The sequence below is a fragment of the Variovorax sp. PCZ-1 genome, assembly GCF_018413605.1.
In the GTDB taxonomy this organism is placed as follows: Bacteria; Pseudomonadota; Gammaproteobacteria; order Burkholderiales; family Burkholderiaceae_C; genus JANMDU01.
In genome coordinates this window covers 168,711-224,905 of record NZ_JAHCDN010000001.1, presented here as the reverse complement: position 1 = coordinate 224,905, position 56,195 = coordinate 168,711, and the positions used below count along the sequence as shown (strand labels likewise).

General features: G+C 54.8%; 55 protein-coding genes and 2 pseudogenes (2 of these 57 cut by a window edge). 16 read left to right on the top strand and 41 right to left on the bottom strand.

What is annotated here, in order from left to right:
• On the top strand, window positions 1-113 hold the 3' end of the coding sequence (locus KIH26_RS01155; protein ID WP_213441632.1) for a hypothetical protein. It extends 334 nt beyond the left edge of the window; only the last 113 of its 447 coding nucleotides appear in the window; the start codon falls outside the window, past its left edge; the stop codon is at window positions 111-113.
• A 4-nt stretch (window positions 114-117) separates the two neighbouring features.
• Here KIH26_RS01155 and glmS read toward each other — a convergent pair whose 3' ends face one another.
• Window positions 118-1,989, bottom strand: coding sequence for a glutamine--fructose-6-phosphate transaminase (isomerizing) (glmS, locus tag KIH26_RS01150; protein WP_213441630.1), 1,872 nt, complete (start codon window positions 1,987-1,989; stop codon window positions 118-120).
• A gap of 131 nt (window positions 1,990-2,120) precedes the next feature.
• Between glmS and KIH26_RS01145 the strand changes: the two genes are divergently transcribed.
• Window positions 2,121-2,618, top strand: coding sequence for an Lrp/AsnC family transcriptional regulator (locus KIH26_RS01145; RefSeq protein WP_213441628.1), 498 nt, complete (start codon window positions 2,121-2,123; stop codon window positions 2,616-2,618).
• Window positions 2,619-2,818: 200 nt separating this feature from the next.
• Here KIH26_RS01145 and KIH26_RS01140 read toward each other — a convergent pair whose 3' ends face one another.
• The 20 genes from KIH26_RS01140 to gspG form a co-directional block, all read right to left on the bottom strand.
• Window positions 2,819-4,081: an acyl-CoA dehydrogenase family protein gene (locus KIH26_RS01140; RefSeq protein ID WP_213441626.1), complete on the bottom strand. Its 1,263-nt coding sequence runs from the start codon at window positions 4,079-4,081 to the stop codon at window positions 2,819-2,821.
• Between the two features lie 109 nt (window positions 4,082-4,190).
• Window positions 4,191-5,189, bottom strand: coding sequence for an ABC transporter ATP-binding protein (locus KIH26_RS01135; protein ID WP_213441624.1), 999 nt, complete (start codon window positions 5,187-5,189; stop codon window positions 4,191-4,193).
• 3 nt (window positions 5,190-5,192) lie between these two features.
• Window positions 5,193-6,155 carry an ABC transporter ATP-binding protein gene (locus tag KIH26_RS01130; RefSeq protein WP_213441622.1) on the bottom strand — a complete coding sequence of 321 codons (963 nt, stop codon included), beginning with the start codon at window positions 6,153-6,155 and terminating at the stop codon, window positions 5,193-5,195.
• Window positions 6,152-6,703 (bottom strand): DUF2059 domain-containing protein, encoded by a 552-nt coding sequence (locus KIH26_RS01125; protein WP_213441619.1) that lies wholly within the window; start codon window positions 6,701-6,703, stop codon window positions 6,152-6,154. Before KIH26_RS01125 ends, KIH26_RS01130 begins: the two co-directional genes overlap by 4 nt.
• 11 nt (window positions 6,704-6,714) lie before the next feature.
• Window positions 6,715-7,623 carry an ABC transporter permease gene (locus KIH26_RS01120; protein ID WP_213441617.1) on the bottom strand — a complete coding sequence of 303 codons (909 nt, stop codon included), beginning with the start codon at window positions 7,621-7,623 and terminating at the stop codon, window positions 6,715-6,717.
• Window positions 7,624-7,715: 92 nt separating this feature from the next.
• Window positions 7,716-9,287: an ABC transporter substrate-binding protein gene (locus tag KIH26_RS01115; protein WP_249661049.1), complete on the bottom strand. Its 1,572-nt coding sequence runs from the start codon at window positions 9,285-9,287 to the stop codon at window positions 7,716-7,718.
• A 34-nt stretch (window positions 9,288-9,321) separates the two neighbouring features.
• The gene (locus KIH26_RS01110; protein ID WP_213441613.1) at window positions 9,322-10,530 is read right to left on the bottom strand and encodes a M20 aminoacylase family protein; all 1,209 of its coding nucleotides are present in this window, start codon (window positions 10,528-10,530) and stop codon (window positions 9,322-9,324) included.
• 3 nt (window positions 10,531-10,533) lie between these two features.
• Window positions 10,534-11,511 (bottom strand): ABC transporter permease, encoded by a 978-nt coding sequence (locus tag KIH26_RS01105; protein ID WP_213441611.1) that lies wholly within the window; start codon window positions 11,509-11,511, stop codon window positions 10,534-10,536.
• 117 nt (window positions 11,512-11,628) lie between these two features.
• Window positions 11,629-12,525 carry a 5'-nucleotidase gene (locus KIH26_RS01100; RefSeq protein ID WP_213441609.1) on the bottom strand — a complete coding sequence of 299 codons (897 nt, stop codon included), beginning with the start codon at window positions 12,523-12,525 and terminating at the stop codon, window positions 11,629-11,631.
• Window positions 12,526-13,755, bottom strand: coding sequence for a type II secretion system inner membrane protein GspF (gene gspF, locus KIH26_RS01095; protein ID WP_213441607.1), 1,230 nt, complete (start codon window positions 13,753-13,755; stop codon window positions 12,526-12,528).
• Between the two features lie 2 nt (window positions 13,756-13,757).
• Window positions 13,758-15,170 carry a GspE/PulE family protein gene (locus KIH26_RS01090; RefSeq protein ID WP_213441605.1) on the bottom strand — a complete coding sequence of 471 codons (1,413 nt, stop codon included), beginning with the start codon at window positions 15,168-15,170 and terminating at the stop codon, window positions 13,758-13,760.
• Between the two features lie 6 nt (window positions 15,171-15,176).
• On the bottom strand, window positions 15,177-17,345 hold the full coding sequence (gspD, locus tag KIH26_RS01085) for a type II secretion system secretin GspD (protein ID WP_249660902.1): 2,169 nt from the start codon (window positions 17,343-17,345) through the stop codon (window positions 15,177-15,179).
• 3 nt (window positions 17,346-17,348) lie between these two features.
• Window positions 17,349-18,155, bottom strand: a complete 807-nt coding sequence (gspN, locus tag KIH26_RS01080) for a type II secretion system protein N (RefSeq protein WP_213441603.1) — start codon at window positions 18,153-18,155, stop codon at window positions 17,349-17,351.
• 15 nt (window positions 18,156-18,170) lie between these two features.
• A complete protein-coding gene (locus tag KIH26_RS01075) occupies window positions 18,171-18,701 on the bottom strand; it encodes a type II secretion system protein M (RefSeq protein ID WP_249660900.1) in 531 nt (176 codons plus the stop codon).
• Window positions 18,698-19,939, bottom strand: a complete 1,242-nt coding sequence (gene gspL, locus KIH26_RS01070) for a type II secretion system protein GspL (protein ID WP_213441601.1) — start codon at window positions 19,937-19,939, stop codon at window positions 18,698-18,700. The genes KIH26_RS01075 and gspL overlap by 4 nt, the downstream gene beginning before the upstream one ends.
• A 22-nt stretch (window positions 19,940-19,961) precedes the next feature.
• Window positions 19,962-20,987: a type II secretion system minor pseudopilin GspK gene (gspK, locus tag KIH26_RS01065; RefSeq protein WP_349627832.1), complete on the bottom strand. Its 1,026-nt coding sequence runs from the start codon at window positions 20,985-20,987 to the stop codon at window positions 19,962-19,964.
• A complete protein-coding gene (locus KIH26_RS01060; protein WP_249660898.1) occupies window positions 20,984-21,673 on the bottom strand; it encodes a prepilin-type N-terminal cleavage/methylation domain-containing protein in 690 nt (229 codons plus the stop codon). Before KIH26_RS01060 ends, gspK begins: the two co-directional genes overlap by 4 nt.
• Window position 21,674: 1 nt before the next feature.
• Entirely contained in the window at window positions 21,675-22,043 is a 369-nt protein-coding gene (gene gspI, locus KIH26_RS01055; RefSeq protein ID WP_213441599.1) for a type II secretion system minor pseudopilin GspI, read from the bottom strand.
• Complete coding sequence (locus KIH26_RS01050) at window positions 22,040-22,543, bottom strand: prepilin-type N-terminal cleavage/methylation domain-containing protein (RefSeq protein WP_213441597.1); 504 nt, start codon at window positions 22,541-22,543, stop codon at window positions 22,040-22,042. Before KIH26_RS01050 ends, gspI begins: the two co-directional genes overlap by 4 nt.
• On the bottom strand, window positions 22,524-22,985 hold the full coding sequence (gene gspG / locus KIH26_RS01045; protein WP_283770131.1) for a type II secretion system major pseudopilin GspG: 462 nt from the start codon (window positions 22,983-22,985) through the stop codon (window positions 22,524-22,526). The genes KIH26_RS01050 and gspG overlap by 20 nt, the downstream gene beginning before the upstream one ends.
• Before the next feature lie 20 nt (window positions 22,986-23,005).
• Between gspG and KIH26_RS16955 the strand changes: the two are divergent.
• Window positions 23,006-23,407: pseudogene (locus KIH26_RS16955) on the top strand (type II secretion system protein N); the annotation flags it as partial.
• 118 nt (window positions 23,408-23,525) lie between these two features.
• Here the strand turns inward: KIH26_RS16955 and KIH26_RS16950 are convergent.
• The 4 genes from KIH26_RS16950 to ilvA all read right to left on the bottom strand — a co-directional run bounded on the left by KIH26_RS16950 (window position 23,526) and on the right by ilvA (window position 27,812).
• Window positions 23,526-24,161: a histidine phosphatase family protein gene (locus KIH26_RS16950; protein WP_249660897.1), complete on the bottom strand. Its 636-nt coding sequence runs from the start codon at window positions 24,159-24,161 to the stop codon at window positions 23,526-23,528.
• Window positions 24,161-24,964: an adenosylcobinamide-GDP ribazoletransferase gene (locus KIH26_RS01035; protein ID WP_213441593.1), complete on the bottom strand. Its 804-nt coding sequence runs from the start codon at window positions 24,962-24,964 to the stop codon at window positions 24,161-24,163. Before KIH26_RS01035 ends, KIH26_RS16950 begins: the two co-directional genes overlap by 1 nt.
• A gap of 192 nt (window positions 24,965-25,156) precedes the next feature.
• Window positions 25,157-26,242 (bottom strand): nicotinate-nucleotide--dimethylbenzimidazole phosphoribosyltransferase, encoded by a 1,086-nt coding sequence (cobT, locus tag KIH26_RS01030; RefSeq protein WP_213441591.1) that lies wholly within the window; start codon window positions 26,240-26,242, stop codon window positions 25,157-25,159.
• Window positions 26,243-26,255: 13 nt separating this feature from the next.
• A complete protein-coding gene (gene ilvA / locus KIH26_RS01025; RefSeq protein WP_213441589.1) occupies window positions 26,256-27,812 on the bottom strand; it encodes a threonine ammonia-lyase, biosynthetic in 1,557 nt (518 codons plus the stop codon).
• Between the two features lie 196 nt (window positions 27,813-28,008).
• On the opposite strand from ilvA, the gene KIH26_RS01020 reads away from it, so the two are divergent.
• Complete coding sequence (locus tag KIH26_RS01020) at window positions 28,009-28,458, top strand: OsmC family protein (RefSeq protein WP_213441587.1); 450 nt, start codon at window positions 28,009-28,011, stop codon at window positions 28,456-28,458.
• Between the two features lie 141 nt (window positions 28,459-28,599).
• Here the strand turns inward: KIH26_RS01020 and KIH26_RS01015 are convergent, their stop codons facing one another.
• The gene (locus tag KIH26_RS01015; RefSeq protein WP_213441585.1) at window positions 28,600-29,472 is read right to left on the bottom strand and encodes a DUF6279 family lipoprotein; all 873 of its coding nucleotides are present in this window, start codon (window positions 29,470-29,472) and stop codon (window positions 28,600-28,602) included.
• On the opposite strand from KIH26_RS01015, the gene glmU reads away from it, so the two are divergent.
• On the top strand, window positions 29,459-30,853 hold the full coding sequence (gene glmU, locus KIH26_RS01010; protein ID WP_249660895.1) for a bifunctional UDP-N-acetylglucosamine diphosphorylase/glucosamine-1-phosphate N-acetyltransferase GlmU: 1,395 nt from the start codon (window positions 29,459-29,461) through the stop codon (window positions 30,851-30,853). The genes KIH26_RS01015 and glmU overlap by 14 nt on opposite strands.
• Window positions 30,854-31,018: 165 nt before the next feature.
• Here the strand turns inward: glmU and KIH26_RS01005 are convergent, their stop codons facing one another.
• The 5 genes from KIH26_RS01005 to KIH26_RS00985 all read right to left on the bottom strand — a co-directional run bounded on the left by KIH26_RS01005 (window position 31,019) and on the right by KIH26_RS00985 (window position 35,178).
• Entirely contained in the window at window positions 31,019-31,411 is a 393-nt protein-coding gene (locus tag KIH26_RS01005; RefSeq protein ID WP_249660894.1) for a cupin domain-containing protein, read from the bottom strand.
• 87 nt (window positions 31,412-31,498) lie between these two features.
• Window positions 31,499-32,515, bottom strand: a complete 1,017-nt coding sequence (locus tag KIH26_RS01000) for a TRAP transporter substrate-binding protein (protein ID WP_213441583.1) — start codon at window positions 32,513-32,515, stop codon at window positions 31,499-31,501.
• Between the two features lie 46 nt (window positions 32,516-32,561).
• On the bottom strand, window positions 32,562-33,860 hold the full coding sequence (locus KIH26_RS00995; protein WP_213441581.1) for a TRAP transporter large permease subunit: 1,299 nt from the start codon (window positions 33,858-33,860) through the stop codon (window positions 32,562-32,564).
• Between the two features lie 9 nt (window positions 33,861-33,869).
• Window positions 33,870-34,418, bottom strand: a complete 549-nt coding sequence (locus KIH26_RS00990; protein WP_213441579.1) for a TRAP transporter small permease — start codon at window positions 34,416-34,418, stop codon at window positions 33,870-33,872.
• Between the two features lie 16 nt (window positions 34,419-34,434).
• Window positions 34,435-35,178, bottom strand: a complete 744-nt coding sequence (locus KIH26_RS00985; protein ID WP_213441577.1) for a FadR/GntR family transcriptional regulator — start codon at window positions 35,176-35,178, stop codon at window positions 34,435-34,437.
• Between the two features lie 100 nt (window positions 35,179-35,278).
• Between KIH26_RS00985 and KIH26_RS00980 the strand changes: the two genes are divergently transcribed.
• The 4 genes from KIH26_RS00980 (at window position 35,279) to KIH26_RS00965 (ending at window position 40,026) form a co-directional block, all read left to right on the top strand.
• Window positions 35,279-37,018: an IlvD/Edd family dehydratase gene (locus KIH26_RS00980; RefSeq protein WP_213441575.1), complete on the top strand. Its 1,740-nt coding sequence runs from the start codon at window positions 35,279-35,281 to the stop codon at window positions 37,016-37,018.
• An 8-nt stretch (window positions 37,019-37,026) separates the two neighbouring features.
• Window positions 37,027-37,950: a sugar kinase gene (locus KIH26_RS00975; RefSeq protein ID WP_213441573.1), complete on the top strand. Its 924-nt coding sequence runs from the start codon at window positions 37,027-37,029 to the stop codon at window positions 37,948-37,950.
• Between the two features lie 24 nt (window positions 37,951-37,974).
• Window positions 37,975-39,042 (top strand): TRAP transporter substrate-binding protein, encoded by a 1,068-nt coding sequence (locus KIH26_RS00970; RefSeq protein WP_213441571.1) that lies wholly within the window; start codon window positions 37,975-37,977, stop codon window positions 39,040-39,042.
• A gap of 84 nt (window positions 39,043-39,126) precedes the next feature.
• A complete protein-coding gene (locus KIH26_RS00965) occupies window positions 39,127-40,026 on the top strand; it encodes a 2-dehydro-3-deoxygalactonokinase (RefSeq protein ID WP_213441569.1) in 900 nt (299 codons plus the stop codon).
• On the opposite strand, the gene KIH26_RS00960 is transcribed toward KIH26_RS00965, so the two are convergent.
• The 5 genes from KIH26_RS00960 to KIH26_RS00940 all read right to left on the bottom strand — a co-directional run bounded on the left by KIH26_RS00960 (window position 40,027) and on the right by KIH26_RS00940 (window position 44,585).
• The gene (locus KIH26_RS00960) at window positions 40,027-40,311 is read right to left on the bottom strand and encodes a hypothetical protein (protein ID WP_213441567.1); all 285 of its coding nucleotides are present in this window, start codon (window positions 40,309-40,311) and stop codon (window positions 40,027-40,029) included.
• 9 nt (window positions 40,312-40,320) lie between these two features.
• Entirely contained in the window at window positions 40,321-41,715 is a 1,395-nt protein-coding gene (gene mpl, locus KIH26_RS00955; RefSeq protein WP_213441565.1) for a UDP-N-acetylmuramate:L-alanyl-gamma-D-glutamyl-meso-diaminopimelate ligase, read from the bottom strand.
• A gap of 203 nt (window positions 41,716-41,918) precedes the next feature.
• Window positions 41,919-43,424 (bottom strand): ammonium transporter, encoded by a 1,506-nt coding sequence (locus tag KIH26_RS00950; RefSeq protein ID WP_213441563.1) that lies wholly within the window; start codon window positions 43,422-43,424, stop codon window positions 41,919-41,921.
• A 19-nt stretch (window positions 43,425-43,443) separates the two neighbouring features.
• On the bottom strand, window positions 43,444-43,782 hold the full coding sequence (glnK, locus tag KIH26_RS00945) for a P-II family nitrogen regulator (protein ID WP_193676267.1): 339 nt from the start codon (window positions 43,780-43,782) through the stop codon (window positions 43,444-43,446).
• A 29-nt stretch (window positions 43,783-43,811) separates the two neighbouring features.
• Window positions 43,812-44,585, bottom strand: coding sequence for a TorF family putative porin (locus KIH26_RS00940; RefSeq protein WP_213441561.1), 774 nt, complete (start codon window positions 44,583-44,585; stop codon window positions 43,812-43,814).
• Window positions 44,586-44,823: 238 nt separating this feature from the next.
• On the opposite strand from KIH26_RS00940, the pseudogene KIH26_RS00935 reads away from it, so the two are divergent.
• Together KIH26_RS00935 and KIH26_RS00930 are read left to right on the top strand one after the other, a co-directional pair.
• A pseudogene (locus KIH26_RS00935) lies at window positions 44,824-45,057 on the top strand (magnesium chelatase domain-containing protein); the annotation flags it as partial.
• A gap of 89 nt (window positions 45,058-45,146) precedes the next feature.
• A complete protein-coding gene (locus tag KIH26_RS00930; RefSeq protein WP_213441559.1) occupies window positions 45,147-46,976 on the top strand; it encodes a hypothetical protein in 1,830 nt (609 codons plus the stop codon).
• 14 nt (window positions 46,977-46,990) lie between these two features.
• On the opposite strand, the gene KIH26_RS00925 is transcribed toward KIH26_RS00930, so the two are convergent.
• The 5 genes from KIH26_RS00925 to KIH26_RS00905 form a co-directional block, all read right to left on the bottom strand.
• Window positions 46,991-48,190 carry a TniQ family protein gene (locus KIH26_RS00925; protein ID WP_249661046.1) on the bottom strand — a complete coding sequence of 400 codons (1,200 nt, stop codon included), beginning with the start codon at window positions 48,188-48,190 and terminating at the stop codon, window positions 46,991-46,993.
• Window positions 48,191-48,325: 135 nt separating this feature from the next.
• Window positions 48,326-48,781 (bottom strand): toll/interleukin-1 receptor domain-containing protein, encoded by a 456-nt coding sequence (locus tag KIH26_RS00920; RefSeq protein WP_213441555.1) that lies wholly within the window; start codon window positions 48,779-48,781, stop codon window positions 48,326-48,328.
• A 35-nt stretch (window positions 48,782-48,816) separates the two neighbouring features.
• Window positions 48,817-49,797 (bottom strand): caspase family protein, encoded by a 981-nt coding sequence (locus KIH26_RS00915; RefSeq protein WP_213441553.1) that lies wholly within the window; start codon window positions 49,795-49,797, stop codon window positions 48,817-48,819.
• 9 nt (window positions 49,798-49,806) lie between these two features.
• Window positions 49,807-50,199, bottom strand: a complete 393-nt coding sequence (locus KIH26_RS00910) for a TIR domain-containing protein (RefSeq protein WP_213441551.1) — start codon at window positions 50,197-50,199, stop codon at window positions 49,807-49,809.
• 86 nt (window positions 50,200-50,285) lie between these two features.
• Entirely contained in the window at window positions 50,286-50,747 is a 462-nt protein-coding gene (locus KIH26_RS00905; protein WP_213441549.1) for a hypothetical protein, read from the bottom strand.
• Window positions 50,748-50,976: 229 nt separating this feature from the next.
• On the opposite strand from KIH26_RS00905, the gene KIH26_RS00900 reads away from it, so the two are divergent.
• The 5 genes from KIH26_RS00900 to KIH26_RS00880 form a co-directional block, all read left to right on the top strand.
• Entirely contained in the window at window positions 50,977-51,495 is a 519-nt protein-coding gene (locus KIH26_RS00900; RefSeq protein WP_213441547.1) for a thermonuclease family protein, read from the top strand.
• A gap of 50 nt (window positions 51,496-51,545) precedes the next feature.
• Complete coding sequence (locus KIH26_RS00895) at window positions 51,546-52,268, top strand: hypothetical protein (RefSeq protein ID WP_213441545.1); 723 nt, start codon at window positions 51,546-51,548, stop codon at window positions 52,266-52,268.
• Window positions 52,269-52,300: 32 nt separating this feature from the next.
• Window positions 52,301-53,533 (top strand): esterase/lipase family protein, encoded by a 1,233-nt coding sequence (locus tag KIH26_RS00890; protein WP_349627831.1) that lies wholly within the window; start codon window positions 52,301-52,303, stop codon window positions 53,531-53,533.
• 31 nt (window positions 53,534-53,564) lie between these two features.
• Entirely contained in the window at window positions 53,565-54,557 is a 993-nt protein-coding gene (gene imuA, locus KIH26_RS00885; RefSeq protein ID WP_213441541.1) for a translesion DNA synthesis-associated protein ImuA, read from the top strand.
• 1,329 nt (window positions 54,558-55,886) lie between these two features.
• Window positions 55,887-56,195: the 5' end (the start) of an error-prone DNA polymerase gene (locus KIH26_RS00880; RefSeq protein WP_213441539.1), read on the top strand. It continues 2,835 nt past the right edge of the window; the window shows 309 of its 3,144 coding nt (coding positions 1-309); its start codon is at window positions 55,887-55,889; its stop codon lies beyond the right edge, outside the window.

Genomic DNA, 56,195 nt, shown 5'->3' with positions numbered 1-56,195 from the left:
ATCTCAACAGCGTCATGGCTGGCGAGCTACCGGCCGTCTTTGTACTCGGCACTGGCAAAGCCAATCCGAGCGTTGAAGAAACATTGGCGCAATACAGTCGATTGGTCCGCTGAGGGTTCACTCCACCGTGACCGACTTAGCTAAATTGCGTGGCTTGTCCACATCCGTCCCCTTTGCCAAAGCGGTGTGATACGCCAGCAATTGCAAGGGTACAACATGAAGGATCGGGGACAACGCGCCGTAGTGCTCTGGCATACGGATCACATGCAAACCCTCACTGGATTCGATCTGCGTGTCGCCATCAGCGAGCACATAAAGCACACCACCTCTTGCACGCACTTCCTGCATATTGCTTTTGAGTTTCTCGAGCAAAGCATCATTGGGGGCGACGGTGACAACTGGCATCTCATCTGTCACAAGGGCGAGTGGCCCGTGTTTGAGCTCGCCAGCGGCATAGGCTTCGGCGTGGATGTAGCTGATTTCTTTGAGCTTCAAAGCACCCTCCATGGCAATCGGCCAATGCAGGCCGCGACCTAAAAAGAGTGCATTTTCTTTTTTACCGAAGTCTTCTGCCCAAGCGATGATTTGCGGCTCAAGCGCTAGCACGGCTTGCAGGGCGACGGGGAGGTGGCGCATTTCATTGAGGTATTGCGTCTCTTGTTCGTCTGAGAGCAGCCCTTTGGTTTGTGCGATGGCGAGCGTGAGCAGGAAGAGGCCGGCGAGTTGGGTGGTGAAGGCTTTGGTGGAAGCGACGCCGATTTCGACACCTGCGCGGGTGATGTAGGCGTGTTTGCATTCACGCACCATCGCAGACGTTGCCACGTTGCAGATGGTGAGCGTGTGCGCCATCCCTAAGCTTTGCGCATGTTTTAGCGCGGCGAGTGTGTCTGCTGTCTCGCCGGATTGGCTGATGGTGACGACGAGTGTGCGTGGATTGGGCACGGAATCGCGGTAGCGGTATTCACTGGCGATCTCCACATTGCAGGGGATTTTGGCAATGGATTCAAACCAATACTTGGCTGCTGAGCCGCTGATGTAGCTGGTGCCGCAGGCGAGGATGAGGATGTTGTCAATCGCTTTGAAGGTGGAATACGCACCATCGCCAAAGAGCTCGGGCGAGATGCCCACAACGCCTTCGAGCGTGTCGGCAATCGCGCGCGGTTGCTCGAAGATTTCTTTTTGCATGTAGTGGCGATAAGGCCCAAGCTCAGCAGCGCCGCTATGCGCTTGCACGGTTTTCACGGGGCGTTTGTCTGCGCCGAGCACTTTACCGTTTTTGTCTGCGATCCAGTATTTGCCGATTTGCAGATCGACCACATCGCCTTCTTCAAGGTAAACGATTTGATCCGTTACTCCCGCCAGCGCCATCGCATCAGAGGCTAGGAAATTCTCACCGCCCTCTTTGCCAACACCTAAGATCAAAGGAGACCCGGCGCGCGCACCCGCCACACGATGCGGTTCGTCTTTGTGAAACACGGCCAGAGCATACGCGCCATGAAGCTGCGCAATCGTGGCTTTGAGTGCTTCAAAAATATCACCGTCATACAAAGAATCTAGCAAATGCGCGATGACTTCGGTATCCGTTTGGCTCACGAACACATAGCCCTTGGCTTGGAGCTGTTTGCGCAATGCATCGTGGTTTTCAATGATGCCGTTATGTACAAGAGCCACGCGGCCTGCCGCACCCTCTTTCGCATTCGGACCAGCGCTGAAATGTGGATGTGCGTTGTGTACCACGGGCGCACCATGTGTGGCCCAGCGCGTGTGGGCGATGCCAGTGAAGCCAGTGAACGCGTTGCCACTTGCTGCATCTGCATCGATCTGCGCTTGCAGCTCGGCCACGCGAGAGGTGGTGCGCGCGCGCTTCAAGCCACCGCTGTGCACCGCGACCCCACAAGAGTCATACCCGCGATATTCCAGACGCTGCAGGCCTTGCACGAGGATGGGGACGATGTTGCGCTGAGAGACTGAACCGACGATGCCGCACATGGGATGCTCCTTGGGATGTGTCTATGGAGCGAATGGTAGGCGCAGTATTGAAAAATATCTGATTGATTTATTTATGAATTAGAAATAAAATTTCATAAATTTCTATATTAGAAATATTATTCTTTTAAATAATGAATTTAGAATTTAATTCCCCTCTTGAGTTAGATGAGATAGACATTCGCTTGCTCCAAAGCTTGCAAAACGACGCTTCCTTGAGCAACCAAGATTTGGCTGCCAAGGTACATGTCTCACCGCCCACATGCCTGCGAAGAGTCAAGCGTATGCATGATCTGGGTTTGATTGAGCGGCAAGTAGCCGTGCTCAATGCAGATCGCTTGAAGCCTCTCATCGGTGCTGGACTCACGGCGATTGTGGAGGTGACGCTGATAGAGCAAACGGAAGAAGTGCTCGCCGCGTTTGAATCGCGCATGCTGCCCGAACCAGAGGTGCAACAGTGCTATCGCGTGAGCCCGGGCCCTGATGTGGTGATCATCGTGCAGGTGAAGGACATGCCAGCCTATCTTGAGCTCGCGCAACGCCTGTTCACGCAAGATGCGAAGGTGCGGAATGTGAAAGCGTTTTTCAGTGTGAAGCGGGCGAAGTTTTCTACTGAGTTGGCTTGGATTTGAAGTCTTTCGGGTAGATCGCCGGCGTGTTTATTGCGCGAGCAGCTATTAATTTTGTAGTAATAAACAAACTGCCCAGCCGATTGTGATTGGGCTATCTCCCGCAACGAAATAAAGGGGGAGACGGCGCAGCCGGCGGAGGACATTCGTGGAGGGGGATAGCCCAAGCGCTATCGGCTCGTGAAGACGGTTAGAGCGCAACGTCAAGAATCATCCTTCTCCCCCGGCTCATACAAAGTCTCACGCCCCATTCGATCCATCACCAGCTCTGCCGTCCAAGGCAGCATAAGCGAACCACAACGACTATCGCGATACAGGCGTTCCAGTGGCAAGTGTTTCATCATGCTCTGGCCGCCGCAGGTGCGGATCGCAAGCCGAGCAATATCGTTCGCACCCTCCATCACGCTGTAATGCGCGGCATAGAGGCGCAGCTTTTCATCTTTGCTCGGGTTCGGCTTCGCTTCAGTGATCGCGCGCAGAAAAATGCTGCGCATGTTCTCCAGCTGAATGCGCATCTGCGCGACAGCGATTTGCTTCGTGGGATATTGGCGGCGCTTCACGGGTGGCTCGCCCTCCACCTCGCCGCGCAGATACTTCACCGTGAAATCGTAAGCTGCATTCGCAATGCCCAGATAAGTTGGCGCGAGAGTGAAAAACATCGCTGGCCAAGTTTGCGCCGCTTTGAAATACACACCGCGCGGCATCAGCTGCTCATCATCCGGCACGAACACATCTTTGAAAGTGAGATTGCGGCTCACCGTGCCGCGCATGCCCATCGGGTTCCAATCGCCGCTGATGGTGAGGCCTTCGCTTTCCGCAGGCACAGCGATGTAGAGCGTATCGCGCGGATCAGGGTTCTTGCCTTCAATATCTTCGGTGCACAAGATGCCGTAGTAATTGGCCGCGCCAGAGAGCGATGCCCAGATTTTTCGGCCATTGATCACCCAGCCGCTCACGCCGTTTTGCACGCTTTTGCGCGCTGCCGTGCCAAACGGCGCGCGGCCAGCGGCAGCGGCTGTGCCTTCGCTGAAAGGCTGAGCATACAAAGCGCCTTTTTCAACGATGCGCTTGAAATGCAAATGGCGACGCGCATGATGCTCAGCTTGCTGATCCGCTGTCATCGCGATACCGTCGGAGAGCACACCCGTCCACATCGTGGAGCAAATGTGCATGTTGAGTGTTAGCGCGGTTGCTCCGCAGTATCGGCCAATTTCTGCACCCGTCATCATATAGGTCGCGTAATCAGCGCCCAAGCCGCCATGCGCTGCAGGCACACACATGCGCAAGATGCCTGCTGCGCGCAGATCGTCGTAATTGGCCAGCGGGAAGGTAGCTGTGACGTCCCAGTGCGGCGCACGAGGCGCGAAGCAGTCCTTACCAAGCTGCTGCGCTTTGGACAACAGCTCTTGCTGCAACGATGTGAAGGCCGTATCACCAACGGCAGGGGTGAAATTCAAGATGCTCATACCGCCATGTTAGCGGGAAACTCTTGCCTTGTCACACTATTAATTTCATAGCACTTCGCGTAGATTCTATGCCGGCAATCGGCTTAAATCGCTTTAAAAAAGATGACGATCAAATACGATTCTCTTCTACCGCGTGGCATGCAATCCGAATGCCTTTGAGCTCGATGAGATTCGGGCGCTCAGTTTTGCAGCGGTCGTTCGCATGCGGGCAGCGCGGGTGGAAGGCGCAGCCGCTCGGTGGATTCAAAGGATTCGGCACCTCACCTTGCACAGGTGTGCGTGCCTTGCCAGTATCGTGCATCTTCGGAATCGCATCGAGCAGCATGCGGGTATATGGATGCTTAGGATTGCTGAATAGCTCAGCTTTATCTGCCAGCTCCACCAAACGCCCCAGATACATCACACCCACTTGATCGCTCACATGGCGTACCACGGCGAGGTTGTGACTGATGAAGAGATAGGTCAGGCCCTGCTTCTTTTGCAGGTCTTTCATGATGTTGAGCACCTGCGCTTGAACGCTCACATCCAGCGCGCTGGTGGGCTCATCGCAGACGAGGAATTCTGGCTGCGTAGCTAAGGCGCGCGCAATCGAGATGCGCTGGCGCTGACCGCCGGAGAATTGGTGCGGATACTTGACCATATCGAGCGGACTCAAGCCTACCGATTTGAGCAATTCGCCCACGCGCTCTTCCAATTGCTTCTCATCAGTGATCAAGCCATGCTCTTTCAACGGCTCGCCCACGATATCGCCCACCTTCCAGCGCGGATTCAGGCTGGCATACGGGTCTTGAAAGATCATCTGAATGCGCTCGCGCAACTTGCGGCTGCCTGCGCCTTTGTACGTCTCGTTGGCATCCATGCCATCGAACTGGAAATTGCCACGTGAAGGTGTGTACAGACCCACCATCAGGCGCGCAACCGTGCTCTTGCCGCAGCCTGATTCGCCCACAAGTGCGAGCGTTTTGCCCTTTTCTATCTCAAAGCTCACGCCATCGACGGCTTTGAGAAATACTTTGGATTTGCCTTCCACGATGCGATTGAGCAAAGGCGGCGAGACATCAAAGCTCATCGCCAGATCATCGACTTTGACCAAAGCTTGCTTACTCATTTTTTATTTTCCTTCAGCCAGCCAGCATGCTGCGCGCGTGGCTCCCGCATTCATCAGCTCCGGGCGATCCACTTTGCAGCGGTCAAACGTTTTTGTGCAGCGCGGATTAAAAGCACAGCCCTGCGGAATGGCATTGAGGCGCGGCATCGCGCCATCAATCTGCGCGAGATTTTCGCGGTCTTCGCTCATATCGGGAATCGAGGCCATCAAGCCAGCGGTGTAAGGATGCGCAGGATGGTTGATCACCTCATGCACCGGGCCAATCTCCGCCACGCGGCCTGCATAGAGCACAGCTACGCGATCACAAGTCTCCGCGATCACGCCCATATCGTGCGTGATCAGCATCACCGCCGCGCCGCGCTCTTTGCAAATCGTTTTCAGCAAGCTGATGATCTGCGCTTGGATCGATACATCCAATGCTGTCGTCGGCTCATCCGCAACGATCAGCTTGGGCTCAGCCGCAAGCGCGAGTGCAATCACCACACGCTGGCGCATACCACCTGAGAACTGATGCGGGTAATGCTCGATGCGCTCTTCAGCGGCGGGGATGCCCGTCGATTTCAGCAAATCAATCGCACGGCGGCGCGCTTCTGCCGCATCCACAGGCAAATGCGCCTGGATCGTTTCCATGAGCTGCCTGCCCACCGAATACAGCGGGTTCAGCGAAGTGAGTGGGTCTTGAAAAATCGCGCCGATCTTGCGGCCACGGATATGGCGCATCTCATCATGGCTCAGTTGATCAATGCGCTGCTCCTCGAGCAAAATCTGCCCGCTGGCTACGCGGCCTGGTGGCTCAAGCAGGCCAATGATGGAAGCGCCAGTGAGCGATTTGCCAGCACCAGATTCACCGACCACACCTAAGATTTCACCGGGCGCGATATCAAAAGAAATATCGTCGAGCGCACGCAGCGTGCCGCGGCGGGTGGGAAATTCAACCACTAAATTTTTAACTTGTAGAAGGCTCATTTCAGCGCTATTCCCTCTTGCGCCAATTTCTGCTTAACACGCATGATGCCCTCGCCAACTTCTTTACCCATCTTTTGTGAAGCGGCCATCACTGGCTTCATCACCTCAGGCATTTCGCTCATCGTGAACTGTTGCAATTTACGACCCACATCACTGCTTTGAAATTGATACATCGTATTGAGCTCGGTTAATGTGAATTTTTCAGCATAGGCTTTCACAAAATTACTCATCATCAAAGGCATCACTTCTGCAGCATAGCGATTGGTGCTTTGCATGATGACATCCATCTGCAGATCCATCGCGCGTTTGAGTTGTGCATCCGTCAACTGAGGGTTAGCTTGCCTGATTTGATTAGACAGGTTATCGCGCATGGTTGGCACCATACCCCCGACTAAGCGCGCCACATCGGCAGGCGAGCCGGCAAGCGCCATGAGTTGCTCTGCTACCTTGAGCTTTTCTTGGTATTCAGGGTTGCTCGTGTTGGATTGAGCAAAGCTGTTTGCACAGAAAGCAATATATGCAAAAACAATTAAAAAGATTTTTTTCATGATGTCATCCCTTAACGCAAACGTGGATTGAGTGCATCACGCAACCAATCGCCTAAAAGATTCACACTCAAAGCAATCAAAATCAACATCAAACCCGGCCAGACGGTGATCCACCATTCGCCGGAGAAGAGGTAATCGTTGCCAACGCGAATCAGCGTGCCTAGCGAGGGCGATGTGGGTGGCACACCGACCCCCAAGAAAGAGAGCGTGGCTTCGGTGATGATGGCAGTCGCCACATGAATTGTGGCGAGAACGAGCACGGGGCCAAGCACGTTGGGGAGCACATGTCGCAGCATGATGCGGCTGCTGGCCACGCCAGTAACTCGCGCAGCTTGCACATATTCTTTGTTTCGCTCCACAAGCGTCGAGCCGCGCACCGTGCGGGCGTATTGCACCCAGCCGGTGAGTGTGATGGAGATGATGAGCACACCGAATGCGACGCTGGTGTGTGCATTGGGAAACATCGCGCGGCCCACACCTGCAATCAGTAAGGCGACGAGAATCGGAGGAAAAGAGAGCATCACATCGCAGATGCGCATGAGCAAGGTATCGATCCAGCCGCCAAAAAAGCCAGCAAGTAGGCCGAGCGTGACGCCGATGATAACGGACAAGATCACCGAGACGATGCCCACGGCTAAGGAGACGCGTGCGCCATACATCAAGGCAGAGAGAATATCGCGGCCTTGATCGTCTGTGCCAAGGAAAAATTTGGCTTTGCCGCCTTCGATCCACGCAGGAGGGATGCGCGCATCGGAGAGCTCAAGCGTCGTCAGGTCAAATGGGTTATGCGGCGCAATCACGCCAGCAAACACAGCACAAAAAATGCATATGAAGGCCACCGCCGCAGCCGCAATGGCCACGGGAGAGGTTTTGAAGCTGTAGCCGACATCGCTGTCGAGCCACTTTGAAAGCACACCCATTGTTTAAACCTTTTATTCGATTCGAATCCGTTCGCACTGAGTTTGTCAAAGTGTCAATGCCAGCTTCGACATCAGAGCGAACGGTAGAGACCTTACTTCACGCTCATCCACTTGAAGAACATGAAGTTGTCGGCCAGTTGCGTCAGCTCAACTTTTTTGCTCACGCCCCAAGCCAAAGCTTGTTGATGCAAGGGCAAGTGGCCGATGTCGTCTGCGTGGATCTTGAAGGCTTCAGAGATCATGGCTTGGCGCTTGGCCTTGTCGGTCTCGGATTGAATCTTCAGGGTCAGCTCATCAACCTTCGGGTTGCAATACGCGCCGAGGTTGAACTGGCCTGAACCTTTGTCATCCACGCAACGTGTCAAAGCATTGAGCATATTGTGTGAGTCGTAGGTGCCAGGCGTCCAGCCGAGCAGATAGAAGCTGGTATCGCGGCGCAAGATTTTCGGGAAGTAAGTGCCCTTGGTCTCGGCTTGCAGATTGATCTTCACACCAATGCGCGAGAGATTGGCGGCAACTGCTTGGCAGATTTCACCATCGTTCACATAGCGATCATTCGGGCAATTCATCGTGACTTCAAAGCCAGATGGGTAGCCTGCATCAGCGAGCAATTTCTTTGCAGCCTCCGTGTCGTAAGGCAAACGCTTGTTGAGATTGGCATCAAAGCCGTTGATGCCTGGGCCTACCAAGATCGCGGTGGGGTTGGAGGCACCGCGCATCACTGTGCGCTTGATGCCTTCAATATCAATCGCTTGATAGAAAGCTTGGCGTACGCGCTTGTCTTTGAAGGGGTTTTTTCCCTTCACGCTGGAATACAGCAGCTCATCACGCTTTTGATCCATGCCGAGGAAGATGGTGCGCAGCTCGGGGCCTTGCATTGCACGCGCATTGGCGCTGGCATTCACGCGCGCCACATCTTGCACGGGCACGGGTTCCATCACATCAATCTCGCCAGAGACAAGTGCAGCCACGCGGGTCGCATCGTTGGTGATCGGGGTGTAGATCACTTCTGTCACGTTGCCGTCAATCTTGCCCCAGTAATTGGCGCTGCGTGCCAAGGTGGTTTTCACGCCGGGCTGGCGCTCGCGCACGCGGAAAGGACCAGTGCCATTGGCACGGAAAGAGGCGGCATTCTCAATACCTTTGCGGCGATCCACTGGCTTGGTCGCTTGGTTGTCTTCGCTCCATTTTTTGCTCATCACATACACCAGCGAGATCACTTCTGGCAGGATAGGAAACGGTGCTTTGGTAACGAATTCCACGGTGTGGCTATCGACCTTGCGAACTTCAGCCACGTCGTTGGTGTAGCTCTTCATGTCGGAGCCGTCACCAGCCGAACGCTGGAAAGAAAACACGACATCATCAGCGGTGAATGGTGTGCCATCATGGAACACGACGCCTTTGCGCAGATTGAAGCGCCAAACGGTTGGCGAAGTTTGAGTCCACGATGTAGCCAAAGCAGGTGCGAGGCTCAAGTCTTTGTTACGACCCGTCAGGCCCTCATACACGTTGCCCGTGACACTGAGTTGCAAGGATTCATTGAGCGAATGCGGATCCATCGAGAGCGCATCGCCTTGGTTACCAATACGAATTGTCTTCGCATGCGCTATGGAAACCATAGCTAGTGAGGCAATAAACATGCCGGCAATCATGGTTTTTTTCATTGAAAACATTTCACTTCTCCTAAAAAAACAAAAATCAAGCAGAGCAGGCAAGAGCCTGCTCCACCAAACTGGCATACAAAGCGCTGCCCAGCGGCAGCACATCGTCGTTAAAGTCATACTTGCTGTTGTGCAAGAAGCAGCTGCCCTCACCGCCTTGACCTAAGCGCAAGTAAGCTCCAGGCTTGGCCTGAAGCATGAATGAAAAATCTTCTGCGCCCATGCTGGGCTCCATGTTGCGTTTCACATGGCTTTCGCCCACCAAAGCCGCCGCCACATCAGCAGCAAACTTGGCTTCGGCAGCTGTATTGATCGTGGCGGGATAAATGCGTTCGTAATGCACCGAGGCCGTTGCGCCAAAGCTTTGCGCAATACCGCTGCACAGCTCGATAAGACGCTGCTCAATCATGTCTTGCACTGCAGAATTGAAAGTGCGCACCGTGCCTACTAGAGTGGCCTCGCCTGGGATCACGCTCATGGCGTGCACGTCCCCCGCCTGCAATGCACACAAACTGATCACTGCCGAATCCACAGGCTTCACATTGCGCGAGACGATGCTTTGCACCGCCGTGATGATGTGCCCCGCCACGAGTACAGGATCTACCGTGAGATAGGCGTGTGCGCCATGGCCGCCTTTGCCTGTGATGTTGATCGTGATGCGATCAGCAGCAGCCATCATCGGACCAGGGTTCACACCAATCTCACCGGGGCGCATGGCTGGCCAGTTGTGCATGGCGTAAGCGGCCTCTACAGGAAAACGCTCAAACAAACCGTCTTCAATCATCGCTTTCGCGCCAGCGTAGCCTTCTTCGCCGGGTTGAAAGATCAATACTGCAGTACCCGCAAAATTTCGCGTCTCCGCGAGGTAGCGCGCTGCGCCAGTCAGCATGGTGGTGTGGCCATCATGCCCGCAGCCATGCATGAGACCGGGCTTCACAGATTTCCAAGCGATATCGCCATGCTCAGTCATAGGCAGGGCATCCATATCGGCTCTCAAGCCAATCATGCGGGAAGACTTTTGTTTGCCGCGAATCAGACCCACCACGCCCGTCTTGCCAATACCCGTGTGAATTTCATCCACACCACAAATTTCTAAAGCTTGGCGCACGCGACCTGAGGTGTAGATCTCTTCAAAGCCCAACTCAGGATGCGCATGCAAATCGCGACGAAATGCCGTGAGCTCGGGGTGGAACTCACGGATTCGCGCGAAGGCGCTGCCGTTGGCTTTGAGCTGAGGCGCCAACACGGCTTAGTGACCTTTCCCACCAATGCGCAAGCGCGGATCGACCACGAAATACAGCAAATCCACCACCAAATTGATCACCACGAAAATCAGCGCGATCATGCACAGATAGGCGGCCATCACAGGAATATCCGCAAAGGTCACAGCTTGAATAAACAGCAAACCCATGCCCGGCCACTGAAACACAGTTTCAGTGATGATGGCAAAAGCAATCAGGCCACCCAGTTGCAAGCCAGTGATCGTCATCACGGGCACGAGCGTGTTTTTCAGTGCGTGACCAAAATGAATCGCGCGATTGGAGAGGCCGCGCGCGCGGGCAAACTTGATGTAATCCGTGCGCAGCACTTCCAGCATTTCTGCGCGCACCAAGCGCATGATCAAAGTGAGCTGGAAAATCGCCAAGGTGATGGCGGGAAGCACAATGTGATGCCAACCCTTGGCCGTCATCAACCCACTGCTCCACCAACCGATTTGCACCACATCGCCACGACCAAAGCTGGGGAACCAGCCTAGCCACACAGCAAATATCAAAATCAAGGCAATACCGATCAGGAAGGTGGGGAGCGACACGCCGAGCAGCGAAATCGTCATGAACACTTGGCTCAAAAAGGAGCCGCGCCGCAGCGCCGCATACACCCCCATCGGAATACCCACCAGCAAAGCAATGCTGGCAGCGACAAAGGCCAATTCAAACGTGGCGGGGAATCGCTCGGCAAGTAAGCGAGACACCTTCGCCCCTTGGCGCAAGCTCAGGCCAAATTCGCCCTGCACAGCATTGCCCAAAAAGCTGCCAAACTGCACAATAAAAGACTTATCCAGCCCCAAATCGGCGCGTAATTCACGGATTTGCTCCGGTGTGGCATCTTGCCCGAGCAAGAAAACCACTGGGTCACCAACATACTGAAACAGCATGAAGGCAATGAAGGCAACCGTGATCATCACAATCACGGCTTGAATGAGGCGTTGGAGGATAAATGCAAACATCGATGTTCTTTGAGCGAGGCAGTGATGCTAACAGAGCAAAAATCGCGCCGGGATGGGGTTTACAGCAGTTTGTCTTTTATACGACTTATGTGAATTCGCATATGAAAGCCTAACCAATCACACGTTTCTAACGCCCGATTCCACATGCCCGGCGGGTACATGATCGGCAGCGGATTGCACATGGCCGGTTTGGTCGTCAAAGAAGAAATCCGGTTCGAATTCACGCAGGAATTCGCCTTTTTCTAGGCCACCAAGAAACATGGCCTCATCCACTGTGATGTTCCAAGCCATGAGGGTGCGAATGGCGCGCTCATGGGCGGGGGCACTGCGGGCCGTCACCAAGGCAGTGCGGATACTCATATTAGCTGTGCCTTCGCTTTGTAAGCGGTGCAGAGCCTCGAGCAGGGGCTTGAAGGGTCCAGGCGGCAACGGTTGATCGGCCTTCTTCACTTCGTTTTTGATGAACTTGTCCAAACCGCCTTTGGCATAGACGCGCTCGGCTTCGTCAGAGAAAAGTACGGCATCGCCGTCAAACGCAATACGCACTTCGTGCGGATGAAGATCGCTGGCCTTCATCGAGCGCGTTGCAACCGTGGCAGCGGGAAAGCCGTTGCCTAGTGCGGAGCGCACATCTTCACTCTTTGCGGACAGAAACAAATTCGCGTTCAGTGGGCGAAGATAGCGCCAAGGCGGCTCACCGCGTGTGAAGGTGCAACGCACGATCGGCAGCCTGTAGTGCTCTGCGCTTTTCATCACACGCAAGCCGCTCACGGGATCGTTGCGCGAAAGGATCACAACCTCAACGCGCTGCGCACCTTCGCTGTTGAAAGCGAGTAATTTTTTCACCAAAGAGAACGCCACACCCGGCTTGGCAGGCTGATCAATGCGATCCATCTGCATCGCCATATAGGTTTTGTCGTTAGATTGCTCGAAGACGGAGTTTTCCTCTTCTAGATCAAAGAGGGCGCGCGATGAGATCGCCACCACGAGTTTGCCTTGAAGAGAAGCGCCCATTTATTTGACCAATTGATTCAATTGAATGATCGGCATCAGCACTGCCAATACGATGAGCAGCACGATCACACCCATGGCCACAATCAGCAGCGGTTCAAGGATCGTGGCCAATGCAATGGCGCGCCGCTGCACTTCGCCGGAGAGTTGCTTGGCAGCGCGTTGAAGCATCTCAGGCAGCTTGCCAGTTTGCTCACCAAGACGGGCAAACATCGCAATCAAACCAGGGAAGTTTTTCTTCTGCGCCATCGCGCTGGCCAGCGGCGCGCCTTCGCGCACGAGGGTGAGCGCATCCATGGCATCGGCGCGCATGGCGCGGTTGTGCAAGGTTTCTGCGGCAGCTTGAAGGGCTTTCAAAATCGGTACGCCCGCACCTGCCAGCATGCCCAGCGTGGAGGCAAAGCGCGCAGCATTGAAACCTTTGGCGAGCTTTCCCACCACCGGCATGCGTAGCCACGCCGCATCCATTCTTAAGCGAAATACTTCAATAGAGCGCATATAAACTGCGCTACCAGCTATCAAAATAAGAGCAGCCAGCATCCACAAGCCATAGGTACGTACAAAGCCAGAAATACCCAGCATGATCGTTGTGAGCAAAGGCAGCGCTCGCTTGCTACCTGCAAAAACGCCAGCTACTTGCGGCACGACATAGGTGACCAAAAACACCACGATGATGATGGCGACCAGCGTAACGATGGCGGGGTAGAGCGATGCACCGATCAACTTAGCTTTGAGCGCTTGGCTTTCTTCCAAATCATCGGCCAGCTTTTCCAGCACAGTATCCAGATGGCCGGATGCTTCACCTGCGCTCACCACAGCGCGATAAATCTCGTTGAATTCGCGCGGGTGCTGGCTAAGCGCTTTGGCAAAGCTTGAGCCAGCATTGACCTCAGCGCGCAAAGCCGCCACCACATTGCGCTGCTTGTCGTCTTCCGCTTCGTCGGCAAGTGCAGTGAGCGCACGCTCAAGCGGCAAACCTGCGGAGAGCAGACCAGAGAGTTGGCGCGTCCACACTGCCAGCAAAGTGCTGGAGAAGACGCGGCCGCCCCAGAGATTGATTTGCTTCCAATCTTTTTTATCATCTGCACCCTGCCCCATCACGGCGTCTACTGCCATGGGTACAAGTGCTTGCGCGCGAAGCATGGCTCGCGCGGATTTCGCGGTATCGGCTTCGATCACTCCTTTGCGTGATGTACCTTGCGCGTCTAATGCTTCAAACTGGTAAGCAGGCATCTCTAGTCTCGCGTGACGCGCACCACTTCTTCCATGCTGGTGATGCCTTCGCGCACAAGGCGTTCACCATCATCTCGCATGAGCTGCATGCCTCCTTGAAGTGCAGCGCTACGCACATCCGCTTCAGCCGCTTTGTTGTGAATCAAAGCGCGCATTTTGTCTTCGACTTGAAGCAACTCAAAGATACCCGTGCGACCTTGGTATCCAGTATGGCCGCAGGCATCGCAGCCTTTGCCGTGACAGACTGAACAATAGCGGCGCACGAGGCGTTGCGCGAGCACACCTAGGAGTGACGATGAAAGCAAGAAGGGTTCAACACCCATATCCGTCAAGCGCGTCACAGCGCTGCTGGCATCGTTGGTGTGCAGTGTGGCGAGCACCAAGTGGCCAGTGAGCGAGGCTTGAATCGCGATTTGCGCGGTTTCAAAATCTCGGATCTCGCCGATCATGATCACATCGGGGTCTTGCCGAAGAATTGCGCGCAGAGCTTTGGCGAAGGTGAGATCAATCTTTGCGTTCACCTGCGTTTGGCCTACACCCGATAGCTCGTATTCAATCGGGTCTTCTACCGTCATGATATTAGTGCTGCCTGCGTCGAGTTTGCTTAAGGCCGCGTACAGCGTCGTCGTCTTACCTGAGCCTGTGGGGCCAGTGACGAGAATGATGCCGTGCGGCTGCGTGATCAGATTTTCAAACTGCGAGAGCACACCGCCTTGCATGCCAACAGCTTCTAGCGTGAGCTTGCCCGCCGATTTATCCAGCAAACGCAACACAGCGCGCTCACCATGCGCAGAAGGAAGCGTGCTCACACGCACATCCATCGCACGCGTGCCGATCCGCAAGCTGATGCGGCCGTCTTGGGGCAAGCGTTTCTCCGCAATATCCAGCTCCGCCATGATCTTCAAGCGAGAGATCAATGCAGCATGCAAGGCGCGGTTGGGTTGCACGACTTCGCGCAGCGTGCCATCCACCCGGAAGCGCACGCTCGATGTGCGCTCATAAGGCTCGATGTGGATATCACTCGCACCATCTCGCGCCGCTTGTGTGAGCAAGGCATTGAGCATGCGTATGATGGGCGCATCGTCTTGGTTTTCCAGCAAATCCTCAATGGCGGGCAGCTCTTGCATGATGCGCGACAAGTCAGCATCACCCTGCACCTCGCTCACCACGGCAGCGGCATTCGATTCACCTTGCGCATAGGCAGCACTGATGCGTTGCACGAGCGCATCTGACGCTATCTTTTGTATAGCATTTTGCGCAGTATCCACGCTGGCGAAAGCATGTTTTCGCATGATTTCTGCAATGGCGGAGCGCGGTGTGGCATCACTGAGCCAAAGCGTGAGGCCATTGCCATCGTCTTCCAGCAAGGCTTGGTTGCTGCGGGCAAAGGTGTAGGGCAGAGGGTAGCGCGCCATTTGGATTTAAGGCTTGGATTTGATAGCAGGAGCAACCAATGGAGCCGGTGATTTACTCGGTGCATCAGCAGGTTTTTGAGGTGGCAGCACTGGCGCTTCATTCACACCACCTAGCACACTGCTGGGCGCAGGTTGCACATCCTTTTGCCCCGAGCGCATCAGCTCGTAGCGATCCAAAGAGAGCGAGTTGGTTGCTGCAGCGTCACGCACGATCACTGGGCGCATGAAGAGCATGAGTTGACGCTTATCGCGGTTGCGGCTCTCGCTCTTGAAGAGATTTCCAAACAGAGGGATATCGCCCAGGCCAGGCACTTTTTGTGCGCCATTGGTGAAGCTGTCTTCTGCCAAACCACCGAGCACCAAGATACCACCATCTTCCACCATCACATTGGTCTCAATCGATTGCTTGGTGGTGGTTGGGCCGTTGGCATTGCTGGTGGTGTTGCCCTCAATGCCAGAATTTTCTTGGAAGACTTGTAAGCGCACTTGCCCGTCTTCACTGATTTGCGGTTTAACGCGCAGCGTCAAGCCCACATCTTTGCGCTCAATCGTTTGGAAAGGATTGGTCGCGCCACCGCCGCTGGCTCCCGTGTTGGTGAATTGCCCCGTGACGAAAGGCACATTGCGACCCACCACTATTTTTGCCTCTTCATTGTCGAGTGTCAGCAGATTCGGAGCAGACAAAATATTGCCTTCGTTGCTGTCTTCCAAGAATTTGGCCAATGCGCCCAACACATACACACCGTTGATTTGCCTAGCGATACCCAGATTAAGTCCCGGGCCGATGCCTACAGAAGCCAAGCCGGCAGCATCTTTGGCGGATGAGAGACCGATGATGTTGCCAGTTGATCCGAAATTGGTGCCGAGGCCTCCCACCACAGAATTGCCAGCCTTACCCAGCCCGGTTTGCCATTGAATGCCAAACTCCGCAGCGCGTGTGCTGCTCACTTGCGCAATCAACACCTCCACCAGAACTTGCGCCCTGCGCTGATCGAGCTTATCGATCACTGCGCGCATCTGGCGGTATTGCGGCTCGGGGGCGGTGATGATAAGCGCGTTCGTTGCAGGATCGGCTTGGATTTGGCCGCCTGTGCTCGGTTGTGCTGAAGCAGTTACAGGCGCTGCAGCTGCGCCGCCGGGTGCTGCGGCAGCACGCGCGACGGGAGCTGCGCCTCCACCCCCGCCTTCTGCACTGATGGCAGCGCGCAGCGTGGTGGCCAGCTTCACGGCATCGGCATTTTTCAGATACACCACATAGATATTCCCCGCATCGCCATTGGCTGTGCGCACGCTGGGTTGATCTAGTCTGTCGATCAGCGATTTGATCAGGTTCACGCGAGCTGGATTGGCGGCACGCACGATCACGGCATTGCTGCGAGGCTCGGCCAAGATGCTGGTTTTGAACGAGGTATCAGCTTGGCCACCGGCAGCTGGCGCTGCACCGCTGCCACCGGATTCACTCAAGCGAATCAGCAAGGGCACAAGATCAGAAGCCACCGCATGCTTGAGCGGGAAAATTTCCAAATCGGTCGCATTGCTCACATCCAATGCCGCAATGATCTTGGCCATACGCTGCAAGTTATCTGCGTAATCGGTGATCACGAGCGAGTTGTTGCCGGGGTTGACATTGATCGTGTTATTAGGGCTGATCAAGGGGCGCAACACAGCGACCAAATTATTGGCGTTCTCGTGATTCAAGCGAAAGATTTGCGTGAGGATTTGGTTGCCGCCGGCGCGCACTTCGCCAGCATTCACAGCACCGCCTTGCAACTTGGCTTCTGCTTCGGGCACAACCTTGTAAATACCTGCCGCTTCTACCACCGTGAAGCCTTGCAGGCGCAGGGATGCGAGGAATTGGTTGTAGGCCGAGGCCACAGGCACAGCGCGATCGGTTGTCAAATTCATCTGGCCTTTAACACGCGGATCAACCACGATGTTGCGATTCATGATCACGCCAAAGGTCTTGGCCACTTCGGCAATTTCAGCATTCACAAAATCCAGCTTAATGCCTTGCGCGCTGCGCGTGGCGCCGGCTGTTGCAGGTGCAGCAGCAGGCGCAGGTGCTGTTTGTGCAAGAGCCAGGTTTGCGAACAAAAAAGCACTGATCGCCGGCATGAATACTGCGCGACATGCTATGGAAATAGGAGTCAGATGGGTCAGAGAGGAGAGAGTCATAGATCAACCTAGCGAAATCAAAGATTTGGTGCCTTGGCGGCGGCCAATGATATTGAGGACATTGGACAGAGCATCTTGCTGCTGCGGACTGGCCGAGGCCTCACCCGTGAAGCGAATGCGCGAGCCAACCACTTGGCCGGAGCCTGAGAGTTGCAACGCGCCTTGCAAGGTTTGCAGCGCGAGCGTGGGTACATCACCACCAGCCAGGGTGAGGCGATAGTCACCCAGCGGGCTCAAGGTAGAAAGCCGTGAAGACATGGCAAGCAAATCTAAAGTGAGCTGCCCTTCAAAGCGCAGGCGGCCAGACGACACGAGCACTTGCAGGGCTTGTGTGTTCAAACTGAGTTGGCCTTGCGGATCGAGCGTATTCCACGGCGCACCCAAGCCAGAGAGCCAAGGCGCTGGCAAATTGACTTGGGCGGGGCTCACCTCAAGCACGCTTTGTGACCAACCCGGCTTCAAGGCAAGCTGCACGGCTTCGGGCGCGCAGCAGGGCAGATTCAATGCCATGCGTGCACCATGCCATGCGGGGCGCAGCGTCCAATCCACGCGGCCTGGCAAGCTGGCCGCGTCGGATGAACCTTGGCCACCCGTGAGGAGCAGTTGCGCCGAGCCACGCCAAACCGAGCCTTGGGGCTCAGCCAGCAATACGCGGCCCTGGCTACCGAACTCAACCGCGTGCGAGAGCCATGCAGCCGGTGCAAACAACACGGTAGCCAATGCCGCACCCACGCAGGCTGCCAGAGCCGCTGTGCGCCAAGGTGCGCGATGGCTATCGGCCAGTTTGTTGGAGCGGCGCGAAATTTTCATAGGTCTGATGACGACTTATCGCGTGGGCAGGCTGAGCACAATGCTGCCATCCCACAGAGTGACGGCAGGCGTCGCACCTGCCGCCTTTTTCAGACGCAATTCGCTGGGCACGAGGCGCGCATTAGCACGCACTTGCGCCAGCCATGCGGCAAGTGCATCGCCGCTCACGCCGCGCAGCGTGATGCTGGCTCTGGCATCGCTCACGCTCAAGCTTGCACCGGCACCCAAGGTTTTGACGGAATTTTCTAAGCTGCGCAGCGATTCGTCGTAACTCAAGGCGCGCTGCGCTTTGAGCGATGCAGCCTCACTGGCCTGAGCTCGCATGAGTTGTAATTGCGCATCGAGTTGCGGCGCGGCTTCGCGGGCTTGACGCAGTTTGGCAAGTGCTGGTGAGATACCAACCCACCACAACACAGCGGCAGCAATGAGCGCGATGGCACTGCCCACCATCACCCGCTCGCGCGGCGCGAGAGCTGTCCAGCGTGTGGCCAAGATATTCATAAGTACATTGTTTTTCAATGCGGGGCTAGTGTTCGCGGCGCTCATGGCTTGGCTCCAGACACCACAGCGACCGCAGGGGCTATCGATGCATCTTGATGCGAAACGATCAGCGCCTGCGCATCGCTCTTCACACCCAAGCCGACGTATTGCAAGCGCGGCAGCAAGGCATCCAGCTGAGAAGTTTGCAATCCACTGCCACGAATTTGCACTTCATTTGCTATATATTCAATAGCATCTGGCGCAGTATTCATGCCGGCGATAGAGCTAAAACGCCCATAAATGCTCTCAAAGTCGCGTCCACTGAGCTGCCCCTGCGCTTGGCGCAAGCTGGCCAACTCACGCTGCATTTGCAGCGGCGCATCAACCACGACTTTGACATTTGGAAAGCTCTGCGTGAGTATTTGATTCATCTGCAAGCGCTTGGCTTGCGCTTCGTTGCTTTGCTTGTAACTCCAAGCATTGAGCCCGATCACATTGGCCATAAGCAGCAAACCCAATCCCCAGCGCACAGGTTGCCAGGCAGGTGCGGCAAACACATCGCCTAAGAAGCCGGTGAACGACTGCCAAGCTCTGCCACCGCCGGAGACCGCTAGATCGCCCTGCGCCAAATCTACCCCACTGGCTTGCGCAGCTTGCGCCGTTTGCAGCGCCAATTGCGCTGCTTGCAACACATTCACGCGCTGCCCCAATGCTTGCTCTGCAGCAGCAGCCACCGCAGGCTCAGCAGTGATGGCCAGATCTTCGGGTAACGCAGGCAAAAGCGCCGCTTGATTCAGAGGCAAGCAGAGCACGCCTTGCGTATCAGCAAACGTGAGCCAGGGCGCATCCGATGTGCCGCTGGCATGCAACTGTGCAGGCTCACTCGGAAATACTTGCGGCACGATGCGCGTGAGCGGCACGCGCGCGGCTTGCAATGCTGCCACGGCGTCTTGTAACCAAGCTTTGTTGATGGCTGCCACCCAAGTTTTTCCATCCGCTGAAATCGAAGGGCAAGCGGCCAAATGCGTTTGTGCGGGATCATCCAGCAGCTGCTCTTCGAGCACCCCTGCAAGCAGCAATTGCATTTTTTGCGCTGAATTACCGCGCTGAAGTTTAGGCAATTGCGCGGCATGCCATGCGACAGCTTGCGCAGGCACGATCAGGGTGGCAGTATCAGCTTTTGGAAGCAATGCGGGCGCAGCGCGGCCATGCGCTGTGAGCGCGCCACTGCTGGCCACCACGGCATAAGCAAGCTCAGCTTGGTCACTGCCGGGAGGGGAAAGGGTAACAAGAAGTTGGCTCATGAATCTGAAGTGATTTTGCCCATTATCGGCGAGAGCCGGTGATTTGCTCAGCCGTCAAGCCACCCTCGGCGATGGGGAAACTGCCGCGCTCACGCCAGAGCACCTTCACATCCAAGCCATTGCGCTCCACCACCGAGCGCTCCATCACCACCGTGCTCTGCTTTCCATCCGCCAACCGCAGCCTGCCCGTGACTTCAAAAAACCGGCTGGCCACACTGTGCTGCCCATCATTGAATTGCCCCGCGATGGCGGGTACCAAGTTGCCCGCATCGGCCAAACTTTTGAAATGCTGCTTTTGGCGCTCAGCCACAATCTTGCGCGCGCCATCGAGCTCCAGAGTCGGCACACTGGCATACAACACTTCAGCGCTGGCCGTGTTCACATTGATCGGCGTGCGGCTAGGTAGCCAGACGATAAAAGGGCGCAATCGCTCCAGAGAAGCTCTGGATAAGCCGAGCAGTGTGAGTTGATCCAAGCGCTGGGGCAGCAAGGCCGCGCGCGCGCCCGAGCGGTTGTCTGGGCTCAAATCAGAAGCAAATCGCAAGTTTTCGGCCACGTTGTTGAGCTCAGCGATATCCAGCCCTTGCGTATCGAAGAGCTTGGCGAATGCGGCCAGGCCCGAGGGCGAAATGCGCCCGGCTTCGATCAAGTTATAGACATTGAGCCGAGCCTGCATGTCTTGCATTTGGCCGGAGAGAAACACATTGTCATTGGCTTGATCGGCCAGCAAGGCAGCGCTGTTGGCATCCGCTGCCAAAAAACTGGTGAGCCGAGATTCTTGGAGAGCCACAGCCCAAGGCTCACCCAAATGATCCGCCCCGCCCGAGCGCGCATCTTCACGCAAAATCAGGCGCGCCCAATCGAGCGCACCCACCAGAATCCAGCCCGCCTGAGCGCGCTCGCGCTCGGCGCGCTCCATTTCCACGCCACGCCATTGTTGCCAAGCCGCGCCCGCTGCTAACGTAGCGACCAAGGTGAGGGTGAGCATGGCGGCGAGCAGAGCAGCGCCTCTTTGACTTCTCGCGAAGCGGGGGGCATGTCCCTTCACGATTTGCCTCCTCGTGTCGGCTGCACCCAATCCAAAGACAGTGTGCCTCCGGGCTGTTGGCCGGGCGCAAGCTGCAAAATCAAACGCACGCCATCAGGATTGGCGCTGTTTTGCACGGCCGCGCCTTCTGAAGATAAAGGATTGCTCCAAGCATCATTGCGGTAATAAAAAATTTGCCACTCGTCGATATTGAGCACACCGGCTTCTTTCGCGCGATCAGCCTCGCTGGGGTTTTGCCCCCAACGGGCAGCCAGATCCCATGCAGCCTGCCACTCGCCGCGTGTTCGGATCGGCTCCGAGACCCAACGCAAGAAGCGGCGCGTGCTGCCGGTGCTCGTCTCCACTCGGCGGCTGCCCCAGGCCACCACGCGAAGCTCATCGCCCTCAAAGCGGCGTGTGATGCGCAGCACCCGGCTGTCAAACTCCACTGCCTTGGCCGTGCTCGCGTTGCCCGAGCTGCCCGCCAATGCAGCGGGCGGCGTTTGCGAGGCATCAATCATGTGATCCAAATCTGTGCGCCATTGCAAGAGCGCCGTTTGAATCGCCGCCACATCATCGGAGCGTGCGCGATGCTGGTTGCTGGCCTTGGCCATGCCATCAATGCCCTGCCAACTGAGCAGTGCCATCAAAGACATCACCACAAGTGCAACGAGCACCTCAACGAGAGTGAAACCTTTGGCTTTCATCTCAATACCGCCCCACAACAGTAGAGACCTGCAAGATGCCGTATTTCTCCTGTGCGTCGCTCACATTGGCCTGCACGCGCAGAAAGCTCGGGTTGGGTGTGGGGTTCACTTGCAGCTGCACATTGAAAACGCGTCCAGCTTGGCTGCATTCCCCATTGCTCTCGCCCACACTGGGCATTTGTCTGGATAAGCGCAGGGCATAGAGCGCGTTATCGGCGCAGATCTGCGCCAGCAACAAATCGGTTTGCCGCTGGGATGATCTGGCCAAAGCGGAGGTGGCTTGTGTGCCAGCAAAGAGTGCAATCGCCACGATGGTCAAGGCCACCAGCACTTCGATCAGCGTGAAGCCGTTTTGCTGCCGAGCTTTCATGGCTTAGCAGCCTCATCTGCCGTCTGTACGGAGAAAGGACGCAGCCCATCGGTGGATACGCGCAAGCGCCTTTGCCCTAAGCTGAGCAACACGCCAGAGGGTGCAATCATCGGCTCCGAACCGAGCAACACGCTGCGTTGCGCTGCGCTTGAATTGCTGATGACTTGTGCATTCATACCCTCAGCCAGCCAAGGGCTGATGCTGCTGCTGTTGACTTGAATTTGCGAGCCATTCAATTCGCTGGCGGGCAAAACCACAAAGCCTTGCGCCATCGGCAGCCAAGCCAGCGCCACACCTGTGCTGCGCGATTGCACCCGCGCTGTCTCAAGCACCACGGCCAAACGCTCGGCCTCCCGATCCAGCAGCGTCGATTCGTTGTCTCGCAACGCGAAAGTGACGCCCGCTGTCGCGATGGCGATCATCGTGATCACCACCATGAGTTCGATCAGGGTGAAGCCGCGCTGATTTAGCTTTTGAAGCTTATTGCCAGCTACCGACATCGGCGTTCTTACCTTCACCGCCGGCCTGCCCATCTGCTCCAAAGCTCATCACATCGATCTCCGCTTTGATGCCAGGATTGAGGTATTGATAAGCGCGCCCCCAAGGATCATTGGGTAACTTTTCCAAATAGGGCTTCCAGTTGCCGGGAATCGCGCCTGTGGTGGGCTTGCTCACCAAAGCTTGCAAACCTTGCTCAGAGCTGGGGTAGCGCTGATTGTCTAAGCGATAGAGCTTGAGCGCTTGCACGATGTTGTTGATATCCGTCTTGGCGGCTGTCACGCGCGCATCATCCGCACGATCCAGCACATTGGGCACAATCAGCGCCGCCAAGATACCAATGATCACGAGCACGACCATCAGCTCGATCAAGGTGAAGCCGCGCTGGGCTGCCAGACGCAAAGATTTGAAAGAAGAGAACATAGTGAGGGTAGGAGACTTCATACAAGCATCATAATAGCTGGATGCTACGCCCTCATTGGAATCGATTCGCAACATTTCTTGTCTGGTTGCTCGCTGCACTTTGCTGCGTGTATTGGGTGCTCAAATTCGTACGCGGGCCAGTCGCACCCATGTCTGCCGTGGCTGCCTCCACCTCCCAAGTCGCTGCAGTCGATACACAGGCTTTGGCCCGAGGCTTGGGTGGTGGGCAAACGCCTGCTGCCAGCAACCCGACCGACGTCGTGGCCGCCCCCAGTGCCTTTCAAGCCGCGCGTTTTGTGATCTCGGGCGTCGTTGTGCAAAAAGCAGGGTCTGGCAAGGGCGTCGCCTTGATTGCGGTGGATGGCAAGCCACCTCGCCCGTATCGCGTGGGCACGGCTCTAGCCGATGGCGTGGTGCTGCACAGCGTCTCTCCCGGCAAAGCCATGCTCTCTGCGAGCGTGGATGCCGCGCCCGGCTTGACTTTGGAGCTTCCTCAACTGACCACCGCCATGGCAGGCACAGCGGTGGCAGTGCGCCCGTCTATGCCGTCGATACCTGCGGCTATTCCTGCGCCCGCGCCTGCGGCCACTGGGGCGGCCAATCCCATGGCTGTCCCTGGTGCAACTGGCCAAAGGCCACCTCGCCCTTTGGCCAATCGGCAGCGTGAAGGTGAGAAAGAAGCAGGCGCTCCGGCTCCGTAGCCAGCGCCCTCAGCAGCTCAAACGACTGAGCTGATAACCACTGCACAGCTCGAATCACGCCCGCATGCGTGATCCAGATTTGATCTTCGCCGCTTTGCATGCTCTCATGCAGCCGCTGAGCCACGCGCTGCACAAACATAGCTGTGGATTCGCCTGAGCCACCGCAGAGGTAGTGGGCGAAATCATCCGTCCAAGCGCTCAGCTCTTCGGGTGAGATCGCCGCCCAGGCTTTCATCTCCCAAGCACCGAAATGCATTTCAGCCAATTTTTCATCCGTTTTATAAGCCAAACTGGCCTCTCGCCGGCACAGGATCTGCGCGAGATGCTCACATCTTGATAGCGGCGAGCTGATGATCTTTAAGCTCTTGGGCAACACACTCAACAAGTGCGTTGCTGCCGATTCAAGCTCAGCCGCGCCGCAAACCACGTCACTCGCGCCATAACAAAGGCCCGCCTCGACCTGCGGTTTCGGATGCCTCACAAAATACAGGCGCATCAATTCGCGCCCAACACGAGCAATGCTCCCAGCAAAAAAGCGATTTCACACACCTGCTGCGTTGCGCCCAGCGCATCCCCTGTGAAGCCTTGCAAGCGCTTGGATAAGCGCCACCACATGAAGCACCATGCGAGAAAGGCAAGCCCCATACCCGCTATGAATTCAATAGCTGCCTGCGCAGTAAACACGCCGGGAATCAGTAAAAAACACCAAAAGATGTTGCTGAATAATGCGCTTGCAGAAATGCTGTCTGCCAATGGCTTGGATTTGCTGCCCGCAGCATCTCCCACATGTGGCAAAAGTGCCAAAAGCCCCATAGGTAGTGCTCGCGAGACGACATGACTGGCGATGATCAATGTCACGATCTGCCACATCTCCAAGCCGCCCAAAGCTGCAAGCAAAGCCACTTTCGTGAGCAATGCCAACACCAAAGCCATCGCACCAAAAGCACCCACGCGCGAATCTTTCATGATCTCCAAGGCGCGATCCCTGTCATACGAGCCACCCAGTCCATCGGCTAAATCTGCGAGGCCATCTTCATGAAATCCGCCTGTGAGCAGCACAGTGGCAATCGTCGATAGGCAAGCCGCAATCAATGGCGCATAGGCACTCGGCAGCAGTGCGTCAAACGTGATGTAAACCACAGCCGCCACACCGCCCACCACCCAGCCCACACCCGCAAAATGCGCGGCGCTTTTCTTGAGCATCTCTGGGCTATACCCCACCCAAGCGGCGAGCTTTCCGGTAATGGGAATGCGCGTGAAAAACTGGATGGCGAGGAGGAAATGTTTAACGAGCATCACATTATTTTGATATGTTGTTTCAGCACAAAGAATCGAATGCAAAAAACGCAAAAAGTAAAAGCGCTTCGTGACTAGGCTTTTAGTGAAAAAGCAGAGCACTAACTCATGCAAATGGTTTTTTGATTTTTTTGCGTCTTTTGCGCCGCTTTTGCGCCTTTTGCGTTCAAATTTCAGATCCGCCAATCCTTAATTTCAAACCTTCTGCGACACCCCAGCCGATTCAAAGCTGGCCATCTCATTGAGCAAACGCGCGCTGGACACCACCAAAGGCCATGCCAGCAAAGCGCCTGTGCCTTCGCCCAAGCGCAGACCCAGATCGAGCAGCGGCAGCGCGGCCAAGGCTTTGAGCATGGCTTGGTGGCCGAATTCTGCGCCCACGTGGGTGAACACCATGTAGTCCTTCGCGGCGGGTGCCATGCCCACAGCGACCAAAGCCGCTGCGCCCGCGATAAAACCATCGACCAAAATGATGCGCCGTTCGCTGGCCGCTTGCAGCATCGCGCCCGCCATCATCGCAATCTCAAAACCGCCCACAGCACACAAAATATCAAAGGGCTTTTTCGCGCTATGGTGGCGGCGATGTGCGCGCGTGAGGGCATAGACTTTTTTCTTCATCTGCTCATCAGTGAGCCCCGTGCCGCGCCCTGCGCAATCGGCGACTGGGATCGGCGTGAAGAGCGAAAGAATCAGCGCGGCACTGGATGTGTTGCCAATGCCCATCTCGCCAAAGGCCACCACATTGCCTGCAAGCTGGCGCACCACATCCATACCGGCTTGCAGCGCAGCCACGGCCTGCAAATCGCTCATTGCGGGGGCGAGCACACTGTTGCGCGTGCTCGGCGCAATCTTGAGCTGGAGCAGGCGCGGATGCTCAGGCAAGATGCTGGCCACGCCGGCATCGACCACGGTGAGATTAAAATTGTGTTGATGCGCAAGCACATTGATCGCCGCGCCGCCTTTTTTCTCCACGCCGTTTTCGATCTTGCCCAGCATATTGGCCACCATTTGCGTCGTCACCGCCTGCGGATAGGCCGATACGCCCTCGTCCACAATGCCATGATCGCCTGCAAACACCACAATCTGCGGCTGCTTCAAGCTCACCATCTCGCTTTGCTGGATCAAGCCCAGCTGAATGGCCAAAGCTTCCAACTGCCCTAAAGCACCCAATGGCTTGGTTTTGTGATCGAGCTTGTGCTGCAGCTTGGTGGAGAGCTGGATGGCGGCGAGGCCATTGCGGATCGAGGCGATCTCGGGTGGCTGAAACAAGCTCGTGGTCATGATTGTGTTGAAATTAGTTTTTCAAGAAGAGTCTGTAAGCTGGGTTGCTGGTCTCATCTACCGAAGGATAGCCTAACTCTTTCACAAATGCGGCAAAGACTTTGTCGTCCGCTTTCGGCACTTGCAGACCCACAAGAATACGGCCGTAATCAGCGCCTTGGTTACGGTAATGAAAGAGGGTGATGTTCCAGCCGGGGCGCATGGCATTCAAGAACTTCATGAGTGCGCCTGGGCGCTCAGGGAAGACGAAGCGCAGCAGGCGCTCATCTTGCGCCAACTTGGATGCACCACCCACCATATGTCGCAAATGCTCTTTGGCTAAATCGTCGTGCGTGAGGTCAATCGTGTCGAAACCTTTTTTCGTGAAGGTGGCGGCGATTTTGGCGCTCTCACCTTTTCCGTGAGTGGTGAGGCCGACAAACACATGCGCTTTTTCGCTGTCGGAAATGCGGTAGTTGAACTCTGTCACATTGCGCGCGCCGCCGGGCAAGCTGCCCACCGTCTCACAAAAGCGCCTGAAGCTGCCGCGCTCTTCGGGCACGGTGACGGCAAACAAAGCCTCGCGCTCCTCGCCCACCTCCGCTCGCTCAGCCACAAAGCGCAAGCGATCAAAATTCATGTTTGCGCCGCAGAGAATCGCCGCATAGGTCTCGCCCTTAGTTTTGTGCTTGGCCACGTATTGCTTCACAGCCGCCACAGCCATCGCACCCGAGGGCTCCACGATGCTGCGCGTATCCACAAACACATCTTTGATCGCGGCGCACACGGCATCGGTATCGACCACGACGAATTCATCAATCAAGCCCTTCGCAGCGCGGAAAGTTTCCTCGCCCACGAGCTTCACCGCCGTGCCATCAGCAAACAAGCCCACATCGGCGAGCGTGACGCGCTTCTTCGCATTCACCGATTGCAGCATGGCATCTGAATCATTCGTCTGCACACCAATCACTTTCACGCCGGGGCGTACCGCCTTGATGTAATTGGCCACGCCTGAGATCAAGCCGCCGCCGCCAATGGCGACAAACACCGCATCGATCGGCCCTTGGTGTTGGCGCAGTATTTCCATCGCAATCGTGCCCTGCCCCGCAATCACATCGGGGTCATCAAAAGGATGCACAAAGGTCAAGCCTTCTTTCTTTTCAATCGATAGTGCATGGTTGTAGGCATCGGTATAACTGTCGCCATGCAACACAACCTCACCGCCTAAGCCGCGCACGGCATCGACCTTGATCTGCGGCGTGGTGGTCGGCATCACGATCACGGCGCGCGCGCCCAGCTTGCCCGCCCCCAGCGCGACGCCTTGCGCGTGGTTACCAGCAGAGGCGCAAATCACGCCTTTTTTGAGCTGCGCTGGCGTGAGATGCGCCATCTTGTTGTAAGCGCCGCGCAGTTTGAAACTGAAGACGGGCTGCTGGTCTTCCCGCTTGAGTAAGACTTTGTTGTGAAGTCGGCGAGAGAGCTGCTTGGCCGGTGTGAGATCAGACTCCACGGCCACGTCATACACGCGGGCATTCAAGATTTTGGTGAGGTAATCTGCTGGCGAGAGCTGTTTTTTTGCGGTTTTAGGCATGAGGCATTGTAAAACTCATGCTGCGCAGCACAAAACAGCACTTTTCAGCACAAAAAAAACCCCAGTTCTTGCGAACCGGGGCTATAACTAACCCAGCCTTGCGGAGGGTTGAGGAGACAAGTTTTCATTCTAAGCGCGGAAATGCTGCGTTGCATCAAAATTGCGATAATTGATGCAAATATTGAAGGAAATCCAGATGGAATGCACAGTCAGTTGGACAGGCGGCATGGGCACACGCTCAGGCATGGGCTTCGTGGCAGAGACAGGCAGTGGCCATGTGCTCACGATGGATGGCGCACCCGATGCCGCCAAGCCAGAAAATGGCGGCCAGAATCTTGCGCCCCGCCCGATGGAAGTGGTGCTCGCGGGCGCAGGCGGCTGCACGGCCTATGACGTGGTGCTGATCCTGAAGCGCGGCAGACATGATGTGCGCGGCTGCTCCGTGAAACTGCAGGCAGATCGCGCGGAAGTGGATCCGAAAGTGTTTACCAAGATCAATATGCATTTCACCGTCACTGGCAAAGGCCTACAAGCTGCAGCGGTGGAGCGCGCGATTGCGATGAGCCACGATAAATACTGCTCGGCCACGATCATGCTGGGCAAAACAGCCGAGATCACAACAAGTTTTGAGTTGGTAGAGGCTTAAACCGAGATTGTCCATTAGGCGGTGCTTTGCACCTGCGCGGGCTCTCGCTGCCGCTTTTCGGTCATTTCCGCTTCAATTTAAGCGTTTTATGCCTCTAGCCAGCATAGAGTGTGCGCAAAATGCTATTAAATCAATAGCAAATCAGCGTTGTGCTGCCAGCAAGCGCAGATCAGCCTCATAGCCTTTGAGCACCTTCACCGCATTCGCGCGCTGCGCAGGGGTGGTGCTGGCGTGAACGCTGGCAAAGCTCTGGCATGCTTGCTGCGTTAAGCGTTGCACATAAGCGCGGTAGGCTGGATCAGGCGACTCCCAGGCGCGCTGGATGTAGGCGCGCAAGGCATGTTGGCTGGTGGCTGGTGAGGCTTTCGCCGCTGCTAAATTGCTCAATAGCTCGATCAGCTCCTTCTGGCGGCGCTCGCGCTCTTTCAACGAATAAGCCGCATCAAAGCTGGATGTGCTCAGCGCTTGTTTGATCGCTGCAATTTGTGGCTCTTCAAGCTTGCCATAGAGCATCTCGCTGCGATCTACCGATTGTTTGAGGCGCTTGGCTTCTCGGCTGGCGGGCGTTCCTTGGATGTAATCTCGGTTGAATTCTTCAGCGTTCTTGGCGTACTTGCGTTTGAGATGGTCAATTTGCGAGGGCGTGATGGTTGGCGCCAGCTCAGCCAGTGCGGGTAAGGCCCGGTTGCTCACGTTGTCAAACAAGTTGCGCCCCTGATCGTAGAAGCGACATGCTTGGCCCGCATTGATTTCACCCGGCATGACTTGCCCCACCTGCGCAAGCAAATCAGCTGTTTTGGGCAGCTCATTGGCACGATGCCAAGCAAAGAGTTTGCTCAGTTCATCACGCACCTTCGGTGTTTGCTGCTCATTAAAATCAAAATAGGCATCCAGCCACCAATAAGTGAGATCGGGTGCTTGGTTGTAGGCGAGCTTGACTGCACTGCAGGCCGTCAGCAGCGATGCCGCGATAATCAGGCCAGCAAGGCGAAAGAATGAAATGAATCTGGACATTGTGATCATGGCTGCGGGTAAGGGCACTCGCATGAAAAGTAAATTGCCTAAAGTGTTGCACAAACTCGCTGGGCGCGCTTTGCTGGGGCATGTATTGCACACCGCCGCACAACTCAAGCCGCGCAGTGTGATCCTGATCACTGGCCATGGCGCTCCTGAAGTCATAGCATTTAGCGCAGATTCTGTGCCGGCGAACAGCCCATTTAGCTTAAAAACTGTGCTGCAAGAGCCACAGCTGGGCACGGGCCATGCTGTACAGCAAGCCGTGCCCGAGCTCGGCGACGAAGGCATCAGCTTGATCCTCTCTGGCGATGTGCCTCTTACGCAGATGGATACGCTGCAGGCCTTGGTTACTCAATGCGCAGGCCAGCAGATTGCATTGCTCACCATCGAACCAGCCGATCCAACAGGCTATGGCCGCATTGTGCGAGAGGGTGATGCCGTTAAAGCTATCGTCGAGCATAAAGATGCGAGCGAAGCGCAAAAACAAATTCGCGAAATCTACAGCGGCATCATGGCCTTGCCGACGCATCTTCTCAAGCGATATCTGAGCCTGCTTGATAACAACAATGCGCAAAAAGAGTTCTACTTGACGGATGTGATCAAGCATGCGGTCGCCGATGGCACAGCCGTGGCCGCTTTAAAAATCACCGATGCCGCACAAGTCGCGGGAGTGAACAGCCCCGCGCAGCTGCAAGAGCTGGAGCGCGAATACCAAAAGCGCGCGGCTTACAAACTGATGGAGCAAGGCGTGCGTATCGCGGATGCGGCGCGCTTTGATCTGCGTGGTGATTTGGCTTGCGGCCAAGATGTGAGCATTGATGTGGGCTGTGTGTTTGAAGGCCGCGTCTGGCTGGGCGATGAAGTACAAATCGGTGCGCATTGTGTATTGGCCAACTGCACCATCGCGCGCGGCGTGGTGATTCATCCATTCACGCACATTGATGGTGGCAAGGAAGGTGCAACTGTTGGCGCAGGTGCTTTGATCGGCCCCTTCGCTCGCTTGCGCCCTGGTGCGCAGCTCGGCGAAGAGGTGCATATCGGCAATTTTGTTGAAGTCAAAAATTCCACATTGGCCAAGGGCGCAAAGGCGAATCATCTCGCCTATCTCGGCGATGCCACGGTGGGCGAGCGCGTCAACTACGGCGCAGGCTCGATCACGGCCAACTACGACGGCGCCAACAAACACCGCACCGTGATCGAAGCCGATGTGCATGTCGGCAGCAATTGCGTATTGGTTGCCCCCGTCACCCTAGGCGCTGGCGGCACGATAGGCGGCGGCTCCACAATCACGAAAGACACGCCCGCAGGCGCGCTCAGCGTCGCGCGCGGCAAACAGGTGTCGATTGCTGACTGGAAACGCCCCACCAAGAAAAAATAAACTCGGCAAGCTCTGAATAAGTCGTCGGGATGAAGCAGGCTTGATTTCGGGATGGGATGCTAGGAGAAAAACATAGCTTTAGCGGTGCTAAGGCGAGGCTTTTTAAGGACGCAGACCGCCCGAAAGCGAGCCAGATTCGCCCGAATCGACTTATTCAGAGCTTCCCTAGGCGCGTACGAACATGGTGACCAAGGGCTCATCGCCCACTTGCCGGCTCCAATGGCCGTGAAGCTGGGCATCGAACTCCGCGCCTGGAGGTAAGGTGTCGTTGGAGTAAAAGCTCTGCCCCGCTTTGAAAATGCGTGAGCTGCCATCCTGCAGACCAATCTCCATCGCGCCTTGCAGCACGATCAACCATTGGGGTGTGGTGGTGCAATGGAAGTTGCTTTTGAAACCCACCGGACTCATGCGGAATTGGTGGCCGCTGCTCTGCGCGAGTGGGGAGAGTCGCGCTGCGGGTGAGCCTTCGCTCAAATCCGTTTTGATGTCGCGAAATTTCGCGCGGCCATCGGTATCGGTGTAAAGCTCTGCGAGCAATAAAAAAGGCATGGAGTCCATGCCTTGAAGTGTAATTTGAAACTCTCTCGGCTTTTGTGCTGAGAGAGTTTCAATAGTGATTAACCACTGGATAAGGCACGTCGGCCTTTAGCCTCCTCGGGCTTTTTTCAGTGCATCCACCACCACATTGATCGCATCAGCGCCAATGGTGGGCGCATTGCGGTCATACACTGGGCGCACTTTTTCAAACATGCGGCGCTGCTCAGCGGGCGTGATCTCGTTGACTTGCATGCCACGGGATTTGAGCGAGGCGAGAGATTTGCCGTCGAGATCGCGAATCGCAGCGCGCTGCACCTTCTGGCCTTCAATCGCTGCTTCGCGCAGCACGGCCTGCTCTTGAGGCGTGAGCGTGTCCCACATCTTCTTGCTGTAGAGCACGAGGAAAGGGGTGTAGGCATGGCGCGTGACAGAGAGGAATTTCTGCACTTCGTAGAACTTGGAGGTATCAATCGTGACAAAAGGATTTTCTTGGCCGTCGATGGTTTTGGTTTCTAGCGCGGTGAACACTTCGCCGAAGGCCATGGGCACAGCATTGGTGCCGAGCGTCTTGAAAGTATCCAAGAAGATGTTGTTTTGCATCACACGCACTTTGATGCCGTCAAAATCTTCAAACTTCGTCACAGGCTTTTTGCTATTGGTGAGGTTGCGGAAACCATTTTCCCAGTAGGCCAAGTTCACCAGACCCGCTTCTTCCAGCTTCTTGTTGAAGAATTGACCGGCTGCGCCATCGAGCACGGCATCTGCTTCTTTTTCGTTGGCAAACAGGAAAGGCAGATCAAACACGCCTAGCTCTTTCACAATGCCCACCAGCGGTGAGCTGGAGGTGACGACCATTTCTTGCGTGCCTGCGCGCAGGGCTTGCGTGGCTTGCAAATCGCCGCCTGCCGAGCCGCTCCAGAATGCGGTGACTTTGAGCTTGCCGCCGCTCTTGGCAGCCAGCACTTCTTGCATCTTCTTCACGCCCGCGCCCACGGGATGGCTCTCGGCCACGCCGTTGGACAGCTTGATATTGCGATCTGAAAACTGCGCGAAAGCAGCGGAAGTGGCGAGCACAGTACCTGCCACGATGAGAGCGGCTTGCGCTACTAAGTTACGACGTTTCATTTGAGAGTCTCCTACCGGGTTGAAAAAACAAGATTGAAAGAATGAATCAACGCAGCCACCATTTCAAGGGGACTAACACCAATTCGGGGAAGAAAACGAGTGAAAACAGCACGATGAGCTGAGCAATCAAGAAAGGCATCACGCCTTTGAAAGCCTGATCCATGGTGATACGCGCTACACCACTGGCCACATTGAGCACCGTACCCACAGGCGGTGTGATCAGGCCAATCGCGTTGTTCATGATGAAGAGCACACCAAAATACACGGGATCAATACCGGCCTTGAGCACCACGGGCATGAGCACAGGTGTGAGGATCAGTACCGTGGGTGCGAAATCGAGCGCTGTGCCGACCAACACGATGAGCACCATCATCATGAACATCAACAAGGTTTTGTTGTCCATGAACGGGGCGAGCATGTCGGCAATTTCGTTCGGAATATTGGCAATCGTGATCAACCAGGCACTGACCATGGCTGCTGCCACGAGGAACATCACAACCGCTGTCATCTTGCCTGCGGCGAGGAACAAACCGTAGATTTGCTTCCACTTCAGTTCGCCATAAATGAACATACCCACTGCGAAGGCATACACCGCTGCCACCACAGCTGCCTCCGTCGGCGTGAACACACCTGATTTCATGCCGCCGATGATGACGACGGGAAGCAGCAAGGCGAAGATGCCATCAAACGTAATCTTCAAGCGCTCCTTCATCGGCAGCTTAGGGCTGGGTGGCACATTCTCTTTCTTCGCTACCCACCACCAAGCAATGCCAATCGCAATGCCCATCATGATGCCGGGGACGATGCCTGCTAAGAATAATTTAGTGATCGACACATTGGCTGCTACACCGAAAATGATGAAGCCAATCGAAGGCGGAATCACCGGTGCGATGATGCCGCCTGCTGCCACAAGGCCAGCGCTACGCCCCACGTCATAACCCGCAGCGCGCATCATCGGAATCAAGATGGCTGCCAGCGCTGCAGTATCGGCGACAGCTGAGCCCGAAAGCGAAGCCATGATGATCGCCGCCATCACGGCCACATAACCCAAGCCGCCTCTGAAATGCCCGACCCATGCCACGCCGAGATTCACGATGCGTTTGGAGAGGCCGCCCGCATTCATGAACTCGCCCGCAAGCAAGAAGAAGGGCACGGCCAGCAGCGGGAAGTTATCCGCGCCATCCACAAAGCGCTGCGCCAAGATTTGGCTGTCAAACGAAGCAATTGTGCCGTTGTAAGCCAAGTAGCCCATCAGGCTCACGCCGCACACAAGGAGTGCGTAGGCAATCGGCATGCCCAGCGCCATGGCGGCGAGGAGCGAGAAAATGAAGATCGATACGGTCATGATGGCTCTTTATGCTTTTTTGAGTTGTTCGATGTTTTGCTCGACTTCTTTGATGCCTTCAGTCTCCACCACCGTGAGCATCTGCTCCTCGCTAAGCTGCCCGGTGAGCAGGAGGAAGAGCTTGTGGATATTGAAGATGCCCATCACTACAGCGACGACATAGCCCAAGCCATAAATCCAAATCATGGAAATGCCAGCCACTGGAGAAATATTCGTCACCTGAAGCTCATGCATTTTGAAAGTGCCCCAGAGAAACATCCCGTTCATGAGCAGCATCAAGCTCTCGCTCAAAAACACGCTGACTTTCTTACCTGTCAAAGGCAGATGCTTGAACAGCGTATCCACCCCCAAATGCCCACCCTCTCGCATTGCCACCATCGCGCCCAGATAGGTGAGCCAGATGAAAGCGTAGCGCGACATTTCTTCGCTGATCAAGATACCCGAGTTGAAAACATAGCGCATCACCACGTTGCCAAACACCATGATCACCATGGCAAATAAGCAGAGCACCACGCCCAGCTCCATGAGTTTGAAAAATATATCGATCAGTTTTTTCATGTTGCCTTCTCAATCCTCACGCTGCTTTGAGCCAAGCAGCAGGCTTATCGTGTTTCACCGGGCGATTGCGCCGCGCTAGCACTTGCTCGATATCCTCATGCGCGCCATCGATCAATACCAAAATGGCTTTTTCTGCCTTGGCGGGATTTTTAGCGATCACCGCATCCAGCACGGCTTTGTGTAAGGGCAAAGATTGGCGCGGGCCATCCGGGCGTGTGGTGGAGATTTCAAAGCTGGTGCGCAAGAGCGCTGAGAGCGCCTTGTTCATCTGAATCAGCATGCGGTTTTGGCAGGCTTTGAGCAGGCCTTGGTGAAAGCGCAAGTCATACATCACATAATCGCCACCTTCATGTACGACCTTGTGCATGCCGTCGTAAGCGGCTTGAATCTCGGCAATGTTGGCAGGTGTGGCGCGCTCAGCGGCCATGCGCACGGCAGCGGGCTCAATCAAGCGACGCAGATCTTGCAGATCACGCAGGAATTCAGCTGTCAGCCCGATCTTGCTTTGCCAAATGATCACATCGGGATCAAACCAATTCCAAGTATCGCGTGGCAACACACGCGTGCCCACCTTAGGGCCTGTGCTCACCATGCCTTTAGCTATCAGCGATTTCACCGCTTCACGAATCACCGTGCGGCTCACGCCCAGCTCTTCGCAAAGCACTGGCTCAGGCGGCACGCTCGCTCCCACGGCATAGCGGCCTGCAACGATGGCTTCACCAAGCAGATCGAGTGTGTTGCCGTGGACGTTTTTAATCATGGAAATGTGTGTTTTCTGAAAGAGTTGCAGAGGGTTTGTCCCGATGCAATGGTGTAATCATATGATGATAATACTTTCATCGACACTAGGAATAACCCGGATGAGCAATTCAAACAATCACCCTGAAAAGAAACAACTTCGCAGTCAGCAATGGTTTGGCCGTCAAGACCGTGATGGTTTTGCCTATCGAAGCTGGGTCAAAGGCAAAGGCGTACCGCATGATCAATTTGATGGCCGCCCAGTAATTGGTATTTGCAACACGTATAGCGAGCTCACGCCTTGCAACTCCCATTTCCGCACGCTGGCTGAGCAAGTGAAGATTGGTGTGTACGAAGCTGGCGGCTTCCCGCTGGAGTTTCCTGTGATGAGCTTGGGCGAAACGCTGCTTCGCCCAACGGCAATGCTGTATCGCAATCTCGCCAGCATGGATGTAGAAGAAAGCATTCGCGGCAACCCAATCGATGGCGTGGTGCTGCTCATGGGCTGCGACAAAACCACGCCTTCGCTCATCATGGGCGCAGCCAGCGTGGATCTGCCCACGATTGGCGTGAGCGGAGGCCCCATGCTGAACGGCAAATGGCGCGGCCAAGAGCTGGGCTCGGGCACTGGCGTGTGGAGCATGAGTGAGCAGGTTCGCGCGGGCACGCTGAAGCTTGCAGATTTTTTTGAAGCCGAAAGCTGTATGCACCGCAGCCACGGCCACTGCATGACGATGGGCACAGCTTCTACGATGGCGAGCATGGTAGAGGCACTCGGCGTAGGCTTGCCCGGCAATGCCGCCTACCCAGCCGTGGATGGCCGCCGCAATGTGCTCGCGCGTAATGCGGGGCGGCGCATTGTGCAGATGGTCAAAGATGATTTCAAGCTCTCACAGATTCTCACGCGCGAGGCTTTTGAGAATGCAATTCGCACATTGGCTGCAATTGGCGGCTCAACCAATGCTGTGATTCACCTGCTCGCGATTGCAGGCCGCGTGGGCTTTGATTTGAAGCTGGAAGACTTTGACCGACTGGCTTCCGAGCTGCCTTGCATCTTGAATCTGCAACCCAGCGGTGAGCATCTGATGGAAGATTTTTGCTATGCGGGCGGCTTGCCTGTGGTGATGAAAGAAATCGCTTCTGTGCTGCACATGAATCATGTGACCGCCAGCGGGAAGACCGTGGCGGAGAACGTGAAAGACGCAGAGAACTACGATCCGCGCGTGATCAAAACGATGGCGCAACCTTTCAAAGCCGCAGCGGGCATTGCCGTGCTCAAAGGTAATCTCGCACCGCGTGGTGCGGTGATCAAGCCGAGTGCCGCCACACCCGCGCTCATGGTACATACTGGCCGCGCCGTGGTGTTTGAAGACAGCGATGATTTCCACAAGCGCATTGACGATGAGAGCTTGGATGTGGATGAGACCTGCATCCTCGTGCTAAAAAACTGCGGCCCCAAAGGCTATCCTGGCATGGCCGAAGTGGGCAATATGCCGCTGCCGCCCAAAGTGCTGCGCAAAGGCATCACAGATATGGTACGCATCTCGGATGCCCGCATGAGTGGCACGGCCTACGGCACGGTGGTGCTGCACACTGCGCCCGAAGCGGCAGCTGGCGGGCCGCTCGCCGTGGTGCAAAACGGCGACATGATTGAGCTCAATGTGCCGCAGCGCAAGTTGCAACTACTGATTTCTGATGACGAACTCAAAGCCCGTCTTGCCAAATGGACACCACCCGAGCCGCCGCTCAAATCTGGCTACTGGAAGCTCTACATTGATCATGTGAACCAAGCGGATCAAGGCTGCGATCTGGATTTCCTTCGCGGCACGCGAGGTAGCTTCGTACCCAAAGATAACCATTGAGTCATTTGATGAAGTATGACGTGATCGCCATCGGCGAGGCCATGGTGGAGTTCAACCAAACCATCGCTGGCGAGCCCAATTACTTGCAAGGCTTTGGCGGCGACACCAGCAATGCTGTGATCGCCGCTGCGCGAGCAGGTGCGCGTTGCGCCTATGTGAGCGCCGTAGGCGACGATGTTTTTGGCAAGAATTTGATGGATTTATGGCATATCGCCTGCGTAGATACTGCGCAAGTAGCTATTAAATCAGGAGCATTTACAGGCATCTACTTCGTCACGCATGGTGCAGCAGGTCATGAATTCAGCTACCGCCGAGCCGGTTCAGCAGCGACTACGATGCTATTGAACGATATGCAATGCGGAGCATGCAAGCAAACGAAGTGGCTGCATTACTCTGGCATCTCCCAAGCGATTTCTGAAAACGCGCGCGAGCAATGCTCAGCAGCAGCGCGCATCGCGCGTGCTGCGGGCGCGAAGATCAGCTTCGATTCCAATCTGCGCTTAAAGCTCTGGTCACTTGAAGATGCCAAGCTGCACATGATTCCAGCCATTGCAGGCTGCGATCTGTTTTTACCTAGTTTGGATGATGTGGTGCACCTCAGCGGCTTATCTGATCCTCAGGAGATTATTCGCTGGAGCCATGATCTGGGCGCAAAGCAAGTCGTGCTCAAGATGGGAAGCGAAGGCGTGATCGTGAGCGATGGCTCACAACAAAATCGCATCGCGCCCATCACCGTAAAAGCCCTCGATGCCACTGGCGCAGGCGATTGCTTCGCTGGCAATCTGTTAGCGCGTCTCGCGCTTGGCGATGATTTAACAACTGCAGCTCGCTACGCCAACGCGGCTGCCGCTTTATCTGTGCAGGGTTTTGGCGCAGTGGCTCCCCTGCCGCTGCCCAAAGCTGTGCATGCTTTGTTGGCGAGCCATTCATAAAACCATGACAACTTGGAGACAATCATGCAGTACGTTTCACGGAGATTCGTCACTCCACTTTTGATAGCATTCTGCGCAGTATCTATGCCGGCTATCAGCCAAAATAGCTCTCAAAACAATGCGCAAAACCCAAGCCAGACGCGTTACATTCGCTTTGGCATCGGCCTCTCGGAAGACCATCCACAAGGTATGGCGGTCAGGAAATTCGCTGAGATCGTGAGCGAGAAAACCCAAGGCCGTATCAAGATCGAATTGTTTGCAGGCGGCAAGCTGGGCAATGACGTGAGCATGACGGATGCGCTCAAAGCGGGAAAGCTGGAGATGACTGCGCCAGACACCTCCAGCCTCGTGCGCTTCACCTCGGGCTTTGGCGTGATCAATTTTCCCTTCCTGCTCTCCACAGAGCAAGATGCCGATGCCCTGCTGGATTCCAAATTCGGTAATGAGCTGCTCGCTACACTCCCCGCGCATGGCCTCGTGGGCCTCGCTTGGTGGGAAAACGGTTTTCGCAATCTCACCAACAGCCGCTCGCCCGTGACGCGCCGCACCGATCTGATGGATTTGAAAGTGCGCGTGATGCCCAATGCGATGTTCTCGGACACCTTCCAAACGCTGGGCGCACAGCCGCTGAAGCTCCCCTTCCCCGAGGTCTATGCGAATTTGAAAGAAGGCAAAGTGCAGGCGCAGGAAAATCCGCTGATCACGATTTATGCGAGCAAATTCTACGAAGTGCAGCAACACCTTACACTCTCGCGCCATGCCTACAGCGCTTGGCCCGTACTGATCAGTAAGCCGGTGTGGGAGAGTTTCTCTGCGGCAGATCAAGCCATCCTCAAAACCGCCGCGCTTGAATCTTCCAAATACCAGCGCGAGCTGATCCGCAGCCGCAATGCGCAGATGGTAGATGAATTGAAGAAGCTGGGCATGAAGGTGACGGAGATTGATCGCGCTGAGCTGCCGTTGATTCGCCTCTCAACCCGCAAGGTGATCGACAAGTACGCCAAGGAATTCGGTGAAGACTGGACGAAGAAACTCTACCTACAACTTGCAATCAATGAACACAACAAGTTGCAGCGAAGCGTCAGTCGCTGAAATAAGCCGTGTCAGCTGAAGCATTTTTTAGACGATTCTAGAAAAAGCATTCGACGCAAGGCTTGACTCTTCGCATAATGCTGCATGGCCATTTCTCCCACCCATCCTTTTATCGCCGTCGATTGGGGAAGCTCCAGTTTTCGCGCTGCACTTATCGCACCTGACGGTGAAATCTTAGACGAGCTCGCCGAGCCACGCGGCATCTTGAGCTTCAAACAAGGCGAATTTGCGCCGTACTTGATTGCCACCTGTGCACGGATGACGAAAGAAGGTGGCCAAGCCTTCGTGCTCTCGGGCATGATTGGCAGCAAAGACGGTATGGCCGAAGTGCCCTACTGCGCTTGCCCTGCCACAGTAATGGATGTGGCACGCAATGTGAAATGGGCGGTGAAAGATCGCGTGGCGATTGCACCCGGTGTGCGATTTGATAACGAAGATGTGATGCGTGGCGAAGAAATTCAAATCTTCGGCGCAGCGGCCGTGCTCGGCCTGCGCGATGCCACCATGGTATTACCTGGCACACACAGTAAGTGGGTGAATTTGGAAAGCGGCGCTATCTTAGGTTTTAACACCTTCATGACGGGCGAGATGTATGGCCTGCTTGCACAGCACTCCATCCTGGCCAAAAGCTTTCCACAGCAATCCACATTATTTGAGCCGCAGGCTTTTTTGAAAGGTATTGATTTTGCGCAACAAGGTGTGAGCTTGCTCAACACAGCCTTCAGCGTGCGCGTGAAATCGCTCTTCAAAGAGCTCGCGCCCGAGCATGCAGCCAGCTATCTTTCTGGTCTGGTGATCGGCGAGGAGCTCGCAGCGATGCAGGTACAGCCTGGTGTTGAATTGGTGGTGATTGGCTCGCAGCAACTGACTGAGAGATACAGCATCGCACTGGAACATCTCGGTGCGAATGTGCGCACGCTAGGCTCCCAAGCCGCTTGGGCGGGGCTTTTTCAGGTGTACCAAGCACTGACACGCATCGGGTAATTATTTTCGCCAAGCGCCGGATAAGAACCATTGCACCGTCGCGCTCGCAATCACCATGGCGAGATAAGTGAACATCTTGCCATCGCGCCCCGTGAGGATCAGGCCGATGATGAGTACCGTGAAACAAACTACAAAATTAATAGCAGCTTGCGCAATGAATACGCCGCCGAAAGGCTTGTTTTGCTTAAAAAATCGGCCTAAAAACGTCACAAGCAAGGCAACAAAGGCGGCGGGAAGCATGAAGTTGATGGCGTGAATAAACGCATCCCAAAGACCCATCGACATCTCCACGCTTTAGGCTTTCAATGCATCGAGCAGCTTGGCATGCACACCGCCAAAGCCACCATTGCTCATGCAAACGATGTGGTCGCCACCGCGAGCGGCAGCTTGCACTTGGCGCACCAGTGTGCCCACATCGCCTGCAACTTGCGCACGCGTTCCCATGGGTGTGAGCGCGTCGGCAGCATTCCAATCGAGCCCCGCCGTGTGGCAGAAAGCCAGCGCTGCGTTTTCCAAGCTCCATGGCAATTGCGATTTCATCGTGCCCAGCTTCATGGTGTTACTGCGTGGCTCAAACACGGCGAGAATACGCTGGCCTCGGGTGACAGCATCTGCATCGAGGCGATCACGCAGGCCATCGAGTGTGGTGCGGATCGCCGTAGGGTGATGCGCGAAATCGTCATACACCGTGATGCCGTTAACGATGCCACGCACTTCCATGCGGCGCTTCACGTTTTGAAATTCACCCAGGGCTTTGGCTGCAACTACAGGGCTCACGCCCACATGATCGGCTGCAGCCATTGCAGCCAACGCATTGAGCTGATTATGTAGACCACTCAATGCCCATTGCACGCGAGCCACCTCTTTGGTGTCTGTTTTGCCGCGTTGCAGCACGGCAAAATCATGCGCTGCGCCCTGCGCTGACCAATCTGAAACAGCTGCGCCAAAACTGGCCTGCTCGCTCCAGCAGCCCTGATGCAACACGCGTGTGAGGCTTTCTTCCAAACCGTTAAACACCACGCGGCCACTTGATGGCACGGTGCGCACCAGATGATGAAACTGCCGCTCAATCGCAGCGAGATTATCAAAAATATCAGCGTGATCGAACTCTAAGTTGTTGAGCAAAGCCGTGCGTGGCCGGTAGTGAACGAACTTGCTGCGCTTATCAAAAAACGCCGTGTCGTATTCATCGGCTTCAATCACGAAATACTTTTCACCGAGTTTCGCCGATACGCCGAAATTCAAAGGCACGCCGCCCACCAAGAAGCCAGGTTTCAAGCCTGCATGCTCCAGAACCCAAGCCAGCATCGAAGTCGTCGTTGTCTTCCCATGCGTGCCTGCCACCGCGAGCACATGACGGCCTTGAAGCACATTCTCAGAGAGCCACTGCGGCCCGCTCGTATAGCGCGCACCGCTCTCTAAAATGGCTTCCATCAAAGGAAACTTAGGCGAGCCATCTGGCAGGCGAGCGCGGCTCACCACATTCCCCACCACATACACATCCGGCTTGCATGCCATCTGATCCGCTGCAAAGCCTTCAATCAACTCAATGCCCAATGCGCGCAGCTGATCACTCATGGGCGGATACACGCCCGCATCACAACCCGTGACCTTGTGCCCCGCCTCGCGCGCCAGCGCTGCAAGGCCGCCCATGAAGGTGCCGCAAATACCTAAGATATGAATATGCATGCCTACCATTCTAAGGCAGGTTTACTATGGAATTCATAGCATCTCGCGCAGATCATTTGCCGGCGACAGATCGATTTGCCCATAAAAAAAGCCCGCAGGTCTCGCGACGAGCGGGCTAACATCCAAAGGAGACTCTCTTCTTATCTGGATGGCAGGCGTGATGTGTTCATCACGCCTTGCATTTCGAAATCCATCACGCTGGATCAACGGTTATAAGCCGTCTCGCCGTGGCTGGAAATATCCAAGCCTTCGCGCTCTTCTTCTTCGCTCACGCGCAGGCCGATCACGAGATCAACGAGCTTGAATGCGATGAAGGCAACAACAGCTGACCACACCACGGTGACGAGTACGCCTTGCAACTGAATCCACACTTGGCCGCCAATGCTGTAGCCTTCGCCGACCTTGTTAGCCACGTAGTCATACACGCCTGTGCCGCCCAGCGATGGTGCTGCGAACACACCCGTGAGCAATGCGCCGACGATACCGCCCACGCCGTGCACGCCGAACACATCGAGCGAATCATCTGCGCCAAGCATGCGCTTGAGGCCATTGACGCCCCACAAGCAAGCAAAGCCAGAGATCAAGCCAATGATGATCGCGCCCATCGGGCCGACGAAACCACAAGCTGGCGTGATGGCAACCAAGCCAGCCACTGCACCAGAAGCTGCGCCGAGCATCGATGCCTTGCCTTTGGAGAGCGCTTCGCCCAAGATCCAAGCCAACGCTGCAGCAGCGGTAGCCACCAAGGTGTTGAGGAAGGCAAGTGCTGTCAAGCCGTTAGCTTCGAGGTTGGAGCCAGCGTTAAAGCCAAACCAACCGAACCAGAGCATCGCTGCGCCCACCATGGTGAGCGTCAGGCTATGAGGCGCCATGGCTTCTTTGCCGTAACCAATGCGCTTGCCAATCACATACGCACCGACCAAACCAGCAACTGCGGCGTTGATGTGAACAACCGTGCCGCCTGCGAAATCAAGCGCGCCCTTGGTCCACAAGATGCCAGCAGCAGCTTGCACTTTTTCCAGCGAAGCGGCATCGGTGATCGCATCTGGGCCAGCCCAGTACCACACCATGTGTGCGATGGGGATGTAGGAGAAGGTGAACCACAGCACGCTGAATGCGATCACAGCGGAGAACTTGATACGCTCAGCAAATGCGCCTACGATCAATGCGCAAGTGATCGCCGCGAAAGTTGCTTGGAAGGCCACGAAGCTCAGCTCAGGAATCACAACGCCTTTGGAGAAGGTGGCAGCCACAGATTCTGGCGTGATGCCCTTCAGGAAAAGCTTGTCAAAGCCACCGAAGAATTTGCCATCACCGCCAAAGGTCAATGTGTAGCCATAAATCGCCCAGAGCACATAGATGAGTGCGCTCACAACGAAGACTTGCATCAACACAGAGAGCATATTCTTGCTGCGCACCAAGCCGCCGTAGAATAATGCGAGGCCAGGAATCGTCATGAAGATCACGAGTGCGGTGGCAATCGTCATCCATGCGGTATCGCCCTTGTTGGGCGTGGGAGCAGCTGTAGCAGGCGCAGCGGCTGGGGCTGCTGCAGTGGCCGCGGCTGGAGCAGCCGCCGCTTCCGCAGGCTTGGCTTCAGATGCAGCAGCAGCGGCAGGAGCTGCCGTCGTCGCCGTTTGAGCCACAGCGAAGCTGCCGCCCACAACTAAGGCAAAGCCCAGTGCAATTGAGGTTAGAAATTTCTTCATAGTGTTCTCTTCTTATGAATTACAGGGCTTCCTTGCCGGTCTCGCCGGTGCGGATACGCACCACCTGCTCGAGGTCGTACACAAAAATCTTGCCATCGCCAATCTTGCCGGTGCGCGCTGCGCCTTCCACAGCTTCAATCACGCGCTCAACGAGATCGTCAGACACAGCGGCCTCAATCTTGACCTTGGGCAAGAAATCCACCACATATTCCGCGCCGCGATACAGCTCGGTGTGACCCTTTTGACGACCAAAGCCCTTGACTTCGGTCACGGTGATGCCCTGCACGCCCATGCCAGACAGCGCTTCACGCACTTCGTCCAGCTTGAACGGTTTGATGATGGCGGTGACAAGTTTCATGTGTTCTCCTTGTGGCTACTGGTTGGCGATCAGAAGCTGTATTTCGCGCCGACAACGAGCGTGCCATTACCAATAAACTTGCCATTGGCGTCTGTGTAAAACGCCTTCTTGGCATTGGTGCCAATGGCCGCAGCTGTAAGCGAGAAACCATTGCCCATGTCTTTCGCAACCGTCAACGAGTAGTCTGTGTAGTCGAAATTGCTGTTGTTTTTTACTTTCTGCACGCCAACATGGGGCGTCAAAGTAAATCCGTTACCCAAATCGAATGCGGCGCTCAGGTCGAAATAATCACTGCCGGAGCTGTTGAGGAATCCCAAGAAAGTGCCCGTGCTACGGCTGTACTTGGCAGTCACCATCTTGTAGGTGAGTGCGCCATAAAATTCTGTTGTGTTTGCATTGGTCACCGCACCGGCGCCAGGTGTGCCTGCTGCGCCAGAGTTATTGCCTGGATATTGATAAGCAATCAGGCCCACATCAAAGCCGAGATCTTTTGCGATTTCGCCTTTGTAGCCGCCATACAGATCAATCTCTAGGCTGCCTTTTGTAGCGCCATTGAAATCTTTGATCCACTTGACATTGGAGCCCCAAACGCCTGCATAAAAGCCGCTTTTGTGCGCGAAATCCAGACCGCCCTGAATGGCAGGCTTTTTAGAGGTTTGAGAGATGCCGCGAAAGCGATAGTCGGTTACTGCACCCGCATTGAAGCTCAGTGTGTAATCTGGCTCTGGTGCCTTGGCTTGGGCGAACGCGCCGACGGCTGCGACAGACAGCAAAGTTGCGATTGAGATATGAGAGAGTTTCATGTTATTCCTTTGAAGGGCTAATGGGATGTGATGAAGATGCACAGATCGTGCCAATTTGTTCACACTTACTTAGCCTAGGAACGTGTTTTCTTGCATATGGACTAGACGACGCAAGCTTGGCTGGCTAAAATATGTTTATAAATACAGTTTTTTGAATTTGCTTAATTTTGACGACTCATCAATTTCCAGTGTCTAGCCCATCGCCTCAACAAAAATGCACCATATCAGGGATTAATTCATGTCAGGCTTTTCTTTGGTGCATTCACGGGCTTTGATGGGGCTACGCGCTTTATCGGTGCAGGTAGAGGTGCATTTAGCCAATGGGCTACCGAGTTTTACTTTGGTGGGGCTGGCAGATACCGAGGTGAAAGAAGCGCGTGAACGTGTGCGCTCAGCCATTGCTAACTCCGGCCTGGAGTTCCCGAGCAACAAACGCATCACGGTGAATCTCGCGCCAGCTGATATCCCCAAAGTGTGAACACCAACGCTATTTGAGAAATTTCACCACTCCATGTGAAAAAGCCAGAGGTTTTTGAGAAAATCAATCGCATTTAGAACATATTGTCTGAATACGACTTGAGCAAAAAATCAGAAACCTCATTGACGCTGACAGACATCCCAGAAGGCAGTTGGCAGATAAATTGGTATGGCAGGCTTGTCAAAGTGCCTCAGGCGCACAAGACAGCCTTCATCATGGCGTATCTACGCGAGGTTCACATCGACGCAGAGGGGAATATCAGCAGGTGGGGCGACAGGACCATCAACCGCCCTATCCCGATCACTAACCTGCCAGCACTTCCGCCAGCCACAGTCATTAATAGACTAGGCATCATCCGCGGGCAACCGTTGAACAACAAAGCCAAGTTGGATGATGTGGTGCTCAACTTCAATCGGCTTGGTTGTTGGCTTGTGCCACGCAGCGTATTCGCGCAGAAGGACGTCAAGCTTCCTCGATCCATGGCATCTAAGGTTAGTGCCGACGCAGAATATGAAGGCTACCTACTGGTTGTGCCATCAGAAAAGCCCGGCGATCTCCCGCATGTTTTCACCTGTGCAACCATTTTTCAATTCTTCTGGGCGGTATCGAGCAAGTGGGCTCAGATGATGGTCAATGGTCGATTCTTAGACTTGGATCGGTATGTGTTCAGCCACCATCGATCATTCCTTAGCGGCGATAAAAAAATGGCGCTCATTTGGTTAAGACAGTGGATGGATGACGACGATGCCCGCTTTATCGCCACCATCGCATTCAGTGACTATGCCCAAGAAGCTGGGATGGACATCTTTCGTCACCTAGCAGTCAGTCCAGAGAATGAGCAACGCTGTCTACGCGCCTTACCGCCCTACGAAGGTGCAATACCCATGGCCGTGCTGCGCCAAAAGATCAAAGCAAACAACAATCAAGCCTATTGGTTTGTGCACTCAATCGAGAGCTGCAGCTACAAACATCCCACTCTGGAGTCTGTTAAGTTTGATCGCGACAATGACGGCCGGATCGAAGATCTGCTATCGGCGATAGAAGAGAAATTGCCCATGGATCGCTCGCCCTCACACGTGACCGAATACGATGATGCGCCGGAGGAGGAGACACCAACGCAACTAAGCGATGACCCCCACAAGCTTGAATCAGCCCTGTCCATACGGCTGCAACTGCCCGAGCGACTTCCCTTCTTGAACCACATACTCGCTGACAAGCTACCGCAAACGGAAACGAAGTACCGTAACGAGGCCAGCATCCTCAAGCGCGATGAAGCATGGCAAGGACTGGTATCCACCTTAGTTGATGGATCAAGCGCAGCAAACCTTGCACCACAAGGCTACCTCACATCATTGAGAGAGCATGAAAAAAATCTTGAGGAAGCTGCCGAGTCAATCATGGGCGACGTATTCGCCCTCACCCAGAAACTCTTGTTGCTAAGCAACACCGAACTCAAAATCAAAGGCAAGCAATACAGATTAGAAACCGCTGCAGTGATTGGCGGGAAACCGTCTCGCCAAGCTCCATTCTTCCTAATTCCACCGGCCACGGATGGAAAGAGATGGGCGTGGCGTTACAGGGATCGAGAGAAACGGTTTCTAAAACGAGCGGTCTGCCTGCGCGTATCGCTCACTGATTCGAGTACCGGCCACACTGTCGTCCGCTACATCTTGGATATTGAAGAACGAGAAGGGCAAAATCAAAACAAAATGCTGCTGGTCTGGAGTGATGATGACCAAGCTTTCTCCCGCGAAGAGGCTCAAGTGCGACATATCATCGATGCAATTGCGCACGCGCGAACTACAAGTTTGCCAGAGCCGAAAGTGGGTGGCCTGAACCACCGCGCAAGAAAACACCCGCATGGCGACTTGAGAACCTTTTGGCAAGACATGCTGGAACCAGGCAACCGGTAGCAACCGCTCCTGCACTAGCCGATTGAAGTGCCATGCACCCCGAGTGCTGGCTCTACTGAAGCAAGGGCATTCATTCTCCGCACAAACGCCGACACTCTGACGTTGCAATGTGCGGCCATATTGAGAGCCTTACACACTGTGCCAACACGCGCTTCACCATCGCGCATTCGCACATAGTTGATGGTGTGCTCAATCTCCTTGTCCGTTGGCACGTAGAACGCGAGATTGCGCGATGAATACACCGGCTCCCAAAGCCAGTAGGGCACCGATTGCATTCTTGCTCCCCGGCAAAACTGAAACAGCTTGCTAGAACTCAGTCCACATGCCTGCATGTCTCGAATGAATGCCTCTGGCCAGCCTTGAAAGTATTTTGTGGTGTGCTTGAGCAAAGCCAAGCGCCGCGACGCATCGTGTGCATCGATACCCTTGTAACGCTTCGCCTGCCGAGGCTTATAGCCATAGACGGCATCGACAGACATTCCCTCAGAACGCTTAGGCTCATCCCAAAACGACCAGAGCATCCACAAACCATCAAAGAACAAAGTTGACCTGATTTGTTGGTTTCCTAAGCCGAACAATCCCGACTGCAGCGCATTCAAAATACGGCTCTGCATTTCCGCTAGCTCAGGCTCATAAACCGCTGGCGCTTTCATGAGCCTGAAATCAGCGCGGCACTGCCAGCATAAAGTCACTCCATTGCTGTTTTGAGGCGTAAACAAATGCAAGTCGGACTTGTGGCACATGACATCAGCGCCGCAGACTTGGCAGTGATTCACCAACAAGCAGGAGTGCCTTGGACACATACATTGAAGTGAGAGCCGCCAAGTTCTGCGCAAATAGGGAATCTCGTCTTCTTGAAGGCACTGCGGGCAAAGCTGCTGACCCGCTGCAGTTTCATAGGCGCGATCTCGAAGAGGACGCACCCATTTGATAGCACCCCTAGCCGAAACCCCACACCACAATACATCGGTGTACGCCGATAGAGTCGTCTGAAGAACCTGCGACACCGGTAGCCTTGCGACTTCAGCGATGCGGGACATCACCAAATCGTTACCTCCTCGGTCGATGTCGCCCTGATATCTCCACCCAGTGTCGCGGCCCAGAATTCTGTAAGCCAAGCTGTGTACCTTGGCTCCATGTGCGTGCGCCAAGCGGACGAACCAAGAGCCGAACAACTCATCGGGCAGAGGGCCTAGACGGACAGGTAAGTGCATTCTTTCTAAGGTCGAGAAATCCACTACACCTTCCAGAATAAAGCCAAACTAACGTTTGAGCACTTGAGGTGATAACTACAAGTCCAGTAAAGCGGCTCGGCTAGCTCCAAGCGCCACCACTTATTTGGCCAAACACTACATATTTTGCTTACCACCATAAAACTTGGCAACGGTTATTTCAAGCGCATGCGCCAAGTCACGGTAGTGCTCAGAACTGTCACTAACTCCAAATGCAAGCGATCGCGGAGCGGACGAATGATATAAAGTGACTAGGCGTTTCTGCTCTGCCATACCTAACTCTTGCTCTTGCCACGACAAATGTCTCTGAGGTCGGCCGTTCATAACCAGCATTAGCTGCATTACGGTTTCGAAAAAGATCACATAGTCGCAAGAACTCATCGCATTACTAAGATGATTCGCAAGTAGCAAGTTGTTAGATTGCGTAGAACCTTGCTCTGGGACGAATAAATTCTCTTGGTCAATCCAGCATGAAAAGCCCTGACTCTTGGCCAATTCGAAAAGCGCTTTAGCTTCACTTTTGTATTGAGCCCATCTATAACTTATAAAAAAGTGATGCTGTCTTTCTTTCACTGTAACCTCCAAAGCAATGAAGTCGAATCCACCCGCTAAATACGTCCCTTTTCTCGCAGGCGGCGATAGTGCTCCCCTAAAACAGTAAGGCGACAAGCCTTGCTACCCATCGCTGCATGCCACATATGTGGAGCATCTACAGGCACAACCAACCCCACACGGTTATATTTCTGAAGGATCGCAAACTTAGCGGTGTTTAAGGGATCAGGCGGCGGTATTGAAGCCTCTCCTGCTTGTCGCTCTGGTTCAAACGTAGGATCAAGTGGAAAATCCTGTCCGTGAACTGGGAAGAATTCAGTAATTCTCTGTAGTTCCGTCAGAGCTATAGGAGGTTGCACTCGACGCAGGGAGACAAAATTCTGGACATTTGTCTTAAAGACAGGGCGCTGATCCCAAGGCCCTAGTGATTGATCGATATGAGCATAGATGCTGCCTGGTGTAACTTCACCGACAAGATTACCAGCGGCTCCACTGAGTGCATCAACCAAAAGCGTTGTGAACACACCCGCACCGTTTTGCTCGTTTGCATATTGAGAGGCTGTTGATGCCGTAAGGATAGTCGTTCCTTCTTTTACTTCCGCAAAATCAGATGCTATTAACGATGCTCCTGCGCTGCCCGAGTGGCAGCTATCAAGAATAATGATACGGTTTCTGGCCTTAGACTGATTGGCAAAAGTTAAAACATCACTCAGGGAAAGGCCATCGTTACCGGAACTTGTATCGCTCGCCAGCAGATAACCACCCGTGCTTTCGACGTGACCATGACCAGCAAAATAGAACAGGGCGGTTTCAAAATTACCAGAACCATCGAAGAGGTCTTGAAGCCTTGCCCTCAGTGTCGCTCGATTAACCAAGTCTGTGGGCCCGGTCCCAGTTAAGAGAACAGTACTGAAATTAACCGTGCCGTCACTGTTTCGCTCAAGAATAGCTCGTACCGCATGTGCATCGTCGACACATCCATATAAAGAACTAACCGAGCAGTAGTAGTTGATACCAACAATAAGAGCTTTGCGCATACTTGCTTTCTATCGAGCACCGCCGATGAGTGCCTTGAGGTTGTCCCATGTCCACTTGTACAACTTATCTGTTGTTGATGCACCTCTAGGTTTGGTGCACGTCTTATCAGGGTATGCTGCAAGTAAAAAGTAAGGAATTCTTTTTTCTTGAGCTATCTCCAGCTCTGCTGCAACACCTGTTGCTGTGTGGGTTTTCTCGCCACACAGGACTATCACAACATCCACGTTATCCATCCGTCGTCTCACTTTTTCTTTCCAATCGCCGGTGAGATGCTCCTTCACCGAAGAGTCTTTGAAATCAAATGGACTGTCGTCGTTTTTTGCTTGACCAATCAGCATAGCTTTTACACCCGCATCATTGTCGTAATCGAAACTAACAAATGCACGTTTTTTAGTCGTCATAACTTTCCCTTAAGTTGAAAAAATCCATATGAGTAAACGTTGTAGCGGGTCAGCCTCAGCCCAGTGTTCATGAAAAAGTACAAGTGCTACTTCCTGCCTCGGCTACGGGTATGCGGTCGTACATATGTCCCATCTTTGCGGTAGTAGCCCTGCACGTTTACCGGGCCGCAATAACCTGTAACGCATGGAGCATTCGAACTCGATCCACTACCGCCTGCTGTCGAACCGCCTGTTGGAGCGATGGTTTCGCCACGCACCAAGCGCATGTAGATATCGCTTAGCTTGAGCCGAGCGGTGCGCTCTTCAATCGCTTTGGCTTCCACTGCTGCGGACAATTCATCCATCGCTTGAAGGTAAGTATTGACTCTGTAATCGGTACTACTGGCCAAGCGCGGATCTGCATTGACGGCACTGCGAAGGCAATCGCACATCTCAAGGAAGCCAGCAAAACGCTGCTCGCATCCCTGTTGGTAAGACCGCACCGTTGCGGCACAACCCACCATCAACAACATTAAAGCTATCAACGTAGCCCTGAGCGCTGATTGCATGAAATTCCTCCAAAAGTTAACCAATTGTTTCTACAATCAGGTTATCTCAAATGCGTAAGCATGTCTAGTGGATAGGCAAATGGCTCTGTAGTACAAAAAGGCCGCCGGCCTAGCCACCTCCTTGAGTTCTACCCAGAACTGTGTAGAAGCGTGTGAAAAAGAAGTGCCAACTCGTTATAAGCATGCTTATAACGACACGAATGAACTCCCAAACTGCCAAAGATCGTCCATGCTGAACAAAAATCGCCTTAATCTATACCGCAATGTGGCCTGCGCTTCGGCTCTCTTTTGGGCAGTTAGTAGCCAAGCTGAGAACCTGCAAGGGCGCGTCGTTGCAATAGCTGATGGCGACACGGTAACTGTGCTCGATGCCCAGAAAGTACAGCACAAAATCAGACTAGGTGGCATTGATGCGCCAGAAAAGAAACAGGCGTTTGGCGATCGAAGCAAAGAAACCTTGTCAGACTGCGCGTTTGGCAGAGACGTAGTTGTTGATTGGGACAAGGTAGATCGCTACGAACGAAAGGTCGGCAAAATTCTCGTTGCTGGAGTCGATTGCAACCTACGCCAAATCAAACTAGGCATGGCTTGGCACTATAAGAAGTATGCCAACGAGCAATCGCAAGCCGATCGGGCTGCCTATGCTGCTGCCGAGGATGTAGCCCGTGGAGCAAGAACAGGATTGTGGAGCAATGCGGCGCCTGTCGCGCCTTGGGACTTTAGAGCTGCTAGCAAATCGGGGCAGTAGTGTTACGTATGCTCAAACTATCTGAGAAAAGTTCATACCAGTGAGGTCTTATGTCCGAGAATTTAGATGCATCAAAAGAAGCCTTGAAAACCATCGCCACAGCCGGTTTAATTGCAAAGTACGGCGAAGGCAAGGGCCAAATATATTCACAAGTGCTGTTTGGTGGTTATGGCCTTCGCGGGCTAATTGGAGATGCAGAGCTTGTAGCAAAGGGACTAACTGATGATCCTAATGACGTTGCCAAGAACTTCACGCAGGAGGCCGCAACGTCTTTGGCTCTAGATTTGGGGTCTCAAGCGATTGCTGTTCTTTCTGCAAAATTGGGCATTGGCAGCGAGGTTTTTTTGGGTGTGGTCGGCGCCTTTCTTACTGCCACAGCACCTTCAAAAATAGGCGACCAAGAGTTACCACCAGGCATGAAGAAGCCTGTGGACAAAGGACAACCTCATCCGAAAGCTGGAGCCGACGACGAGCCCAAGAAAGCTAAAGATAAGCCTGCGCCAAATCCTCACAACACGCCACAACCTGACCCCGCTCCGCCGAGCGTTCCTGAAGAACCAACACCCGCTCCGAATCCGCACAATGAGCCCAAGCCTGATTACGGCCCACCGAAATTACCGAAAGAGCCACCACCTGCGCCAAATCCGCATAACAAACCAAAGCCTACCCCTGCTCCACCAAGCGCACCAAAAGAGCCACCGCCTGCGCCAAGTCCGCATAACAAAGCAACGCCTACCCCGGCTCCACCAACTGTTGAGTTTCCAAAAGGCTAGTACGCATCGTTTGCCAAGAAGCGCGAATACCAATGGAGAGATCAGTTGCTACTAGACTGCATTGTGTTCTGGTACATGGCACATTTGCGAATGACGCCACATGGGTTGATTCAGATTCACCTTTGGCCAAGTCCTTGCTTCGGTTAGAGCCAGGCGCAGTCAGTCTCTCAAATTTCAGATGGACAGGCGCTAACACTCATGCTGCTAGGGTACAGGCTGCTAATGATCTAGCAGAGCACCTTGAAACATTGGTGTCGGAAGACCCTGATTCTCGGGTACTGCTTGTTGGACATAGCCATGGCGGCAACATCATTCTTAGAGCAGCACACGCCATACCCGACCATTTGCGTGCTGGCGTGGTTTGTTTGGCCTCGCCATTTTTTCACGTGAGGTTGCGTTCTACTGCTCCAATTTTTTGGATGTTGTCGGGCGCACTGATTGCAATTTTTGCTACTTTCAGTGGATTCGTGATGGCGAACCTTGCTCGGCTGCTTGAGTATTTACCCCTTACATGGCTAGGCCAAGTGATTGATTGGTTCCCATCTTTTCCTTCTTCTGTTTCGTCCATCGGGCGCGTTACATCATCTTTCGGCGGGGCGGTCGCAGCGATCTTCATGACATTAGCCATCATGTTTGTTGTTGGAGTATCAAGAATCGGTGCGAAATATGCTGGTCAGCAAATAGCAAGCAGCCGATGGGAAGCTCTGCAACCAACATCAATCAGAACGCTGTGTATGTGGCTTGCTCCTGATGAGGCTTATTGGGGACTCAATGCAGCCAGAACGATGGTTGAGTGGGCCCATCACGTTGTTTTCGTGGCAACGCGTTATGGGCTGCCGGCCGTCACTGTTATCGCGGCGGTCGGTACTTTTTGGTTTGGTTGGTCTCGTGGTATGGATGGTGCTGCAAATAGCGCAGAAGCTCGTGCCATAGCTGGTGCTATGCCCGCTATGCAGTTAGGCGGGCTAGCAATGTTGCTTGTACCTCTATTGCTCATTGGCTTCGCCGCATTGCTGTCAGTTATTCGTGTCATAGCTACAGGCACATATCGCTTCTCTGACTTTGCGTGGCTGGACATCCAAACCCAGCGTTTGCCGCAAATTAATACTTCTCTCATCACAGCTCGTCCTTTGCCACTGAATAGCGGTGGATTTCTAGACAACGTGAGAGCAGCCATTCCTTTTTTAAGCGGCCCTATATTCCATAGTCGGCTGTACAACGATCCACGCGCATTTGAAGAAATCTTTGATTGGTACTCCAGTTGAATACTGTTGTAATATACAGTATATTAAGGGCATGTCTGCCCTCGCCACCTCTGATCTTTCAAGCCTGTTTCAAGGAAACAAGATTTGGCACGCACGCGAGTTGTTAGGAACGACAACCGCCTCATCGAAGGGCTTATCGACAGGTTCCGAGGCGCTGGACTCGGCTTTACCAGCCGGTGGCTGGCCAGAGGGTCAACTCACCGAATTGATCTGCGCACAAGGCTCGAGCGGTGAATGGTCGCTGATCTTGCCCGGTTTACTGTCAACTCTGACACCAAAACCAACCAAACGCTCACCAAAGCTCGTTCTTATCAATCCACCGTTCGAGCCCTATCTGCTTGCTTGGGGCATAGCAGGAATATCACCGGGCGATGTGTTGCGTGTGGACTCCAGTGCTCACGCACAAGCCCAGCAGCGCGCTTGTTGGGCTGCGGAGCAGGCGTTGCATTGCTCAGAAGTTGCTGCTGTCATCGCTTGGTTGCCTCGCGCTCCAACAGAGGCTTTGCGCCGCCTTCAACTAGCTGCTAGTCAATCCCAAGTGCTGCTGTTTGTCGTGCGCCCGCTCACTGCCCGCGAGCATAGCTCACCAGCTTCACTGCGCATGGTGCTCACTCGCTTGGATGCCTTGCACGCTGAGGTAGAAATCCTCAAGTGCCGTGGCAGTGCTGGCCAAGTGACTGTCCAAATTGATTTACTTTCCCCCTCCTTTCGTGCTTTGCTGCAAGCACGCAAGCGACGCTCTCAAACAGCGCCGTCTATATCTACAACATCGCAGACATCCCCCGTGTTTCGGATGACCCCGCGCTCGCAGGTAATTGGGCTATTGCCCGATCACTTGCTCTTTGGCAATGAGCGCGCCGCAGAAGGGCCAGCAATGAGCGTGAAGGCGCATCATGGCTTGGATTGCACTCCTACCGTCCTACCTCCCCTTATCCACATCCCCAAGATCAACTCACCCCAACCCGCCAGCAATATCCCCGAGCGAGCCCTCAAGCGAGCAGCCCGCCACGCCCGTAGTCGTTAGCTCAACAGCAGAGCTGGCACATTGGGCATTGCAGTTCACGCCGCATGTGACCTGCGTTCACGCCAGCCTGCGCGAGCGTGCTTGGGATGCCGTGCTGATGGAAACGGCTGCGAGCCTACGCTTGTGGGGTGGCTTGAAGCGCTTGCTTGAACTTCTGCGAACACAAGGAAAGGAGCTGGGGGTAGATCAGCTTGCTACTGGCTCGACTGGCCTAGTGGCGCTGGCCAGACTGTATTCACGGCAGGGCGGTCAGCCTGCGCGGCAGATGGATGACTTACCACTTCACACACTCGTGGCGGCATGGCCGCATCTGGATACTTTGTCTCAAATGGGCTGCAATTCTTGGGGGCAGCTATCAGTCATGCCGCGCGGCGGGATCACGCGTCGCTTTGGCTCTGGTTTGCTCGATGCATTGGATAAGGCTTATGGGCGCAAGCCAGAGACCTACACATGGCTGACCGTGCCTGAAGTATTCTCCGTTCAGCATGAGTTGTTGGCCAATGTCGAAAACGCCCAGGGCTTATTGTTTACAGCTTCACGCCAGCTCAAGCTTCTACAAGCGTGGCTGCGCGCTCGGCATCAAGGTATTGTGGCTTGTCAGTTCACTTGGTTGCTCGATATCCGGCGTAACGCGCCACCGCAAGGTGAATTCATTTTGCAGACGGCGCAGCCTACGCAAGACATCAAGCATTTGGAGCGCTTGCTCGCTGAGCATCTGGATCGCATCGAGCTGCCGGCACCTACCCACACTTTGCTGCTGCGCTCGCTGCGCTGCGAGCCGTTGCCAGAGGTCACGACCAGCTTGTTGCCTGACGAGCAGGTACATGGCGAGCCTTTGCATTACTTCATTGAGCGCGTGGCCAGCAAGCTAGGCGCAGATGCGATTCGTCGCCCGGTACTGAGAGCCGATCATCGGCCTGAAGCAGCGCAACGCTGGGTGAGTGCGACTTTGCCCATGGACAGCACCGAGAAGGCCAAGCCAGTCCAGCATTCACCAGATTTGTTTCGTCCCGCATGGCTGATGCCCAAGCCATTGCGCTTGCTGGTGCGTGATGACAAGCCCTACTACCAAGGCGCACTCAAGCTGATTCAAGGACCAGAGCGCATCGAGGCGAGTTTGCTGGTGGATGCCGGTCGCAAGCGAACTACCAACAAAGAGGCATCACCTAAATCTTCCAAAGATTCAGCACCTGAGTCAGTCGCCCGCGATTACTTCATCGCTTGGAATGCGCATGCCGGCCTGCTCTGGGTATTCAGAGAACGCCTAGTGGAGCAACCAGGTTGGTATCTACATGGGCTGTTTGGTTAGCTTCAAGACTTTGACCCCAAATGGATCATCTGCCCGATTACGCTGAGCTGCATGCACTAAGCAATTTCTCCTTCCAGCGGGGTGCGTCTCACCCCGAGGAGTTGGTGGCGCGTGCACACGGACTGGGCTACCGCGCCATCGCCATCACGGATGAGTGCTCAGTGGCCGGTGTGGTGCGAGCGCATGGAGAAGCCAAGAAGCTGGGGATTCGCTTGGTGCTGGGTGCTGAGTTCAAGGTGCAAGATGCACCTGTGCCCTTGACTTTGGTTTTATTGGTACGAGACCTGATCGGCTGGAGCCAGCTTTGCGAATTCATCACCCGCTGTCGG

What these genes read in the sequence shown, in the direction of transcription:
- gspG (WP_283770131.1), bottom strand. Translation starts at nt 22,985, where the DNA reads ATGAAGTCTCCTACCCTCACTATGTTCTCTTCTTTCAAATCTTTGCGT.
- KIH26_RS01015 (WP_213441585.1), bottom strand. Translation starts at nt 29,472, where the DNA reads ATGTCCAGATTCATTTCATTCTTTCGCCTTGCTGGCCTGATTATCGCG.
- KIH26_RS00975 (WP_213441573.1), top strand. Translation starts at nt 37,027, where the DNA reads ATGAAGTATGACGTGATCGCCATCGGCGAGGCCATGGTGGAGTTCAAC.
- KIH26_RS01120 (WP_213441617.1), bottom strand. Translation starts at nt 7,623, where the DNA reads ATGGGTGTGCTTTCAAAGTGGCTCGACAGCGATGTCGGCTACAGCTTC.
- gspL (WP_213441601.1), bottom strand. Translation starts at nt 19,939, where the DNA reads ATGAGCCAACTTCTTGTTACCCTTTCCCCTCCCGGCAGTGACCAAGCT.
- mpl (WP_213441565.1), bottom strand. Translation starts at nt 41,715, where the DNA reads ATGCATATTCATATCTTAGGTATTTGCGGCACCTTCATGGGCGGCCTT.
- KIH26_RS01090 (WP_213441605.1), bottom strand. Translation starts at nt 15,170, where the DNA reads ATGGCGCGCTACCCTCTGCCCTACACCTTTGCCCGCAGCAACCAAGCC.
- glnK (WP_193676267.1), bottom strand. Translation starts at nt 43,782, where the DNA reads ATGAAACTTGTCACCGCCATCATCAAACCGTTCAAGCTGGACGAAGTG.
- KIH26_RS01135 (WP_213441624.1), bottom strand. Translation starts at nt 5,189, where the DNA reads ATGAGTAAGCAAGCTTTGGTCAAAGTCGATGATCTGGCGATGAGCTTT.
- KIH26_RS00925 (WP_249661046.1), bottom strand. Translation starts at nt 48,190, where the DNA reads ATGCACTTACCTGTCCGTCTAGGCCCTCTGCCCGATGAGTTGTTCGGC.
- glmU (WP_249660895.1), top strand. Translation starts at nt 29,459, where the DNA reads ATGAATCTGGACATTGTGATCATGGCTGCGGGTAAGGGCACTCGCATG.
- KIH26_RS01115 (WP_249661049.1), bottom strand. Translation starts at nt 9,287, where the DNA reads ATGAAAAAAACCATGATTGCCGGCATGTTTATTGCCTCACTAGCTATG.
- glmS (WP_213441630.1), bottom strand. Translation starts at nt 1,989, where the DNA reads ATGTGCGGCATCGTCGGTTCAGTCTCTCAGCGCAACATCGTCCCCATC.
- KIH26_RS01075 (WP_249660900.1), bottom strand. Translation starts at nt 18,701, where the DNA reads ATGAGCGCCGCGAACACTAGCCCCGCATTGAAAAACAATGTACTTATG.
- gspI (WP_213441599.1), bottom strand. Translation starts at nt 22,043, where the DNA reads ATGAAAGCTCGGCAGCAAAACGGCTTCACGCTGATCGAAGTGCTGGTG.
- KIH26_RS01060 (WP_249660898.1), bottom strand. Translation starts at nt 21,673, where the DNA reads ATGAAAGCCAAAGGTTTCACTCTCGTTGAGGTGCTCGTTGCACTTGTG.
- KIH26_RS00960 (WP_213441567.1), bottom strand. Translation starts at nt 40,311, where the DNA reads ATGTCGATGGGTCTTTGGGATGCGTTTATTCACGCCATCAACTTCATG.
- KIH26_RS00995 (WP_213441581.1), bottom strand. Translation starts at nt 33,860, where the DNA reads ATGACCGTATCGATCTTCATTTTCTCGCTCCTCGCCGCCATGGCGCTG.
- KIH26_RS00910 (WP_213441551.1), bottom strand. Translation starts at nt 50,199, where the DNA reads ATGACGACTAAAAAACGTGCATTTGTTAGTTTCGATTACGACAATGAT.
- KIH26_RS00950 (WP_213441563.1), bottom strand. Translation starts at nt 43,424, where the DNA reads ATGAAGAAATTTCTAACCTCAATTGCACTGGGCTTTGCCTTAGTTGTG.
- gspD (WP_249660902.1), bottom strand. Translation starts at nt 17,345, where the DNA reads ATGACTCTCTCCTCTCTGACCCATCTGACTCCTATTTCCATAGCATGT.
- KIH26_RS00900 (WP_213441547.1), top strand. Translation starts at nt 50,977, where the DNA reads ATGCTGAACAAAAATCGCCTTAATCTATACCGCAATGTGGCCTGCGCT.
- KIH26_RS01005 (WP_249660894.1), bottom strand. Translation starts at nt 31,411, where the DNA reads ATGGACTCCATGCCTTTTTTATTGCTCGCAGAGCTTTACACCGATACC.
- KIH26_RS00940 (WP_213441561.1), bottom strand. Translation starts at nt 44,585, where the DNA reads ATGAAACTCTCTCATATCTCAATCGCAACTTTGCTGTCTGTCGCAGCC.
- KIH26_RS01105 (WP_213441611.1), bottom strand. Translation starts at nt 11,511, where the DNA reads ATGTTTGCATTTATCCTCCAACGCCTCATTCAAGCCGTGATTGTGATG.
- KIH26_RS00895 (WP_213441545.1), top strand. Translation starts at nt 51,546, where the DNA reads ATGTCCGAGAATTTAGATGCATCAAAAGAAGCCTTGAAAACCATCGCC.
- KIH26_RS00915 (WP_213441553.1), bottom strand. Translation starts at nt 49,797, where the DNA reads ATGCGCAAAGCTCTTATTGTTGGTATCAACTACTACTGCTCGGTTAGT.
- KIH26_RS01050 (WP_213441597.1), bottom strand. Translation starts at nt 22,543, where the DNA reads ATGTCGGTAGCTGGCAATAAGCTTCAAAAGCTAAATCAGCGCGGCTTC.
- KIH26_RS00965 (WP_213441569.1), top strand. Translation starts at nt 39,127, where the DNA reads ATGGCCATTTCTCCCACCCATCCTTTTATCGCCGTCGATTGGGGAAGC.
- KIH26_RS01145 (WP_213441628.1), top strand. Translation starts at nt 2,121, where the DNA reads ATGAATTTAGAATTTAATTCCCCTCTTGAGTTAGATGAGATAGACATT.
- KIH26_RS16950 (WP_249660897.1), bottom strand. Translation starts at nt 24,161, where the DNA reads ATGCGCCTGTATTTTGTGAGGCATCCGAAACCGCAGGTCGAGGCGGGC.
- KIH26_RS00905 (WP_213441549.1), bottom strand. Translation starts at nt 50,747, where the DNA reads ATGCAATCAGCGCTCAGGGCTACGTTGATAGCTTTAATGTTGTTGATG.
- imuA (WP_213441541.1), top strand. Translation starts at nt 53,565, where the DNA reads ATGTCTGCCCTCGCCACCTCTGATCTTTCAAGCCTGTTTCAAGGAAAC.
- KIH26_RS00890 (WP_349627831.1), top strand. Translation starts at nt 52,301, where the DNA reads ATGGAGAGATCAGTTGCTACTAGACTGCATTGTGTTCTGGTACATGGC.
- cobT (WP_213441591.1), bottom strand. Translation starts at nt 26,242, where the DNA reads ATGACCACGAGCTTGTTTCAGCCACCCGAGATCGCCTCGATCCGCAAT.
- gspF (WP_213441607.1), bottom strand. Translation starts at nt 13,755, where the DNA reads ATGCCTGCTTACCAGTTTGAAGCATTAGACGCGCAAGGTACATCACGC.
- KIH26_RS01000 (WP_213441583.1), bottom strand. Translation starts at nt 32,515, where the DNA reads ATGAAACGTCGTAACTTAGTAGCGCAAGCCGCTCTCATCGTGGCAGGT.
- KIH26_RS01020 (WP_213441587.1), top strand. Translation starts at nt 28,009, where the DNA reads ATGGAATGCACAGTCAGTTGGACAGGCGGCATGGGCACACGCTCAGGC.
- KIH26_RS01100 (WP_213441609.1), bottom strand. Translation starts at nt 12,525, where the DNA reads ATGGGCGCTTCTCTTCAAGGCAAACTCGTGGTGGCGATCTCATCGCGC.
- KIH26_RS00970 (WP_213441571.1), top strand. Translation starts at nt 37,975, where the DNA reads ATGCAGTACGTTTCACGGAGATTCGTCACTCCACTTTTGATAGCATTC.
- KIH26_RS00990 (WP_213441579.1), bottom strand. Translation starts at nt 34,418, where the DNA reads ATGAAAAAACTGATCGATATATTTTTCAAACTCATGGAGCTGGGCGTG.
- ilvA (WP_213441589.1), bottom strand. Translation starts at nt 27,812, where the DNA reads ATGCCTAAAACCGCAAAAAAACAGCTCTCGCCAGCAGATTACCTCACC.
- KIH26_RS01125 (WP_213441619.1), bottom strand. Translation starts at nt 6,703, where the DNA reads ATGAAAAAAATCTTTTTAATTGTTTTTGCATATATTGCTTTCTGTGCA.
- KIH26_RS00980 (WP_213441575.1), top strand. Translation starts at nt 35,279, where the DNA reads ATGAGCAATTCAAACAATCACCCTGAAAAGAAACAACTTCGCAGTCAG.
- gspN (WP_213441603.1), bottom strand. Translation starts at nt 18,155, where the DNA reads ATGAAAATTTCGCGCCGCTCCAACAAACTGGCCGATAGCCATCGCGCA.
- KIH26_RS01130 (WP_213441622.1), bottom strand. Translation starts at nt 6,155, where the DNA reads ATGAGCCTTCTACAAGTTAAAAATTTAGTGGTTGAATTTCCCACCCGC.
- KIH26_RS01140 (WP_213441626.1), bottom strand. Translation starts at nt 4,081, where the DNA reads ATGAGCATCTTGAATTTCACCCCTGCCGTTGGTGATACGGCCTTCACA.
- KIH26_RS00985 (WP_213441577.1), bottom strand. Translation starts at nt 35,178, where the DNA reads ATGATTAAAAACGTCCACGGCAACACACTCGATCTGCTTGGTGAAGCC.